The 55,932-nt window shown below is 63.6% G+C and carries 52 protein-coding genes; 38 read left to right on the top strand and 14 right to left on the bottom strand.

Going from position 1 to position 55,932, the window contains the following annotated elements:
• Positions 1-25 precede the first annotated feature (25 nt).
• Complete coding sequence (gene pheA / locus ACFVSI_RS03340) at positions 26-958, top strand: prephenate dehydratase (protein WP_387819816.1); 933 nt, start codon at positions 26-28, stop codon at positions 956-958.
• Positions 959-1,064: 106 nt separating this feature from the next.
• Entirely contained in the window at positions 1,065-1,295 is a 231-nt protein-coding gene (locus tag ACFVSI_RS03335) for a hypothetical protein (RefSeq protein WP_144660049.1), read from the top strand.
• Here ACFVSI_RS03335 and ACFVSI_RS03330 read toward each other — a convergent pair.
• Positions 1,292-2,353 (bottom strand): diacylglycerol/lipid kinase family protein, encoded by a 1,062-nt coding sequence (locus ACFVSI_RS03330; protein ID WP_387819814.1) that lies wholly within the window; start codon positions 2,351-2,353, stop codon positions 1,292-1,294. The two genes, ACFVSI_RS03335 and ACFVSI_RS03330, sit on opposite strands and share 4 nt — an antisense overlap.
• A gap of 32 nt (positions 2,354-2,385) precedes the next feature.
• On the opposite strand from ACFVSI_RS03330, the gene serS reads away from it, so the two are divergent.
• A complete protein-coding gene (serS, locus tag ACFVSI_RS03325; RefSeq protein ID WP_387819812.1) occupies positions 2,386-3,666 on the top strand; it encodes a serine--tRNA ligase in 1,281 nt (426 codons plus the stop codon).
• Here the strand turns inward: serS and ACFVSI_RS03320 are convergent.
• The gene (locus ACFVSI_RS03320) at positions 3,663-4,403 is read right to left on the bottom strand and encodes a class I SAM-dependent methyltransferase (protein ID WP_387819810.1); all 741 of its coding nucleotides are present in this window, start codon (positions 4,401-4,403) and stop codon (positions 3,663-3,665) included. The genes serS and ACFVSI_RS03320 overlap by 4 nt on opposite strands.
• Positions 4,404-4,580: 177 nt before the next feature.
• On the opposite strand from ACFVSI_RS03320, the gene helR reads away from it, so the two are divergent.
• Both helR and ACFVSI_RS03310 read left to right on the top strand, forming a co-directional pair.
• Positions 4,581-6,764: an RNA polymerase recycling motor ATPase HelR gene (gene helR / locus ACFVSI_RS03315; protein WP_387819808.1), complete on the top strand. Its 2,184-nt coding sequence runs from the start codon at positions 4,581-4,583 to the stop codon at positions 6,762-6,764.
• Positions 6,765-6,845: 81 nt separating this feature from the next.
• Entirely contained in the window at positions 6,846-7,691 is an 846-nt protein-coding gene (locus tag ACFVSI_RS03310; protein ID WP_387819806.1) for an HAD family hydrolase, read from the top strand.
• A gap of 1,732 nt (positions 7,692-9,423) precedes the next feature.
• Here the strand turns inward: ACFVSI_RS03310 and ACFVSI_RS03305 are convergent.
• Positions 9,424-10,593, bottom strand: coding sequence for a hypothetical protein (locus ACFVSI_RS03305; protein WP_387819804.1), 1,170 nt, complete (start codon positions 10,591-10,593; stop codon positions 9,424-9,426).
• 33 nt (positions 10,594-10,626) lie between these two features.
• Positions 10,627-11,322: a hypothetical protein gene (locus tag ACFVSI_RS03300; protein ID WP_387819802.1), complete on the bottom strand. Its 696-nt coding sequence runs from the start codon at positions 11,320-11,322 to the stop codon at positions 10,627-10,629.
• Positions 11,323-11,539: 217 nt separating this feature from the next.
• Here ACFVSI_RS03300 and ACFVSI_RS03295 point away from each other — a divergent pair, with 217 nt between their 5' ends.
• The 4 genes from ACFVSI_RS03295 to ACFVSI_RS03280 all read left to right on the top strand — a co-directional run bounded on the left by ACFVSI_RS03295 (position 11,540) and on the right by ACFVSI_RS03280 (position 16,784).
• Positions 11,540-13,456: a trypsin-like serine protease gene (locus tag ACFVSI_RS03295; protein WP_387819800.1), complete on the top strand. Its 1,917-nt coding sequence runs from the start codon at positions 11,540-11,542 to the stop codon at positions 13,454-13,456.
• Between the two features lie 231 nt (positions 13,457-13,687).
• Complete coding sequence (locus ACFVSI_RS03290) at positions 13,688-15,352, top strand: hypothetical protein (protein WP_387819799.1); 1,665 nt, start codon at positions 13,688-13,690, stop codon at positions 15,350-15,352.
• 125 nt (positions 15,353-15,477) lie between these two features.
• Positions 15,478-16,317 carry a DUF6597 domain-containing transcriptional factor gene (locus ACFVSI_RS03285; RefSeq protein ID WP_387819797.1) on the top strand — a complete coding sequence of 280 codons (840 nt, stop codon included), beginning with the start codon at positions 15,478-15,480 and terminating at the stop codon, positions 16,315-16,317.
• Positions 16,318-16,388: 71 nt separating this feature from the next.
• Positions 16,389-16,784 carry a DUF1761 domain-containing protein gene (locus tag ACFVSI_RS03280; RefSeq protein ID WP_387819795.1) on the top strand — a complete coding sequence of 132 codons (396 nt, stop codon included), beginning with the start codon at positions 16,389-16,391 and terminating at the stop codon, positions 16,782-16,784.
• 3 nt (positions 16,785-16,787) lie between these two features.
• On the opposite strand, the gene ACFVSI_RS03275 is transcribed toward ACFVSI_RS03280, so the two are convergent.
• Positions 16,788-17,528: a GAF and ANTAR domain-containing protein gene (locus ACFVSI_RS03275; protein ID WP_387819793.1), complete on the bottom strand. Its 741-nt coding sequence runs from the start codon at positions 17,526-17,528 to the stop codon at positions 16,788-16,790.
• 138 nt (positions 17,529-17,666) lie between these two features.
• Here ACFVSI_RS03275 and ACFVSI_RS03270 point away from each other — a divergent pair, with 138 nt between their 5' ends.
• On the top strand, positions 17,667-18,440 hold the full coding sequence (locus tag ACFVSI_RS03270; protein WP_387819791.1) for a sigma-70 family RNA polymerase sigma factor: 774 nt from the start codon (positions 17,667-17,669) through the stop codon (positions 18,438-18,440).
• Between the two features lie 21 nt (positions 18,441-18,461).
• Here ACFVSI_RS03270 and ACFVSI_RS03265 read toward each other — a convergent pair whose 3' ends face one another.
• On the bottom strand, positions 18,462-19,424 hold the full coding sequence (locus tag ACFVSI_RS03265; protein ID WP_387819789.1) for a glycosyltransferase family 9 protein: 963 nt from the start codon (positions 19,422-19,424) through the stop codon (positions 18,462-18,464).
• A gap of 86 nt (positions 19,425-19,510) precedes the next feature.
• On the opposite strand from ACFVSI_RS03265, the gene ACFVSI_RS03260 reads away from it, so the two are divergent.
• From ACFVSI_RS03260 to ACFVSI_RS03230, 7 genes are read left to right on the top strand one after another with little or no spacing between them, the layout of a single operon-like run.
• Positions 19,511-20,083 carry a D-glycero-alpha-D-manno-heptose-1,7-bisphosphate 7-phosphatase gene (locus ACFVSI_RS03260; RefSeq protein ID WP_387819787.1) on the top strand — a complete coding sequence of 191 codons (573 nt, stop codon included), beginning with the start codon at positions 19,511-19,513 and terminating at the stop codon, positions 20,081-20,083.
• Positions 20,080-21,168 carry a glycosyltransferase family 9 protein gene (locus ACFVSI_RS03255; protein WP_387819785.1) on the top strand — a complete coding sequence of 363 codons (1,089 nt, stop codon included), beginning with the start codon at positions 20,080-20,082 and terminating at the stop codon, positions 21,166-21,168. The genes ACFVSI_RS03260 and ACFVSI_RS03255 overlap by 4 nt, the downstream gene beginning before the upstream one ends.
• Positions 21,165-22,199 (top strand): glycosyltransferase, encoded by a 1,035-nt coding sequence (locus ACFVSI_RS03250; protein ID WP_387819783.1) that lies wholly within the window; start codon positions 21,165-21,167, stop codon positions 22,197-22,199. Before ACFVSI_RS03255 ends, ACFVSI_RS03250 begins: the two co-directional genes overlap by 4 nt.
• A complete protein-coding gene (locus ACFVSI_RS03245) occupies positions 22,196-23,464 on the top strand; it encodes a glycosyltransferase (RefSeq protein ID WP_387819781.1) in 1,269 nt (422 codons plus the stop codon). Before ACFVSI_RS03250 ends, ACFVSI_RS03245 begins: the two co-directional genes overlap by 4 nt.
• Positions 23,461-24,156 carry an SIS domain-containing protein gene (locus ACFVSI_RS03240; RefSeq protein ID WP_387819779.1) on the top strand — a complete coding sequence of 232 codons (696 nt, stop codon included), beginning with the start codon at positions 23,461-23,463 and terminating at the stop codon, positions 24,154-24,156. The genes ACFVSI_RS03245 and ACFVSI_RS03240 overlap by 4 nt, the downstream gene beginning before the upstream one ends.
• A complete protein-coding gene (locus ACFVSI_RS03235; RefSeq protein WP_387819777.1) occupies positions 24,153-25,568 on the top strand; it encodes a PfkB family carbohydrate kinase in 1,416 nt (471 codons plus the stop codon). The genes ACFVSI_RS03240 and ACFVSI_RS03235 overlap by 4 nt, the downstream gene beginning before the upstream one ends.
• A gap of 29 nt (positions 25,569-25,597) precedes the next feature.
• On the top strand, positions 25,598-26,293 hold the full coding sequence (locus ACFVSI_RS03230; RefSeq protein WP_144660030.1) for an SDR family oxidoreductase: 696 nt from the start codon (positions 25,598-25,600) through the stop codon (positions 26,291-26,293).
• On the opposite strand, the gene ACFVSI_RS03225 is transcribed toward ACFVSI_RS03230, so the two are convergent.
• The gene (locus ACFVSI_RS03225) at positions 26,262-27,434 is read right to left on the bottom strand and encodes a glycosyltransferase family 9 protein (protein ID WP_387819774.1); all 1,173 of its coding nucleotides are present in this window, start codon (positions 27,432-27,434) and stop codon (positions 26,262-26,264) included. The two genes, ACFVSI_RS03230 and ACFVSI_RS03225, sit on opposite strands and share 32 nt — an antisense overlap.
• Before the next feature lie 145 nt (positions 27,435-27,579).
• Here ACFVSI_RS03225 and rfaE2 point away from each other — a divergent pair, with 145 nt between their 5' ends.
• Positions 27,580-29,121: a D-glycero-beta-D-manno-heptose 1-phosphate adenylyltransferase gene (gene rfaE2, locus ACFVSI_RS03220; RefSeq protein ID WP_387819773.1), complete on the top strand. Its 1,542-nt coding sequence runs from the start codon at positions 27,580-27,582 to the stop codon at positions 29,119-29,121.
• Positions 29,122-29,132: 11 nt separating this feature from the next.
• Positions 29,133-30,167, top strand: coding sequence for an NAD-dependent epimerase/dehydratase family protein (locus ACFVSI_RS03215; RefSeq protein ID WP_387819771.1), 1,035 nt, complete (start codon positions 29,133-29,135; stop codon positions 30,165-30,167).
• A 3-nt stretch (positions 30,168-30,170) separates the two neighbouring features.
• Here ACFVSI_RS03215 and ACFVSI_RS03210 read toward each other — a convergent pair whose 3' ends face one another.
• Positions 30,171-31,253 carry an aromatic acid exporter family protein gene (locus tag ACFVSI_RS03210; RefSeq protein WP_387819769.1) on the bottom strand — a complete coding sequence of 361 codons (1,083 nt, stop codon included), beginning with the start codon at positions 31,251-31,253 and terminating at the stop codon, positions 30,171-30,173.
• A 184-nt stretch (positions 31,254-31,437) separates the two neighbouring features.
• Here ACFVSI_RS03210 and ACFVSI_RS03205 point away from each other — a divergent pair, with 184 nt between their 5' ends.
• From ACFVSI_RS03205 to ACFVSI_RS03195, 3 genes are read left to right on the top strand one after another with little or no spacing between them, the layout of a single operon-like run.
• Complete coding sequence (locus ACFVSI_RS03205; protein ID WP_387819767.1) at positions 31,438-32,418, top strand: hypothetical protein; 981 nt, start codon at positions 31,438-31,440, stop codon at positions 32,416-32,418.
• The gene (locus ACFVSI_RS03200) at positions 32,415-32,846 is read left to right on the top strand and encodes a phage holin family protein (RefSeq protein WP_387819765.1); all 432 of its coding nucleotides are present in this window, start codon (positions 32,415-32,417) and stop codon (positions 32,844-32,846) included. Before ACFVSI_RS03205 ends, ACFVSI_RS03200 begins: the two co-directional genes overlap by 4 nt.
• Positions 32,843-33,418 (top strand): DUF3618 domain-containing protein, encoded by a 576-nt coding sequence (locus ACFVSI_RS03195; protein WP_387819763.1) that lies wholly within the window; start codon positions 32,843-32,845, stop codon positions 33,416-33,418. Before ACFVSI_RS03200 ends, ACFVSI_RS03195 begins: the two co-directional genes overlap by 4 nt.
• A 100-nt stretch (positions 33,419-33,518) precedes the next feature.
• Here ACFVSI_RS03195 and ACFVSI_RS03190 read toward each other — a convergent pair whose 3' ends face one another.
• The 5 genes from ACFVSI_RS03190 to ACFVSI_RS03170 form a co-directional block, all read right to left on the bottom strand.
• A complete protein-coding gene (locus ACFVSI_RS03190) occupies positions 33,519-34,118 on the bottom strand; it encodes a hypothetical protein (protein ID WP_387819762.1) in 600 nt (199 codons plus the stop codon).
• 112 nt (positions 34,119-34,230) lie between these two features.
• Positions 34,231-34,866, bottom strand: a complete 636-nt coding sequence (locus ACFVSI_RS03185) for a hypothetical protein (protein ID WP_387819761.1) — start codon at positions 34,864-34,866, stop codon at positions 34,231-34,233.
• Between the two features lie 46 nt (positions 34,867-34,912).
• Entirely contained in the window at positions 34,913-35,719 is an 807-nt protein-coding gene (locus ACFVSI_RS03180; RefSeq protein WP_387819759.1) for a hypothetical protein, read from the bottom strand.
• A complete protein-coding gene (locus ACFVSI_RS03175; RefSeq protein WP_387819757.1) occupies positions 35,716-36,729 on the bottom strand; it encodes a hypothetical protein in 1,014 nt (337 codons plus the stop codon). Before ACFVSI_RS03175 ends, ACFVSI_RS03180 begins: the two co-directional genes overlap by 4 nt.
• 158 nt (positions 36,730-36,887) lie before the next feature.
• The gene (locus tag ACFVSI_RS03170) at positions 36,888-37,376 is read right to left on the bottom strand and encodes an inorganic diphosphatase (RefSeq protein ID WP_144663396.1); all 489 of its coding nucleotides are present in this window, start codon (positions 37,374-37,376) and stop codon (positions 36,888-36,890) included.
• Between the two features lie 198 nt (positions 37,377-37,574).
• On the opposite strand from ACFVSI_RS03170, the gene dacB reads away from it, so the two are divergent.
• The 5 genes from dacB to ACFVSI_RS03145 all read left to right on the top strand — a co-directional run bounded on the left by dacB (position 37,575) and on the right by ACFVSI_RS03145 (position 43,201).
• Entirely contained in the window at positions 37,575-39,020 is a 1,446-nt protein-coding gene (gene dacB, locus ACFVSI_RS03165; protein WP_387819755.1) for a D-alanyl-D-alanine carboxypeptidase/D-alanyl-D-alanine-endopeptidase, read from the top strand.
• Positions 39,021-39,136: 116 nt separating this feature from the next.
• Positions 39,137-40,258, top strand: coding sequence for a zinc-dependent metalloprotease (locus ACFVSI_RS03160; protein WP_377550849.1), 1,122 nt, complete (start codon positions 39,137-39,139; stop codon positions 40,256-40,258).
• Positions 40,259-40,350: 92 nt separating this feature from the next.
• Positions 40,351-41,409: a tRNA lysidine(34) synthetase TilS gene (gene tilS, locus ACFVSI_RS03155; RefSeq protein WP_387820211.1), complete on the top strand. Its 1,059-nt coding sequence runs from the start codon at positions 40,351-40,353 to the stop codon at positions 41,407-41,409.
• A 31-nt stretch (positions 41,410-41,440) separates the two neighbouring features.
• Positions 41,441-41,992 (top strand): hypoxanthine phosphoribosyltransferase, encoded by a 552-nt coding sequence (gene hpt, locus ACFVSI_RS03150; protein ID WP_011772910.1) that lies wholly within the window; start codon positions 41,441-41,443, stop codon positions 41,990-41,992.
• 690 nt (positions 41,993-42,682) lie between these two features.
• Positions 42,683-43,201, top strand: coding sequence for a hypothetical protein (locus tag ACFVSI_RS03145; RefSeq protein WP_387819753.1), 519 nt, complete (start codon positions 42,683-42,685; stop codon positions 43,199-43,201).
• A gap of 84 nt (positions 43,202-43,285) precedes the next feature.
• Here ACFVSI_RS03145 and ACFVSI_RS03140 read toward each other — a convergent pair whose 3' ends face one another.
• Positions 43,286-44,263, bottom strand: coding sequence for a hypothetical protein (locus tag ACFVSI_RS03140; protein ID WP_387819752.1), 978 nt, complete (start codon positions 44,261-44,263; stop codon positions 43,286-43,288).
• A 396-nt stretch (positions 44,264-44,659) separates the two neighbouring features.
• Here ACFVSI_RS03140 and ftsH point away from each other — a divergent pair, with 396 nt between their 5' ends.
• From ftsH to ACFVSI_RS03085, 11 genes are all read left to right on the top strand, one after another.
• Positions 44,660-46,729 (top strand): ATP-dependent zinc metalloprotease FtsH, encoded by a 2,070-nt coding sequence (gene ftsH / locus ACFVSI_RS03135; RefSeq protein WP_387819750.1) that lies wholly within the window; start codon positions 44,660-44,662, stop codon positions 46,727-46,729.
• A gap of 10 nt (positions 46,730-46,739) precedes the next feature.
• Positions 46,740-47,372, top strand: coding sequence for a GTP cyclohydrolase I FolE (gene folE / locus ACFVSI_RS03130; protein WP_387819749.1), 633 nt, complete (start codon positions 46,740-46,742; stop codon positions 47,370-47,372).
• Positions 47,373-47,377: 5 nt separating this feature from the next.
• Positions 47,378-48,283 carry a dihydropteroate synthase gene (folP, locus tag ACFVSI_RS03125; protein ID WP_387819747.1) on the top strand — a complete coding sequence of 302 codons (906 nt, stop codon included), beginning with the start codon at positions 47,378-47,380 and terminating at the stop codon, positions 48,281-48,283.
• Between the two features lie 12 nt (positions 48,284-48,295).
• A complete protein-coding gene (gene folB, locus ACFVSI_RS03120) occupies positions 48,296-48,655 on the top strand; it encodes a dihydroneopterin aldolase (RefSeq protein WP_387819746.1) in 360 nt (119 codons plus the stop codon).
• Complete coding sequence (gene folK / locus ACFVSI_RS03115) at positions 48,652-49,191, top strand: 2-amino-4-hydroxy-6-hydroxymethyldihydropteridine diphosphokinase (RefSeq protein WP_387819745.1); 540 nt, start codon at positions 48,652-48,654, stop codon at positions 49,189-49,191. Before folB ends, folK begins: the two co-directional genes overlap by 4 nt.
• A gap of 2 nt (positions 49,192-49,193) precedes the next feature.
• Positions 49,194-49,715 carry a DUF3180 domain-containing protein gene (locus tag ACFVSI_RS03110; RefSeq protein ID WP_387819743.1) on the top strand — a complete coding sequence of 174 codons (522 nt, stop codon included), beginning with the start codon at positions 49,194-49,196 and terminating at the stop codon, positions 49,713-49,715.
• Positions 49,696-50,208, top strand: coding sequence for a PH domain-containing protein (locus ACFVSI_RS03105; RefSeq protein WP_387819741.1), 513 nt, complete (start codon positions 49,696-49,698; stop codon positions 50,206-50,208). Before ACFVSI_RS03110 ends, ACFVSI_RS03105 begins: the two co-directional genes overlap by 20 nt.
• Positions 50,209-50,225: 17 nt before the next feature.
• Positions 50,226-51,737 (top strand): PH domain-containing protein, encoded by a 1,512-nt coding sequence (locus ACFVSI_RS03100; RefSeq protein ID WP_387820209.1) that lies wholly within the window; start codon positions 50,226-50,228, stop codon positions 51,735-51,737.
• Entirely contained in the window at positions 51,730-52,638 is a 909-nt protein-coding gene (locus tag ACFVSI_RS03095) for a Rossmann-like and DUF2520 domain-containing protein (RefSeq protein WP_387819740.1), read from the top strand. Before ACFVSI_RS03100 ends, ACFVSI_RS03095 begins: the two co-directional genes overlap by 8 nt.
• Positions 52,639-52,643: 5 nt before the next feature.
• Positions 52,644-53,546 (top strand): pantoate--beta-alanine ligase, encoded by a 903-nt coding sequence (panC, locus tag ACFVSI_RS03090; protein WP_387819738.1) that lies wholly within the window; start codon positions 52,644-52,646, stop codon positions 53,544-53,546.
• Between the two features lie 105 nt (positions 53,547-53,651).
• On the top strand, positions 53,652-55,184 hold the full coding sequence (locus ACFVSI_RS03085) for a DHA2 family efflux MFS transporter permease subunit (RefSeq protein ID WP_387819736.1): 1,533 nt from the start codon (positions 53,652-53,654) through the stop codon (positions 55,182-55,184).
• Positions 55,185-55,932 lie beyond the last annotated feature (748 nt).

The raw sequence follows: 55,932 nt of genomic DNA, 5'->3' as shown, positions 1-55,932 counted from the left end.
GTATATAACCAGCAAGGAATGCTCGATGTCAGCAGCCACATACACCTTCCTCGGACCTGAGGGCACGTTCACTGAAGCGGCCCTCCTGCAGGTTCCGGGCGCTGCTGAGGCAACCCGTATTCCGTGCACCAACGTCAATACGGCGCTTGAACGCGTTCGCGTCGGCGAAGCAGACGCAGCCATGGTTCCCATCGAAAACTCGGTGGAGGGTGGCGTCACGGCTACCCTGGATGCGATCGCCACGGGACAGGAACTCCGGATTATCCGGGAGGCCCTGGTTCCCATTTCCTTCGTGCTGGTGGCGAGGCCCGGCGTCGAACTTTCCGACATCAAGCGCGTCTCGACGCACGGCCACGCCTGGGCGCAGTGCCGCTTGTGGGTGGACGCGAACCTGCCCGGAGTGGACTACGTGCCAGGTTCGTCGACGGCGGCGGCAGCCATGGGACTCCTGGAGGATGACGCCCACTACGAAGCTGCCATCTGCGGCCCGCTTATCGCCGCGGATCAGCCCGGACTTAACATCCTGGCGACGGACATCGGGGATAACCCGGACGCCGTGACGCGGTTCATCCTGGTGAGCCGGCCCGGTGCGCTGCCGGAAAGAACCGGAGCGGACAAGACCACCGTTGTGGTTCCCCTCCCTGAAGACCACCCTGGCGCACTCATGGAGATCCTGGACCAGTTCGCCTCCCGCGGCGTGAACCTCAGCCGCATCGAATCAAGGCCCACGGGACAGTACCTTGGCCACTACTTCTTCAGCATCGACGCCGACGGCCACGCCTCGGATTCGCGGGTGGCCGACGCCTTGGCAGGGCTGCACCGGATCAGCCCCGCGACGCGCTTCCTGGGCTCCTATGCCCGCGCGGACAAGCAAGAGGCTGTGGTGGCTCCGCACACGTCAGACGCCGCGTTCGCCTCGGCACATGCCTGGGTGGACGCGATCCTAAAGGGTACCTAGCCCTTCTCCACAGGGCGCGGCTGGCCTACTTTCCCCTTGATGGTTCTGTGCGTATGCTTGCCTGATCCATAAACGATGGATGAATGCGTCAACGAAAGGAGCGGTCATGTCTGTCCACCGGGATGACAAAGACGGCCAGGGCATGATCGTCAATCCGAAGCCCTCAGGCGAGAACCAGGACGACTGGAATGGCGATGAGGCCGATCGTGCGGACCGGCTCCGCTTTGAAGAAGAACAAGCAATGATCAAAGAGCAGGCCGAGGCCCGTGCGGCTGCCAAAGCCGCTACTGAAGAAGCCGAAGAAAACGCTGCCGAGCCGGACGTGGGCTCGATCTAGGCGATCTGCACCTTAGGTACCCGCACCAGCAGGGACCCTGGCTCCACCTGGACGGTGACCGTCGTCGCTTCACCCGACGGATCGCCGTCGAGCTGTGTGGCCATGGGTTCCTGGCTGCGGATGACAACCTTCCCGGAGCGGTAGAAGCTCATCATGGGCAGGTTCCTATTGTGCTTGAACAGGATTTTTGCGTACATCGCGAGCCAGCCAAATGCACTGCGTGGGCTCATCACGACGATGTCCAGCATCCCGTCGTCGATCATGGCCTGGGGGATGAAGTCGATGCCCCCGGGGATCAGGCCGCAGTTGGCGAACAGGACACTGCGGATCTTACGGGCCTGCTCCGGCTCGTCATCCAACGTGATGGTGACGCGTTTTCGCCTACCGGGAAGGTGCCGGACACCGGCCTCCGTATAGGCCAGCCAGCCGACGCTTTTCTTCAGGTCTTCTTTGGTGTCGCCAACAACCTCGGCGTCCAGGCCCATGCCGGCGATGACCAGGAACGTGTGTTGGCCGGAGACTCCTGTGATGTCGTTTTCGATCCCCATGGTGGCGGTGTCGATGTAGCGCTGATGGCCGAACAGAGCCGTCTGGATGCATTCGGCGAGGTTTGTGACGTCCAGATCCACGTTGCGGGCCAGGAGATTTCCTGTGCCCAGCGGAACCAAGCCCATGGCCACGTTCTTGTGCGCCAGCGACTCAGCCACCACGCGCACGGTACCGTCGCCACCGCACGCAAGAACGACGTCGGCCCCGTACGCCAGTGCCTGGCGCGACTGTCCGTAACCGGGATCTTCCACCGTGGTTTCGAAGAATTTCGGGGCGTCCCAGCCCGCCAGATCGCAGGCGTCGATGATGGCCTGGCGTGCCACCTCAGCGTTGTTCTTCACCGGATTGAGGATCACGGCGACCTTCTGGTCCCCCGGGCCGGGCTTGTGGGCGTCCTCGCGGACCGCGCTCCTGATATGCCTGGCTTTCAACCGGCGCACACCCCACCAGCTCGAGACGGCAAAAGCCACGCCCCCAGCGAGAATCACATACAGGATCCAGTCGTTCATTGTGCTTCAACACTATTCGATACTCTTGTGTGGTGATCGACGTAAAAGACCTCACCGAAAATCCGGACAAGTTCCGTGCCAGCCAGCGCGCCCGTGGCGCCGACGAGTCTGTTGTGGACGCGATCATTTCCGCTGACTCCGATCGCCGTGCTGCACTGGTTCGCCACGAAACCCTCCGTGCCGAGCAGAACGCTTTCGGCAAGAAGGTGGCCCAGGCCAAGGGTGAGGAGAAGCAGGCCCTGCTGGCTGAGGTCAAGGAGCTCGCTAACTCGGTGAAGGCTGCGTCCGCGGAAGCCTCCGCTGCCCAGGCCAAGCAGGATGAACTCCTGCGTGTCATTCCGAACCTTGTGGTGGACGGCGTCCCCGAGGGCGGCGAGGACGACTACGTGGTGGTCAAGACCGTTGGCACTCCGCGCGAATTCACGGACTTTGAACCCAAGGACCACCTGGAAATCGGCGAACTTATTGGCGCGATCGACATGGAGCGCGGCGCAAAGGTCTCCGGCTCACGGTTCTACTTCCTCCGCGGCGTCGGTGCCCGCTTGGAAATGGCTCTGCTGCAGATGGCCATGGACCAGGCGATCGAAGCCGGCTTCGTGCCCATGATCACCCCCACTTTGGTGCGCCCCGAGACCATGCAGGGCACCGGTTTCGATGTAAAGCACGACGCCGAGATCTACCGTCTCGCTGAAGACGACCTTTACCTCGTGGGAACCTCGGAGGTGGCCCTCGCCGGGTACCACGCCGACGAGATCCTGGATCTCTCTGCCGGCCCCATCCGTTACGCCGGCCAGAGCTCCTGCTACCGCCGTGAGGCCGGTTCGCACGGCAAGGACACCCGCGGCATCATCCGCGTGCACCAGTTCAACAAGGTGGAGATGTTCATCTACACCACGGTTGAAGAGGCTGCTGCCGAGCACGAGCGCCTGCTTGCCTGGGAAGAGGAGATGCTGGCCAAGTGCGAGCTTCCCTACCGCGTCATTGACACTGCTGCCGGCGATCTCGGCATGTCCGCAGCCCGTAAGTTCGACTGCGAAGCCTGGGTCCCCACGCAGAACGCCTACCGCGAGCTCACGTCCACGTCCAACTGCACCACTTTCCAGGCCCGCCGCCTGAACATCCGCGAACGCGTTATCAACGACGAAGGTGTAGCCAAGGGAACCCGGGCAGTGGCAACGCTGAACGGCACCCTGGCCACCACCCGCTGGATCGTTGCCATCCTTGAGCACCACCAGAACCCGGATGGTTCCGTCAACGTTCCCAAGGCGCTGCAGAAGTACCTTGGCGGCCTTGAGGTCCTGCCGGTTCTCTAGAGGGGCTTGCGGGCGACGGCGATCAACTCGCCCTGCCCGCTGCCCGCGCTTTCGCCGGCCCAGCCGCCGAGGATGCCTTCCACTGTGAAGCCGGCTGCGCCCAGATCCTGGCGCAGTTGCGCCTCCGTGCGGAACGCAAGCACTGAGGTCTCTGTCTCGACGCTGCCTTCGTCATGGACACGGTATTCGGTGAGGGTAACGAGTCCCGCGGCAGGCCGATGGCTGTCCATCCACGTTTCAACCGCGGTGCCGTCGGGAAGGATGTGCCGGCGCTGCGTCGCCGTCGGGGTCCAGCGCTCCCAATCCCGGGCTGCGGGGTCGCGGGAATCGAAGGCCAAACGGCCGCCCGGTGCCAGCGCCCGGTGTACATCGGCAAGCGTGCGGGACCATTCGCCGTCGTCGTGAATTGCCTGGGCGACGTGCGCCGTCATGATGACGACGTCGAAAACCTCATTTTCGGGGATGTGGGCCGATGTACCGTCGATCCACGTGACAGCTTCCGCGCCACGTTTTCCTCGGGCGGCCGCCAGGGAACCGGGGTTCGGGTCGATGCCCACTACGGTGTGCCCACGGGCAGCCAGCGCCAGGCTGATCCTCCCGGTACCGCAGCCGAGGTCCAGTACCCGGCTGTTCGGCTGCTCATTCACGAAACCCAGGAAGAAGTCATCGTCCTCTGCCCATTGGTTTTCGGCGTCGTAGAGTGCGGAGAGTTGGGCGGGGCTCAATCCTGGGCGCATCCGCCCACCCTACCTTTGTCCGGCGAATCCCGATCCGATAAACGGCACCAAAAAGGAAGGGAAATTATCCCTTCCATATTCAATGTATAACCCACCCCGGGGCTTGCGGCAAGGCCCCCCTGCTGCCGAACAATTGATCCTCGAACCCCATCACCAATATCAAAAGGGAGTCGCGGGATGCCTGAAAACAACCGCTTGGGAACCAGTGCTTTTGACCTGCCGGAGCACTTGGAACGCAAAGCCGATTCGCAGCTGATCGGCGCCGATGAGCGACAGTTCGATGCCATCGCAGCCAGCCTCGAGGAAGCCATCGCTGAGCTGTCCAACCTGCTGGAGGCCACCCGCAAATTTCCCGGCGGCAGGGGACAAGCCGCGTTGGACCGCGATCAGGAGATCCACAGGCTGACTTCGCGGCTGAGGGCACTCCGCCGTTTCGGGGTGGATATGTGCCTGGGCCGCATGGTTGCTGAGGAGAACCCTGAGCCGGTGTACGTGGGCAGGTTGGGCCTAACGGACAGCCAGGGGAAGAGGCTCCTGATCGATTGGCGGTCACCGGCGGCCGAGCCCTTTTTCGGGGCCACGCATGCCAACCCGATGGGACTGATGAGCCGGCGGAGGTATCGCTGGACCCGGGGCCGCGTGACGGACTATTGGGACGAAGTTTTCACCGCCGAAGGGATGGGGGGAAATGCCGCGCTGGATGACCAGTCGGCCTTCATCGCCAGCTTGGGCAGCAGCCGCTCTCCACGAATGCGGGATGTCTTGGGCACCATCCAGGCCGATCAGGACAGGATCATTCGCGCCGGCTCGCGTGGGGCATTGGTGGTCGACGGCGGCCCGGGGACGGGTAAGACCGTGGTCGCCTTGCACCGAACGGCTTATCTTCTCTATTCGGATCCCCGGCTCAGCCACCGCAACAACCACAGGCGAAGGGATGTCCTGTTCGTCGGCCCGCACCAGCCCTATTTGGCGTACGTGGCCGATGTCCTTCCGAGTCTTGGGGAGGAAGGAGTCCAGACGTGTACCCTGCGGGACCTCGTCCCGGAAGGTGCCGCGGCCGCCGTCGAACGTGACCCTGAGGTGACCCGGCTCAAATCCACAGTCGAGATGGTTAAAGCCATTGACCGCGGGGTGAGGTTTTACGAGGAGCCGCCAACGGAGGGCATGGAAGTGGAGACGCCGTACGCCGACATCTGGCTAGGCAGTGACGACTGGGCGGAAGCCTTCGACGCCGCAGAGCCGGGAACGCCGCACAACGAAGCCAGGGACGACGTCTGGGATGCGTTGCTCGATATCCTGGCGGAAAAGCTGGGCGAGCACGATGTTCCGGAGGCCATGCGTCGCAGGGCGTTGAGTCAGAGTTCGGAGCTTCAGTCGGCCTTTAACCGGGCGTGGCCACTGCTTGATTACGCGGCGCTGGTGGCGGATTTGTGGCGGGTTCCCGCTTACCTGCGGCTGTGCGCTCCACACCTGCAACCCCCCGAAAGGGAGCTGCTTCATCGAGAAAAACCGGAGGCGTGGACCACTGACGACCTCCCTCTGCTCGATGCGGCGCGGCTGCGCCTGGGCGATCCGGAAGCATCCTCACGACGGCGGCGGCAGGCTGCAGTCCTGGCGGCGGAGCGTGAGCTTATGGACCGGGTGGTGGATGACCTCATTGCAGCTGATGACTCCGAGAACCTGGAAATGTACATGCTCCGCGGCGACGACATGAGGGAGAAACTGACCGGGCAGGATGTTGTGGAGATGCCCGATCCGGATGTTCTGGCCGGACCTTTCGCGCACATCGTGGTCGACGAGGCCCAGGAACTGACGGACGCGGAGTGGCGAATGCTCCTGCTGCGCTGCCCGTCTCGTAGCTTCACGGTGGTGGGGGACCGGGCGCAGGCCCGGCACGGCTTCACGGAATCGTGGGAAGAACGCCTTCACCGCGTGGGCATGGACAACGTGTCGGTGGCGGGCCTCAGCATCAACTACCGCACGCCGGAAGAGGTGATGCTGGAGGCCGAGCCGGTGATTAGGGCCGCCCTCCCTGACGCCAATGTGCCAACCTCGGTCCGGAGCAGCGGGATTCCGGTGCTCCACGGTGCGGAGCGGGAGCTGGAAGCGATCCTGGAGAAGTGGCTGGATGGGCACAGCGAGGGGACGGCGTGTGTCATCAGCCAGCCGGCCAGGGAAGTGGGTTCGGAGTGGGACCGGGTCAGTTGGCTCACTCCGGAGCTGGCAAAGGGCCTTGAATTCGATCTTGTGGTCCTTGTTGACCCTGACGATTTCGGCGTAGGGATTGAAGGCGCTGTGGACCGGTATGTCTCGATGACACGCGCCACGCAGCAGCTCGCCATCCTCAGTAGCGCACCCTGAGGACACTATTCACGCGCCGTTAATCCTCCGCTGTGGCGCCGGTCCTAGTTCAGCGTCGGGGGTGTCTGGTCTACTGGAAACATGACTATTTTGACTGATACTCCAGTTGCTGGCATCGAGGACCAGCCCAATAAGAACAACAAGCTCATGATCGCCCTGGACGTCGATGGCACGTTGGTTGACCACGACGGCCACATGACTCCCGAGGTTCGCTCAGCCGCCCAAGCAGTGGTGGCCAAGGGACACGACGTCATGATCGCCACCGGACGTTCCCTTAACGCAACCTTGCCCATCATCGAAAAAATCGGAATGGAACGCGGGTACGCGGTGTGCTGCAACGGCGGCGTCACCCTCCGGCTGGATCCCACCCTTGAGGCCGGCTACGAGATCATCCACAAGGCCACGTTCGATCCCGCTCCTGCGTTGAAAGCGCTGCGGGAGCGGCTGCCCAACGCCAAGTACGCCCTGGAGGACGAGGACGGCAACTTTCTTTCCACGGAGCGCTTCCAGGACGCCAGCTTCGGCGTGGAGTCCATCGGCGTCGATTTCCAGACCATGCTGGACTCCGTGGCGGTCCGCGTCGTGGTCTTCAGCAGCGAGAACACGTCGGATGAGTTCAACGATGCCATCAGCCACATCGGGCTTTCCGGGGTGACCTACTCCGTCGGTTGGACAGCGTGGCTGGACATCGCTGCTGAAGGCGTCACCAAGGCCAGCGCCTTGGAGGCCCTCCGCCGTCGGCTCGGCACGGACCAGGCCAACACGGTGGCCGTGGGCGACGGCCGCAACGACATCGAGATGCTCACCTGGGCCGGCCGCGGCATCGCCATGGGCCAGGCCCCCGATGAGGTGCTCGCCGTTGCGGACGAAGTCACCGCGTCAGTGCTCGACGACGGCGCCGCCTTGGTTTTGCGCGGCCTGCTGTAGGTGCGGGTCGGCTCTGTGGCCCTGTCTTGTAAAGGTAAGGCTTACAAGACGTTGGCGGTTGCAGCAACTAAGGCGTCTTTGAAGCTATTTGAGTGAGTTGGACCGCTCGATGGCCGTAGGGAATGTGGCCAGAACATTGTGTAGGGCCAGTCGGCCTCTTTCGAACTCCCGCAAAGTGGTGACCCTCGGAGGCCAACGCAGGGGTTTGCTGTCTAAGGGCCAGAGAGCTCCCGTCGGGATGGACTCAATACTTATACGGGAGGGCCTGTCTATGGCCTGACGTTGTATGTCATTCCACCGAATGTCAGGCCTAAAATACTGCTCGATGAAGTAGATTCCCTGAACGCACAGGGAAGAGCTGCACATGTTGTTTGTTCCCAGGACGGTTTGCGGGTCAGGTGCTGTTCCCGCCGGTATGAAGAGCCTGGGCTGATGCCAGAGCGAGATAGGGCCAAACGGCGAGTTCGTGATTCCTATATACAAGCGAGCCGTTGCAGGGGGGCGTCTCGTTCTCATGAAGGACCTCAGGTCATCATCAGCAAACGCGCGATCACGCGAGTCCTGATACAGGTCGTACATCAAGAAACACTTGTGGGCCCACGCAGCCAGAGTAGCTTTGTGGCTACGGTCCAACACCATATTCTGGTGGTCAGCGAGTTTCTTGATTATGCGTCGAGCGTCGCCTTCGAGGGCGGACATCCAGCCGTTGTTACAGCCTGCGCAGACTGCTTTGACGGTTATCTCGTGCAAGTTAGGGATCTTCGTTCCCCTCTGCTCCATCACCTCGACATACTTGCCTCCCGAATCCTTCCGAACCACTAATTCGGGAGAGTTGGGCTTATAGGGCCCGGCACGCTTGATAAATGATTCAGGTCCGGAAAACTGTCGGAGCCACTGGGGGAAAACGTGTTCCCTAGTCACCGGTAATCCACCACAAAAAACACAAGAACGCATGACCCGAGCCTAATCTAAGCAGGCCCGAATCTGTTCTGCACAGAACCGATATTGAGCCGATCTGGACGTAAAGCGCCTCGCAACAGCGACCAGCTCAAGAGGACGTTTGCAGAGCACCCAGAGAAGTTTGAACAAACTATCGTCCACTTCAGGCGGGGCGCAGGGGAGGACCTCGACGAAGCAACTAGGACCGGGTAGGCGCGTGTACGGGACGTCGCGGTCGGACGCGCCCGCATGTCGGTCCCTTACCGAACATTGACGGTCTCTGAAACGCATCAATCGGCCGGGAAACATGCCGATATACGTTTACTCCGTACGGTATAGATCCACCCAGGGGTCCCCCTATGTGTGCGGCAGTTTGACGCTGCAACAGTCGACTTGTCCGACGCACGTCGACTTGCTAACTCGCTTCATCAAAGGATCCTTTGATGGAACAACTGACTCGGCGACGGTAGGCGATTTAGGCTCGCGGATTATCGGCACGGTTCCTGTCCCAGCAATGTGTCTCTGCAGAGTGCTCTCAACAACACTCAATTTGTCCTTTAATAAGACCGGAAGAAGTAATGACGCACCTTCGATACGCCCGCGCCAGCCTGGCCGGACCAAGCATTGATTCACAGGTCCGCGTTCTGGAAGAGGCTGGGTGCGAGCGAATCTATAAAGATACTCGATGCGAAAGTGCCGGGTCGGAGCGAATCCCGGTAATGAACACCACGTCTGATGCCCGCAAGCCTTGGTCTCCTGGTTCTCTGCGTTCTGCCTTGAGGGACTGAGGGACTCAGGGGCTCGGAGGAAGGGCTTTGAGAAGCCCTTCGGGGATCACTCGAGCTCTGGGGGCTTTGTCACCGAATGTCAGGGCCTCCGGGACCCAAGTGGTGCCTGGTACTGGCATTGCTGCGTAGAGTTCATCGCGGTTCCTAGGTTCTGAAGAGAGGGCGTGAAAAAGTCCGTTTCCATGTGTTTGGGTTTCGCCAACTGTCGAGTCGTGGACTAGGTCTTTGTACGGTCCGGAGAACCATGTCCACCACTGCGGCCATTCGCGGAGCCCACACCACGTTCCGGACCACAGACAGGTAAAGGCTGCTTCTGTTGTGCTTGGCTGCGAGCGAACTTCCTTTCCGCTCCAGAAGTAGCCGCGGGCAACTTCGGCGCTTGCAAAAAAGCTGTTGGAGGAGTGCGCGAACTCGATGAAGAAGCGTTGGAGGGCATCCCTCCAACGTGGGTCAGCGAGGGCAGCGCGATCTACGTCCATCATGACCATGCGAACGTCGCTCTCTTTGTAGGTGCCAGTTCCGTTGAAGGCGAAGTTTAGGACGGGAGGGGTGGGTAGGGCGCGGATGCCCCAAAACGGTTCCGCAGCGTATGCAGTCGCGAGGCCTTCGTCATCCCCGGCATAAGTTCCCAATTTTCTCGATCCAGCAGAGTATGTCCGTGGCAGGGCTTCAGGTAGGTACTTTCTGGCCAACTGCAGGAAACGCAGGAGCAGATCCTTCGGCGCCTCATCTAGGAGGTAATACCAGTAGATTGACACGATATCGATCTCTTGGTTCCTTGGTGGCTTTACGAACTTCCGAGAGGACGACGCTGGCCAGCGCTCGCTCGTCTGGAGGTCCACTGCGACACCGGTCGTTGCTTTGGCGAGCTTTTTTACGAACTGCAAAGCTACAGGGATGCTTGCCGAATTGCTTCCCTCAACAGAGACGTCGTAGCTGTGGCTGATGCCCAACATGCTGGCTGTCACTTCGGGCGGAACGTCGCCGGGGTCCTCGGCTTGAGGGCCGTCAATTGTGAAGGCGTACTTGCCGCGTCGTTCCACGGGAACAAACATAGGTATCGAGTCCAAGTCAGATCCGGAGGCTATTCCTAAACCGGAGCATGAGGCTACGATGTCACCGAGTGTGTCGGCATCGAGGGTCGTGGATGAATAAACCCGGAAGTCATAAGACACGCTTGCATCCTTTCACGAGTGGTCTGGCGGGCGTTAGGGCGGGGGCATGAGCTGTGGTTGTCCGGGTGCGGGTCTATGCGTCGTTCCCTTGTTGGCTAGAGAAGGTTTGAAGTCCATGATAAGGATGTCACCGCTCCTCCAGCCGGCTTCAATCCAACCTTCAAGTTTAGTGCCGGGCCGGACGCTGAACATCAACTTTTCGCCTGTGCTGTTGGCGATCGTTTGGAAGTCATCGAGCTGTTTAGTTGGCTTTAGTACGTCTACGTTCTTGACATCGTGAAGGATCTTCTGGGGCGGCTTGCCTGGGAAGAGGTAGGCGTAGGGGTATGTGGCGTCCGTCGGGTTGAGCCGTTCATCCGGGTACCGGTAATTGTTCTGGCCGGGAACATCCACACGGGTTTTCTTCGCAGCGGGGTCAACCAGGGCCATTTCCTCACCCCATTTGCCCTTCCTGACCATACCGCTTGTTCCCGTCTGAGTTACGGGATTCAGATTGGGTAGATTGGAGCTCTTCTTCGGCGAAAAGGTGAAGATGTCCTTTATGGCTGCTTGGCGCTTGGTGAAGAATTCAAAGGCCTTCGGCAGAATTTTTCCGAGCATTGCGAAAGCTTCGAGCGCTTTGACGGCCTTCCCGAAAGGAAAAACGCCCATGAGGGTCACGCCGCACGCGACCAGGTCGGCTTTGGTGAAGCAGTTGATCATGTCGGTAACGCCAATGAAGTCCAGCAAAAGCTGGTGAAGATGACGTGGTGGTCACTTCCCAGCTCAATGGCAATGTCGAACGTTTGGACGTCGAATCGACATGTTTTTCGGGTATGCATGGTGGGACGCGCACCAATACTGTTGTTGAGCTGCGCGTCAATTATGACGGCACCACCCGTCCGCGCCCAGGGAATCCCTGCCAAGTCCCGGCCGTCGTTCTGCCGTGATCACTTTGAGGACATCAATGAAAACCAAAAAAACACGTATCAGCCTGGCCTTAATAGCTGGGCTGGCCCTGGGATTCCTCTCCCAAGGACCGGCCATGGCTGTCAGTAACGGAACTGCCAGTACCGGTACATCCAACCAGTTTATTGTCAAGATAGACACAGGAATTGGCACCTGTAGCGGCGCCCTGATTGACAAGTTCTGGGTAGCCACTGCTGCCAGTTGCTTTCAGCAAAACCCTTCCGATTTCGCGTCACTTCCATCTGGGGTACCGAGCAGCAAGATCAAAGTCCTTTTTGGTCCCGACACCCCCATGCGTGACGAGATTGGCGTCGGAGTCGTACACGTCGAACGACATGCGGATCGTGATCTCGCGCTAGTTAAGCTGGCAAAGCCAATCGTCGGCATTTCGACCCCCGCTCTGGCAACGACGCCGGTGGTGCAGAACGAGACACTCAGCTTCACGGGCTACGGCCGGACACATGACACCTGGCTGCCTAAACAGTCTCAGAGTGGCATGTTCAACAGCCAAAGCCTCGATAGCAAGAGTATCCAGTTGATGCCGAGCGCAGGGGCTGGACTTTGTGCAGGGGACAGTGGAGCCCCGGGGCTACGAACGACCGCCACAGGCATCGAGCTGGTAGCGGTCAATAGCCGGAGCTGGCAAAACGGCTGCCTATACGTAGAAACACAAAACACTGGTGCGACAGCCAGCAGAGTTGACAACATTTCCGGCTGGATCAAGTCCATGATTGACTTCAATGTCGCTGATGGTGCAATTGCTCAGGTGAGGGCAACTGGCAAGAATGGCAACTGCCTTTCGGTAGCTACAGACAAGACGCAGACAGTCAAGTGTTCGGCCCTGGGCAACGACGCACGCAAGTGGCAGTTTACCGCCGCGAATGGCGCTGGTAACACGTTTACTGTCAAGAACATCGCTACAGGTAAATGCCTCGCTGGTACGCCCGACCCGGCCACGACGCCTCAGATGCCCGTCATAGGATGCGATCCGTCCAACACTTTGACGCAGTGGGTGTTGGAGCGCCAGCTCGACGGCACTACAGCGCTGAAGAACGTCAGCAATGGCCGATATGCGCAGTTTGAGGCATCCGCCGACACCAAAAACACGATGCAGGGCGTAGCTCTCAGCGAAAACCTTAAATGGGTGATGGGCTCTGGAGACTACTTTGATCTCAGTGCCTCCGACGTCGTAGCAGTCAGCCCCGACGGCGTCGCCTACAACCTCTACCAGTACGAAGCCACCGGTGTCCCCGGCTTGCTCAACGGAACCCAGATGGGCACCGGCTGGAAAGACCTGAGCGCCGGATTCGTCACCGACTGGAACGGAGACGGATTCCAGGACCTTCTGGTCCAATGGAATGACGGCAAACTCCGCCTCTACACAGGCACCACCCAGCCGTTCGGCGGTTACACCGTCATCGGACAAGGATGGCAAGGATACAAAATCAGCGTCGGCAAGTGGAAAGTAGGGGATCGGTTCCCGTCCATCGTCGCCACCGACAGCGCAGGCGTCATGCGCCACTACACCAACCCCGCCGGCCTCGCCGTCGGTGGATCCACGCAAATTGGTCAGGGCTGGTCGGGGCTCGAAATTGTCCAAATGGACTTTGACAAGGACGGCAAAACCGACATCATTGCCAAGACCTCGGGTGGTGACCTGAAGCTCTACCGTGGCGATGGCACAGGCGGATTCCTCTCCGGAACAGCCACCACTATCGGAATTGGCTGGAACGTGATTACAGCCATCTCGCCCACTTCCGGCTTCAACGGCGAAGGCACCCGAGGCATGCTCGCCCGCACAACAACTGGGGACCTGCGCTACTACCAGATCCTCGACGACTCGAGTTGGAAGGCTCCTGTCACGGTCGGTTGGGGCTGGAGCCCACTGACCATTTTCCGCTCCACAATGCCGTAGCGGCTTAACTGATGGGTGGCCACGCAGAATTAAGCTGCGCGGCCACCCATTCCGAATGCTCCACCGGACAACGGCGCCCGCAAGAGTTTGTCCGTGACGGGCAGGCGCGCGCCTAAGCCAGACGTAATGAAGCACGGTGGCCCAAGTGTTTTGTCATACGGGACCAGTAGGGTCTGTTGCTGTCCGCACCGCTCAGAGTGCAGCCGACTGGAAAATGGGGGAACCACTTTCATGAAGAGAAAATTTAGGGCTATCGCAGCCATCGCCGCAGCATTGACTTGCATCGCCGCCCTAGGGGCAGCGCCAGCGCAGGCTGCAACGCCGAACAACTACCCGTTGAGCGGCTTTTTCATCTACTCGTCCAAAGTCAACCAAACAAACATAGACAAGCTGGAGGCGATCAAAGCTGTCGGCGGTGACACTGTCATCACGTTCGGCAGCACGCTCAAGCCTGCAACGTTGAACGCGTCGAACCAGGTTTTGAAGGCAGACGGCTCCGTTGATCCCGCCTACGATAATTGCCAGATCAGCGGTGCGCCGTGTCTGACCTCGATCACGGCCGGGTACACCATCAACAGGGTCTTCACCTTCAACAATGCAAGCCACTGGGGTGGCGGATCGATCAAGTGCGCCAAGGACAAGAAGGTCGACTTCAATGGCAGCACCTACACAATCTTATTGATTCCGAACTTGGAGAACGGTTGCTACTCCGCGGACAACACGTACGACGTGGTGGCCATCGACGGCGGCAAGACCGCCGATGCGGATCCCGTGCTTTCGGTTGCGAACGCGGCCACGAGCCTTGGCATGAAGTTTTACGCCGGCATGCCTGCTCCGATTAAGCGGACTGACTACGCCTGGCTTCCGGATATGAGCTACAGCGCTACTCTGGGGAAGTTCACCGAACGGTTCATGATGTTCCAGGCAGCGAACAACAACGTGGCCGGTTTGGCCGGTTTCTACCACACCACCGAAATGCCGCTCGTTGATAGTGCGGCGTGGAGTTCCGTCACGGACCTGTACAGGCTGCAGAACGCCGCGATCGAAAAGTACTTGCCCACCCGTGAAGCTGTCATCAGCCCCTACCTGGATGCCCGGTTCAGCAACACCTACACCCCGGCCAGCGCCACGAACGCCGTAAAGAACATCGCCGCGACTGCCAGCGGAACGAAGCTGTACATCGCACCCCAGGACGGAATGGGCACCGGCAAGGGCGGCGCGTACATGGGCAACGAAGCTTCCCTGAGTGTCGACCAGTTCGCGGCTTCCATTGTGGGGGCGGGAACGTGGGGCGAGAAGTACCAGGCGCCTACCAGCGAGTACTACAAAGCGGCAGCCGCAGGGATCACGGGAACCGGAGCAACGCTGTGGGCCAACATCGAGGGCATGGCGCCTGAAATTGCGACGAACACCTGCGGCAGCGATTCCTTACGGGGACAGACAACCAAGACCCGTCTTGACCGTCAAATCCAGCAAACCGGCCTCTCCGTGAAGAAGAACATCACCTTCATGTGGGACCCGTACTTCACCTGCAAGGTCAACGGAACCGGATCAACCCTGGTGGAGAACCTGGTAGCAAACGGTGGGGACCCCATCATCAACGACTCGGCAGCCAACCCGGCAACCGGAGCGCTGACTGTGTACGGGTACAACCTCGCCGGATCAAGCATCAAGATCAAATACACCAGCCCGCTCGGCCAGGTTGTGGAACGCACCGCAACAGTAACCTCGCACAACCCGGGTTACGGGCAGACCGCGACCAACGGGGACGTCCGGTTGGAAAGCGCCACCGTGAACTTCGGCGCCTACTCACTCGGTAGCGGAAAGTACTACATGCTTTACGTCACCAATGGTGACGGCAAAACCAACAAGGCCTTCTACAGCAAGCTTTACTAGCCCAAGCGAGCGGGGAGTATAGCCATCCTTTAGAAACGCGACAATTACGGCGGGACCCTTTTCGGGGTTCCGCCGTAATTCGTTTCATTGAGCCGGGCCGCGTCACTGCTGCCTAGACTGGGGCTGTGTTCTACGAGGAGTGCCCCGCGCCGCCGAGTCTGCAGCCATTCGTCACCCAACTCTGGTTCGTGCGCGCGGAGCCGCAGGCCCGGTACGAGAAAATCCTTCCGGGCCCCGAGGCCCACCTGATTCTGAATCTTTCGGACCCGTACCGGCTCATCAGTCCGGCCGGGCACGCACAGGAACCGCGGGCAACCGAAGTTTCCACGGGTTTCTACGCGGGCCTGCAGCGCAGTTACCTCATCAGCGAGAACCCGGAACAACTCTTCAACGTCGGTGCCCGCCTGACTCCCTACGGCCTTGCAGCGTTCACCAACCAGCCGCCGTCGGACTTTCAGAACCGTGTTGTGGACGCTGAAAGTATCCTTCCGGGTTTTACGGAACTGCGCTCGCTGCTCACGGACGCCGGACCGGGTCAGGCTTTTGAGGCCTTGACGGAGTTCCTTCAGCAGAGGCTCAGGCCTGGTTACCAGGCGGATTCCCGGACTACAAGGACAGTTGCGGCTCTTGCCCGGGAAGACATCGAAATAAGGGTGCTTGCGGACGAACTGGGTATCAGCACGTCGACGCTTGAACGGGTCATGATGCGGGACTGCGGGACCACTGCCAAGACATACTCGGACGTGTGCCGCTTCAACAGGATCGTGATCCAGGCAGCCGCACTGCCCAAAGGTTCGGTGCCGGGCCGGGCGCTCCTGGAGCTGGCCGACTACTACGACCAACCACACCTGATCCGCGCTTTTCGCCGGTTCAGCGGCTTCACTCCCACTGAGTATCTCCGTGTAGTGCAAAGTTATGGGGCGGAATATGCCACCTTCGTCCCATTAGAGGAAGTAACCATTTAGCCTGCGGCTTTTTTACAAGACCGCCGTCCTGCCCCGGCGTACTGTCCATTCAGGAACCTGGAGAGGACAGAATGGACATTCAGATTAATTGGCTCGCGGTGTTTATCGCTGCGTTGGCGACCTTCGTGGTCGGCGGGCTCTGGTACTCCCTGCTCTTCGCCAAGCCCTGGCAGAGAGCCGCCGGAGTGAGCGATGAACAGCTGAAGTCCGGCACTGCGCGGGTGTTCGCAGGCTCGTTCATTCTGGCCGTGGTGATGGCCGTATTCCTGGCCGCATTCATCGGCTCAGGCGGACCCGCATTCGGGACCTTTGCAGGCCTTGCCGCGGGTGCGGGGTGGGTGGCCACCGCGCTCGGGGTGAACTACTTGTTCGAACGCCGCAGCCTTGCTCTGTTCGCGATCGACGCCGGCTACAACGTGGTCACTTTCACCGCTATGGGCGCCATCATCGGCGCCATGCAAGGCTAAGCCCTACTTAAAGTACGTCTGAATGTGCCCGCCTCCGGCCGACTCAACGATTGCCTGCGCCACCGCCCGGAGCTTGACGTTCCGGTTGCTGGAGGCCTTCTTGATGAGCTCGATGGCGTCTTCCTGCGTGCACCGGTTCTGGGCAATGATGATTCCGGTCGCCACGTCTATGACTGTGCGTGACTCCATGGCGGCCCGGAGGTTGGCAGCCGTCTGCATATGTTCCGCGATGCGCACGGCAAGGCGAAGTCCCTTGGACGACTGCTCCACGTAATCGTTGGCGCGCTGAACGGATGCCTGGTCGAACGCGTTCGGGTGCTCGGAGTAGAGGTTGAGCCCGGCGGTCGCCGCGGTATCGCGGAGCGGGAACGGGACGGCCAGGACCGACCGAATGCCATTCTTTGTGACCAAGTCGTTGTACTCGGGCCACGTGTTGTCTTTGGCGAAATCCGGAATGTGCACCTGCGTTATTTCGCGACAAGCGCGAAGACATGGGCCGTCGTCGAAGTTGTACTGGAGTTCGTCGAGCATCCGGGCGCGCTCGCCGCTGCTGGCCACGGTGCCGGCGGTTCGGTGGCGCATCAGGGTGATGCCGCAAAACACTTCGTTGCCGGATGTGCTGAACATGGCGGCAGAGCGCCTGGCAAGCTCCTCCAGGAACACTTCAACATCCGGGGTATCGAGCAACAGATCCTGGATATCGGCCACCACTGTTGTCGGCCCGGCAGTATGCGGGTCTTCCATGAGGAACTCCGATCCATGGTTATGGCTTCTCTTCGAGACTAACTCCGAAGACCGTTGAAAGCTAATAGTAAGTGTGCTTCTCTTTTTAAGGAGTCTTGCCGTGGGCTCACCCTCACCATCCGGTTAAGGATTGAGCCCATGCGTCAAACCCGACCCCTCACCATCCACGCCGCGCCGCCCCGCGCGCCGGAGGGCAGCATCAGACAGAGCTTCCAGGACGGCCTCGTCCTGGACCATCTCAACCTCGCCAAGTCGATTGCGGCGAGATATTCCGCCCACACCCACGACCTCGACGACGTCAGGCAGGTTGCGTACATGGGCCTCATCAAGGCCTCGCGCGGCTACGACGAGGCACGGGGAGTCAGTTTCCCGGCCTATGCCGCGCCAACCATCGCCGGGGAAGTCAAGCGCTATCTTCGTGACCATTGCTGGGTGGTACGGCCGCCCCGGACCATCCAGGACGTTCGACGCCAAGTACTGGCCCGGACGGAGGAGTTGACCCAGGCCCTGCAGCGGACGCCGTCGCCGGAAGAGGTGGCAGAGGATCTGAGCCTGGAACCAGGGCAAGTCCGCGAAGCCCTCATGGCGGCCACCAGCAAACGCCCCGATTCCCTGGACGCCCCGGCAGGGGAGGGCCGTGACGGACTGCAAGGCTCCCTGTCCGCCTTCGGCTGCCCCACGGACCGTCTTGAGGATGTGCTGGCCCTGAGGAACGCCATCCGCGGGCTGAGCGCCGAGGACCGTCACCTGCTGTACCGGCGCTATTACCGGGAAGAGACGCAGTCCACCATCGCCGAGGCCCTGGGTGTCTCCCAGATGCAGGTCTCGCGGAAACTCTCCAAGATCCTGGTCTCGCTCCAAACCCAGCTGCTGGACGATGAAGCACGCCAGCAGGACGGGACAGCTCCGTAAGAACCCGCCCGTAAAAACCAGCTAGCAGCCGAGCTGCTCCACGGCTTCCAGGACATCGTGGACGGTAACGGCCATCAGCGCCGGGTCGGGTTCGGCTGAAAACACATCACCGCGGCGGAGTTCGACGGCGGTCAGCACCACGTGCGGTCCGGGCGGCGGTCCCCACTCTTCCGCGGGTGCAGGACCGAACAAGACCACGGACGGGCGCTCATACGCGGAGGCCAGATGCGCCGCGCCCGTATCGGCAGAAATGACCAGCCGGGCTTCCGCGATGGTTGCCGCGAATCCGGCGAGGCTTTGCCGCCCGGCCAGCACGCCGTCGTCGAGGTTTGTTCCCTTGAGTTTCGCGAGGGCGGCAGTCTCCTCGGCCCGGGCGCGCTCCGAGGTGCCCCCGGTGAGGACGATGTCGTGGCCGGCAGCCGCGAGCTGGACAGCAACGTCCGCGAACCGTTCCACGGGCCACAACCTGCTGCCGTAGGCGGCACCCACATGGATCACGGTAGCTCCGGGACGCGGCGAGGAAACCGCCGGGCGGTTGAGGCGGTAGTCCAGGGGATCGGCGTCGATTCCGTGCCAATTGAGCAGCCGGGTCCACCGTTCACGTTCGGGAACGCCCGTGATCCACGAAGGCCCGTCGAGACCGTCGGAAGCATGCGCGATCACCCGGTTGGCGCCCAGTTCCTTGATCCGGAGCCGGCTCTCAGGCCCGTTTCCGTGCAGATTGACCGCCACGTCCACGGCACCGTGAGGCACCGTCAGGGGGTCGTCCAGCCCGGGCGTGGGCAGGTGGCCGATTCCGCCAACCAACTCAAGTGCCTCGGCGATCCACGCCGGCCCCGCGTACACAATCCGGTGCTCCGGAAACGCCCTCCGCAAGCCGCGCAGCGCTGGAACTGCGACCAAAAGATCGCCGAGTTTCAGGGCGCGAAGGGCGAGCAACAGGGGTTGATCCTGGTCGCCGTGGCTGTTCAATGCTGTGTCCATAGTGGCCTCCCGCTGAGAGTCTAGCGGCATGAAACTTCTCACGGCCGCGTTGTTTAGCGCCCGGAGAACTGGGGAACGTTGCGGGTATGGGAGGAACCGGAACGTTGAAGGCGGTCCTGTTTGACCGCGATGGAACACTCGTTGTTGACGTGCCATACAACGGCGATCCGCAGCTGGTGCGGCCCATGGACGGCGCTGTTGCGGCGCTGCAGAAAGTCCGGGAGGCCGGGTTGGCTACGGGAGTGGTGAGCAACCAGTCGGGCGTGGCGCGTGGGCTGTTGACCTTGGACCAAGTGGCATCCGTGAACCGGCGGGTGGATCAGTTGCTGGGGCCGTTCGATGTGTGGGAAGTCTGCCCGCATGGACCGGCAGACGGCTGCCAATGCCGCAAGCCCGCTCCCGGAATGATCCTGTCCGCCTGCGAAACGTTGGGCATCGCGCCGGAGGAAACTGCTTTCGTGGGCGATATCGGCGCCGACGTGGAGGCTGCGACGGCGGCCGGCTCCCGTGCCGTGCTGGTGCCCACACCTGTGACCAGGCAAGAAGAAATCGACGCCACTGAAGTAGTGGCTCGGGACCTCAGCCATGCTGTGGAGCTCATCCTCGGCGGCACCACCGGGCTCGAAAAGGACACCGCCGGACAGGAAGCCCCTGCATGAGCCGCGTCCTGGTAGCCCGCTTGGACAGCATGGGAGATGTCCTGCTCTCAGGGCCCGCTGTGCGTGCAGTGGCGAACGGAAACCGGCCCGACGGAAGCCGCCCCAACGACGTCGTTCTCCTGTGCGGCCCCGAAGGGGCAGCCGCCGCGGAGATGCTGCCCGGGGTGACCCAGGTGCACACCTGGGCCTCCCCGTGGATAGTGAATCCTGCCCCACAGGTCACGGAGGAAATGACCAACGGACTGATCAACTTCGTCCGGAGTTCCCGCATCGAGGAGGCCGTGATCCTCACGTCCTTCCACCAATCCCCGCTCCCGCTGGCGCTGCTCCTGCGGCTGGCCGGCGTCCGGAAGATCACGGGGGCATCAACGGATTACGCGGGCTCGCTCCTGGACGTCCGCCTCAAACCGGGCGAGGACTTTCCCGAAGACCAACCGGAAGCGGTGCGTGCCCTCACCATTGCTGAGGCCGGCGGCTACGTCCTGCCAAACGGTGACGACGGAAAACTGCGCGTCACCCCTGGCCAGGACCCTGATGGCCTGGCCGATGAACTCGCCGAAGAGGGACCGTACATCGTGGTCCACCCGGGCGCCGCGGTGCCGGCCAGGGCATGGCCCGCCCTCCACCACGCCGCGGCTGTGGAACTGCTGGAAGCCTACGGGCATCGGGTTGTGGTCACGGGCGGACCCAGCGAAGCGTCCCTCACGGCCACGGTCGCCGGCCCCTCCGCCCGGAACCTCGGCGGTGGCACGGACCTTCGGACGCTGGCAGCGGTACTGGCCGGGGCCGCCGTCGTAGTTACCGGCAATACCGGACCCGCCCACCTCGCGGCAGCGGTAGGCACGCCCGTGGTGTGTCTGTTCGCACCCGTCGTCCCGGCCATCCGCTGGGCTCCGTACGGGGTCCCCCTGGAACTGCTCGGCGATCAGGAAGCGCCCTGCAAAAACTCCCGGGCACGCGTTTGCCCCGTCCCCGGCCATCCCTGCCTGAGTTCGGTAACCCCGGAACAGGTGGTGGAAGCGGTCGAAAGGCTCCTCGGAGGCGTTTCCTCCCTGGCTACCCGACGAAAGGTGTGGAAACCATGAGGATTCTGGTGTGGCACGTGCACGGCGGGTGGATGGAGGCCTTCGTCCGCGGCCGGCATGAGTACTTGCTCCCGAAAACGCCCGACGGCGGTGCCTGGGGTTTGGGGCGCGGTGGCCGTGACTGGCCTGCCGCGGCGCAGGAAGTGGACCTGGACACCCTGGGCCCCGACAGCGTCGACGCAGTGGTGCTCCAAAGGCCCGAGGAGATCGCGGCAGTTGCCCGGGCCCTCGGACGGCGGCCCGGTGTCGACCTGCCGGCCGTCTACCTCGAACACAACACCCCCAAAGGCGACGTTCCCTTCACGCTGCACCCCATGGCGGACCAAAGCTCCATTCCCGTGGTCCACGTGACCCATTTCAACCAGCTTTTTTGGGACACTGGCTCGGCGGGCACAACGGTCATTGAACACGGCATCCCGGACCCCGGTCGGCTTTACACGGGTGAACACGAAGAGATGGGCGTGGTGGTCAACGAACCCGTTCGGCGTGGCCGGGTCACGGGGACGGACCTGCTGCCCGGATTCGCCGGGGTGGGGCCGTTGCGGGTGTTCGGCATGGGAACGGAAGCGCTGCCGCAAGCCCTGAACCTGAGGGGCTTGGGCCTCAGCGATGAAAGGCTCCGCATCGCCGGTGATGTGCCTGCCCCGCAACTTCACCAGCAATTGGCCCGTTGCCGGCTCTACCTGCACCCCCTGCGGTGGACCTCGCTGGGGCTGGCTTTGCTGGAAGCCATGCACCTTGGCATGCCCGTACTGGCCCTGGCCACCACCGAGGCAACCCGAGCCATACCGCACGGCGCAGGTTTGGTGTCCAACGACGTCGACGACCTCCAGAAGTTCGCCAAGCGCCTGCTGGACGATCCCGATGACGCCTTTGCCATGGGCATGGTGGCGCGGGAGGCCGCGCTGGAACGGTACGGGCTGGACAAGTTTCTCCGGGCCTGGGATGAGCTGCTGGCCGAGCTTCCAGCCACCCGGGTTTCTGCCGGCCATTCTCCAGCAAACCATGACACTGAGAGGGCACACCCATGAAGATCTCCATGGTTTCCGAACACGCCAGTCCACTGGCTGCATTGGGAGGCGTTGACGCCGGAGGGCAGAACGTCCACGTTGCCGCACTGTCCTCCTCGCTGGCAGACCGTGGCCACCAGGTCACTGTGTACACGCGGCGCGACGACCCCGACCTGCCGGCCAGGGTCAAGGTTGGTCCAGGGCTCACTGTGGTCCATGTGGACGCGGGTCCGGCCCGAAGGGTCCCCAAGGATGAGCTTCTGCCGTACATGGGTGAGCTGGCGGACGGAATCTGCGCGGACTGGGCCGGTCAACTGCCGGACGTGGTCCACGCACACTTCTGGATGTCCGGCCTCGCAGCCATCCAGGCCTCGCGCAGGGCCGGCGCCGCCAACCCCGTGCCCGTGGTCCAGACCTTCCACGCCCTGGGATCGGTCAAGCGCAGGCACCAAGGCGCCGCGGACACCAGCCCTCCTGCCCGCGAGTGGCTGGAACCATGGGTCGGCCGCACCGCGGACTGGGTCATCGCGACCTGCCCGGATGAGGTGTTCGAACTCAAGGCCCTGGGCATCAGCAGGTCGAAAATCTCCATAGCGCCCTGCGGTGTGGACCTCGACCTCTTCCCGGGAACGGCCGACGCCGAGCCCAAGTCCCGCACGCATCGGATACTCAGCGTGGGGCGCCTGGTGCAACGCAAGGGCGTGGACCTGATCATCCGGGCACTGCCGCTTCTGACCAAGGCCGGCTTCGACGACGTGGAGCTGCTGATTGTCGGCGGTTCCGGTGACGCGCTCAACCTGGAAGAAGATCCCGAAGCCCAACGGCTCAGGTCCTTGTCCAAGGAGCTCGGCGTTGAGGACAGGGTGACCATGCGTGGACAAGTCCCGCGTGATGCCATGCCCGCGATTTTCCGCAGCGCTGACGCCGTGGTCTGCACGCCCTGGTATGAGCCTTTCGGCATCGTCCCGCTTGAAGCGATGGCGTGTGGTGTGCCCGTGGTGGCTGCGGCGGTAGGTGGACTGCGGGAAACCGTAGTGGACCAGAAGACGGGGCTCCACGTCCCACCCCGCGATCCGGAAGCCCTTGCCGAAGCGCTGCAGAAACTGCTGGCAGACCCGGAATTCCGCGCGGACATGGGCCGGGCCGGTTCCCGCCGGGCACGCTCACGCTACTCCTGGGAACGCATCGCAGCTGACACCGAGAAAGCGTACAGGTCCGTTCTTGCCGCCGGATTGTCCCGGCAGGCCGACGAAGGTTTGGAACCATTGGAAGGAACGGCGCTGTGACTATTCAAGGCCGCGTGACCACCGAAACCACCCTGCCGGGCCTCATTCCGGATACCCTGCCGGTGCGTTGGGGATCAGGCCCCACCCACAACGACGCCGTCACCACTCATCTGGACAACGTCCTGCCGGCGCTTGATTCCCTGCGCTCGCAATCACACATGTTGTCTGCTTGGGGGACCGAGCTCGCCACCAGACTGCTGGCCGGGCAGCGTCTGCTCGCGGCAGGCAACGGTGGCTCGGCTGCCGAGGCGCAGCACCTGACGGCTGAACTCGTGGGCCGTTTTGACGAAGAACGCGCCCCGTTTTCGGCCATCTCATTGCACTCGGAGTCTTCCGCGGTCACGGCGTTGTCCAACGACTATGGCTACGACGAGGTCTTCGCCCGCCAAGTCAGGGCGCATGGCCGGGCTGGCGACGTGCTCATGTTGCTCTCCACCAGCGGGCGCAGCCCCAACCTGCTCAACGCTGTCCGGGCTGCGAAGGAACGCGGCGTCGTCACCTGGGCCCTGACAGGCGCCGGCCCCAACCCGCTGTCCGAAGCCTGCGATCAAGCCATAACCGTCGAAGCCATCGCGGCCAACGCCCAGGAAGGCCATTTGATCGCCATCCACGCTGTGTGCCGCGCTTTTGATGCAGAGGTTGCAAGGCGCACCGACAGGGGACCGGGGTTGTTTGGGGGCGGTCAGCCATGAGGATCACGGTAGTTGGCGACCTTCTCCTGGACGTCGACATCAACGGGACCGCCACCCGGCTCAGCCCCGACGCGCCCGTGCCGGTGGTCGACGTCGGTGATGTCCGGCGTCGGGCAGGCGGCGCCGGGCTGGTCGCCACCGTACTGGCGCGGGACGGCCACGACGTCTCGCTGGTCACCGCGGTATCGGACGACGACGGCGCAAGCCACCTCAGGCGCGCACTGGCAGGGGTGTCGGTACTCGCCGGAACGCCGCAGGCTCCAACACCAACCAAGACGCGTGTACGGATCGGGACCCATCCGATGGTCCGCTTCGATCAAGGGTGCGACCCTGCCCCGGTCCCGTCCAGTACAGGAGAGATGCTCGCAGCCATCGCTTCGGCGGACGCCATTGTGGTGGCGGACTACGGCCGGGGGATCACCGCCAACACCGACATCCGGGGAGCCCTCACGGACGCGGCCCGGCGCATCCCCGTTGTGTGGGATCCGCACCCTTCCGGTTCCGACCCCGTTGCAGGAGTGTCCGTAGTGACCCCCAACCTCGCCGAAGCCACCGCTACCGCGAAGGCAGCTGGGTCCCGCGGCGGCGCTGAAGAAGCCGGACGGTATTTATTGGATAAGTGGGGGAGTTCGTCCGTGCTGGTCACCAGGGGCGAGGACGGTGCGCTGCTGTTGTGTTCGGACGGCTCAGCCGAGAGCATCCCCGCGCCCACCACCAACGTGAGCGATCCCTGCGGGGCAGGTGACCGCCTGGCAGGCAGCCTCGCCGTCCACCTCGCCACAGGCTTTGACCTTGCGCAGGCCGCTGCCCGGGCTGTGGAGGACGCGTCTGCGTTCCTGGCCGCGGGGGGAGCCGCCGCACTGGCCGGCGCGGACCCGGGGGACGCGGCGGACCCGTCCGAAGTAAGTCCCGTCGTCGAACTTAAAGGCCTGGAACTGGTGGACACCGCAGACCTTCACCCCGACGGCGTCCGACTTGCCCGCTCCGTCCGCGAGTCCGGAGGGACAGTGGTCGCCACAGGAGGATGTTTCGACCTCCTTCACGCGGGCCACGCACGGACACTGGCAGCGGCGCGCAGCATGGGCGATTGCCTGATTGTGTGCCTGAACTCGGACCAATCCGTCCGCCGGCTCAAGGGCGCGCATCGACCGATTGTCAGTGTGGAAGACCGCGCAGAGTTGTTGCTTGCCCTCGAATGCGTCGACGCCGTCGTGGTTTTTGGCGAGGACACTCCCGAAGCCTGCCTCACCCAAATAAGGCCCGACATCTGGGTCAAAGGCGGCGACTACGCCCCCGAAGAATTGCCGGAGGCCCGCGTCCTTGCGGCGTGGGGAGGGCACTGCGTCACAGTGCCCTTCCACCCGGCACGCTCCACCAGCGGCCTGGCAGCAGCACTGGCCAAAGTCAGCTGAACCTTGTTGGAATCAACGAAAGGAACCGCATGAACACGCAAACACCTGGACGCGTCATCGTCACCGGAGGCGGGTCCGGCTTGGGCGCTGCGATCGTGGAGGCCATCCGCGACGCCGGTGGCACACCGTTCGTTTTCGACCGGGACGTCAGCAACGTCTCGGGCGCCAAAGCCCTGGAAGTGGATGTCTCCAACCGTGAGGCTGTGGAAGCGGCAGTGAAGGAAGCCGCGGAAAGCCTTGGCGGCCTGGACGGGGTAGTGACCGCTGCGGGCATCGACCGTTGCGGGAAGCTGGGCGATGTCGCGGCAGAGGAATGGGAAAAGGTCATCGGAGTGAACCTCCTGGGCACCGTTTCCACCATTCGTGCGGCCCTGCCGTACCTGAAGGGATCCCGTGGCCGGGCCATCACCATCGCCTCCACACTGGGGCTCCGGGCACTCCCTGACGCCACGGCCTACTGCGCCTCCAAGTTCGGCGTGATCGGCTTCAGCCGTGCCCTGGCCGCGGAAACGGGCGGGGTCATTGGCGTCACCACGATCATCCCGGGCGGAATGAAGACCCACTTCTTCGACGACCGCGACGAACAGTACAAGCCGCAGGACGATTCCAAGCTCAACGATCCCGCCAATGTGGCGCAGGCCGTGGTGTTCGCCCTCTCACAGCCGTTCGGCAGCGAGGTCCGCGAACTCCTCATCACCCCCGCAGAAGAAGGCTCGTGGCCGTAAGGTCCAGCACGTCCTGAACAACATCGGCCACGGCGATGCCCTTGATGAGGGTGTCGTCGTGGCCGCAGTGCGGAGCGGTCCAGCCAACCTGGGTCACGTCCGCACCGCAGCGAGGGCAACGGGTCAGCCAGGACATGTGGATGCGGTGAAAGCCGCGGCCGCGTGGGCCTGCGTTGAACACGTTTCCCACCCAGAAGATCCCGACGGTGGGAGTACCCATGGCCTGCGCCAAATGCCGGGGACCGCTGTCGCTGGCCAGCATCACCGTGGCCTCGGCCAGGAGAGCGGCCAGCTCGCCGATTTCGAGTTCACCCGCGACGGACCGCACGGCCTGGCGCTGTCCCTCCGGTAGGTGGCGGCCGGCAAGCTCCGCCACTTCCTGGGCCAAAGCCTTCTCGGACCTGTCCCCGACAATCAGCACCTGCGCCCCTTCGGCGGCTATGCCCGCCGCAGCTTCGGCAAAGTACGACGCCGGCCACCGCCTTCGCGGATCGGTGGCACCCGGGTGGACAACCACCAGCGACGAGCGGTCAGGGTCCTTCAACCCCTTGATGCTCTGTTGGTGCTCGGGCTTGGGGAGCAAGGGAGGGAGGATGATGGTGGGAGCTCCAGCCAGGCCAGCGACTTCCAGCCAGCGGTCGGGCTCGTTCTGGTAGTAGACGTAGTCCAGGTTCCGCTCCAACGGCACGGCGTCCCTGGTGCGGGTTCCCACTGTGTGCCGTGCCCCAAGGCGGAGCAGGAAAGGGTTGGAGTACCGGCCGCCGCCATGCATTTGGACGGCAATATCGAACTGTCTGGCCCGCATGCCCTCAAAGAAGACCTCCTGAGCCGCCACATCTTCCGCGTCATCTTCGAAGCGCTCGCCGTTGCGGGGACCGTCATGCACGCCACGCGCCACCGGGAGAAGTTCGACGTCGTCCACCGGACCGTCCGTGGCCGCCGCCAGTGCGGCGTGAACCGGAGTGCCCAGCAACGTGATTGTGGCCTGGGGGTAGGCGATCTTCAGCGCGTTCAAAGCCGGGTAGGTGTAGATCAGATCGCCCAAGCCACCACCCCTGAGCACCGCGATCCGCTGTACGGCGCTGAATTTCTCCAGCACAGGTCCTATGCCTGATGTCAGGTCCACCAGCGGATTGTCCATGGATGCTGTCCTCTCGGTGCGTGCTGTTCGTCTGTTGCAGGGCCACTGTCGAAACCCTGCCGAAACTCTCCTTCGCGGCGTGTGAAGCACCAGCCGCGGGGTACCTGAGGGGAACAGGAATTGTTGCCCAACCGGAAGGTACCCCATGGCACGCCTATCCAATCAAGAAGGTCTCGCCGACTGGCTTCCCGGCCGCTTGGCCGAGGAACGACCTGTTGTGACGGTCATCGGCGATTCCATCCTGGACGGCTGGTGGGACGGAACCATCGACCGCTTCTGCCGCGAAGCCCCCGCGCCCGTAGTCCAGGTCCAACGCCGGGATTTTGCCCCCGGCGGTGCCGCCAACACGGCGATGAACCTTGCGGCCCTGGGGGCGGACGTCCGCTTTGTCTCGTTGACGGGTGAAGACGAGGCCGCGAAAACGTTGAAAGAAGCACTGGAAGCGGCAGGTGTGGACGTTTCCCACGTCATTTCACATCCTGACATGAGCACCACCACCAAGTTCCGGGTCAGCAGCGGCGGCCAAGTAATGCTGCGCCTGGACGATGCAGCCCCGGAGGTACCACCGGAAGGCCTTTCGGACATGGCGGCAACGCTGTCTGAAGCCTTGCGCGGTTCCGCTGCCGTGGTCCTGTGTGATTACGGCGCAGGAGCGTTGGAAGGCCCGGTCCGGAGCGCGATTCTGGACCGTTTGGGCCCGGGCGATGACGGCAGCACACCGGCGTCCCGCCAGGACACGCTGGTGGTGGTGGACGCGCACAACCCCGGCCGCTGGGCCGCACTCCAACCGGATCTGGCAACGCCCAACGCACAGGAAGCAGCCAGACTGATGGGCACGGACTTCCCGGGCGGTGCTGCCCGATGCCCCTTCGTGGAGGCACACGCGGACCATCTCCTCAACGCCTCAGGTGCGGCCGCCGTCGTCGTGACCTTGGACCGGGAGGGGACGCTGACCATCCGGCCGCAGGGCACGTCACCGCAGGCAGCGACCCACAGGACCTGGGCGCGGCCGCAGGCCGAGAAGCAGGCTTCGGGGGCCGGAGACACTTTCGTTGCCGCACTGACCCTTGCCCGGGCGGCAGGCTTGCCGCTGACCACCAGCGTGGATCTGGCGCAGGCCGCCGCCGACGTCGTAGTCCACAGGCCGGGCACCTCCGTGTGCACCACCGAGGAACTGGCCACGCACCTGCGCGGATTCGCCGATACCGCACTGACGGACACGGAACTGGCCAGGCACATCCAGGAGCATCGCAGCGAAGGGCGCAGGATCGTGCTGACCAACGGGTGCTTCGACGTGCTGCACCGTGGCCACACCCGCTACCTGAACCAGGCCAAGCAACTGGGGGACGTCCTGGTGGTTGCCCTCAACAGCGACTCGTCGGTACGGCAACTCAAAGGCCCGGACCGCCCGGTAAACCACGAAGCCGACCGCGCCGCCGTCATCGCCGCCCTGAGCTGCGTCGACCACGTGACCATCTTCGACACCCCCACGCCGATACCGCTTATCGAGCTCCTGCAGCCCGATGTCTACGCCAAGGGCGGGGACTACACGCCGGAGATGCTCCAGGAAACCGAAGCGGTCGAGCTCTATGGCGGCACCGTGACCATCCTTGACTACGTTCCCGAGCATTCCACCACCGCGGTACTGGAACGCATCCGTTCAAGCGGCGAGACCCCGCAGGACTGAGGAGAGACCTCATGCGCATCGCGATCATTGGAGCCACCGGGCACGGCGGCACAGAACTGCTCAAACGCCTCCAGCGGGCGCGCTCCGAGGAGGGCGCGGACCTGGAACTGGTGGGCGTCGTGCGCCGCGAGCCGGACCCCGACGCCGCGCCCTATCACGGTGTCGAGTGGCACATGCTGGACATCGGAGCCGCAACGGACCAGCCCGCCCTGGAAGCAGCCCTTGCCGGAGCCGACGCCGTAGTGCACTTGGCATGGCTCATCCAGCCCAACCACAACCGGGAACTGCTGCACCGCACCAACGTGGAGGGAACGGCGAATGTCCTGGCGGCCGCCCGCAAAGCCGGAGTGCGGCAGTTTGTATGTGCGTCCTCGGTTGGCGCCTACTCGCCTGCGCCCAAGGACCAGCGGACCAAGGAGGGCTGGCCGACCGGTGGGATCAAGAGCTCGCATTACAGTGCGGACAAAGCGGAACAGGAACGGCTCCTGGACCGGTTCGCTACAGAGAATCCGGACATCGTGGTGGCCCGGCTCCGTCCGGCCCTGATGTTCAGCTCGGGCGGTGGAAGCGAGGTGGGGCGCTATTTCCTCGGCCGGGTCCTGCCCCGCCTGGTACCGCGCAAACCGTGGCTTCCGGTGCTGGCCCTTCCCAAGGAGCTGGTGTTCCAAGCCGTGCACACCGCCGACGCCGCCGACGCCTATTGGAAGGTGCTGCAGCACAGGGCCGAAGGCGCCTTCAACATCGCAGCCGAGCCCGTTATCGACCCCAACGCGCTGGCCTGGATCTTCAAGGCCAGGCGACTGCTGCCGTTCCCGCTTCCGGTGCTCCGCGCCGTCGTCGAGGTCTCGTGGCGTTTGCGCCTTCAGGTGACCGACGGCGGCTGGGTGGACATGGCGGCCAACGCGCCGATCATGGATTGCGCGCGGGCGCACAGCTTGCTCGGTTGGTCTCCCAAGCACTCCTCGCTGGAGTCCTTGGCGGAAATGCTGGAGGGAATCGGCGCGGGCAAGGGCCGAAGGGGCTCACCGCCGCTGAGGCCACGGTGAGGCCTACTCCGCACTCATCACCACTGTCAGGATCCGGCGCAGGCTCATGGCCACTGAGGCCGGCGCGTTCACCGGGGATTGTTGGGCGGCGGCTTCAGCCACGGCGTCGCTGAGAGCGGCAATGCTGTCCTTGGCGTGTGCCAGGCTGTTGGCGAGTTCCCCGGAACCGGCGTCGCGCCAGTGGTCCACCACGGCGGCCACGGAATCCAGTGCGTCGGAGAGTGGCTTGATCGCGGTATCCGGGATGACGGTCCCGGCGCCTTCTTCCCAGATGGCGCTGGCCAGGACGTCGGTGATGTCCTGGACGTGGAAAGTCAGCCGTTCAAGGGTCCGCAATCCTGCAAGGTCCGACGGCAGGCGGGTGGCACGACGACGGGACCTGGGGTTCGCTTTGGCGCTTAGTTCCGCTTGATGCACCGCTGTCCGCACGGCCGCCGCGGTCATGGACAGTTCGTCGCTGCGGCTGGCCCAGGCTTCGTGGTTGGGCGGCCATGACTCATCCATGGCTTGCGCCATGTCCTTGAGCTGACGGGACAAGGCGCCTTGGTGGCCCGCGATGGCAGGGTCGATGTCGTCCAGGTGCAGCGGCGGGAAGACCAGCCAGTTGATGGCGAAGCCCACCGTAACTCCCAGGGCCATCTGGAGAACGTAGGCGAAGGAAAATCCTTCCGTATTCGAGTCGCCCAGCACCAAAACGAACAGTGCAGCCATGGGGATCCATTCGGAGGCGCTTCCCAGCCGTGGAAGGCCGCCGATCAGCACGCCAAGTCCCACCACCACGGCCACCGCCAGCGCCGTGGGTGCAGCAACGGTGGTGATGGCGAAGGCCATGCCGATCCCCAGGACCAGGCCTGCCAAGCTCTGGAGCCCGTGCCTTGCGGAGTCCGCCACCGTGGGGTGCATGCTGACCAGGGCACCCAGCGGCGCATAGTACGGATACTCGGCGGCCGGGCCAGGCATGAAGGGTGCAAGGTACCAGGCCAGTCCCGCTGCCACGGCTGTCTTGGCAGCGAAGAGCAGGCGGTGGCGGGTCACAGTTTTACGAAGCGCGGGAATCAGCCGTCGCCTTGAGGGCAGTTGGCTCATGGCATCTACGTTTGCAGGTATGCCGTGCTGTGTCGAGCCGCGGTCGCCCGTTTTGGGGGCCTCACATTTTTCGAAAAAAGGTGTGATTAGAACCAGGACAACCGGGTACTCACCCATTGATAGTAACGATACTTACTATCCCGGCTGCTGTCCGCAGCCTGCCAACTGTGGAAAGAGAGCGACAATGACTGAGAGCCAATCGCCGCAGGACGGAAGCTTCGCGGCACCAACCACTGGTGCCCATGCAGGCACCGAACCCTTCGCCGGAAACTACCTCGATTCGGACGTTGATACCCAGACCGCCGGAACCACTGGAATCGGTGGAACCACTACCGGTTCGGGAACCGGCTCTGCGGGCTCCGGCAAGGTGGACACCGCCAAGGAAGAAGCTGCGGGTGTTGCAGAAACCGTATCTGATGCCGCCGGTGGTGTTGTCGACACTGCAAAGTCCGAGGCCAGCCACGTGGCCCGCGAAGTCAAGGTGAATGCGCGCCAACTGCTCACCCAGACCAAGGGTGAATTGACCGATCAGGCCCAGGTGCAGCAACAGCGCGTTGCCGAAGGCCTGCGGTCCATCTCCGACGAACTGCACACCATGGCCAACTCGAGCCAGGACGGCGGAGTTGCCACGGACCTGGTCCAGCAGGCAGCCCAGCGTTCCTCCGCTGTGGCCCAGTGGCTGGAAGGCCGGGATCCGGGTTCACTGCTTGATGAGGTCAAGGGCTTCGCCCGCCGCAAGCCGGGGACGTTCCTGTTGCTGGCCGCCGGCGCTGGCGTCCTCGCCGGCCGTCTTGGCCGGGGGATGGCCGACAACTCACCCGCTGGTGGATCCACGGGCGGCACCGACGGCACCGCTTCGGGGACTCCCCGCGCCGCGTACTACCCCACGCAGGGTTACCCGGCACAGGGCGGCGCAGTGACGCCTCCGCCAGTTGACCTCCCGGGACCGACCACCACCACGGCCGGCTATGGAACAGCAACCACGGGTGCTGCAGCCACCGCATACGGCGCAGATACGACCGGATACGACGCCGGAACCACCGGTGGCTACGACGGTTCCACCCAGCCGTACCCCGAAACTGACGCCGGCGGAGTCAAGGCCCAGGGCGATCCTCTGGCAGGACCCCTTGATCCGGACGACCCCCAGTACGGAGGTCACCGATGAGCAGTCCCGCCGACCTGCCTCCCACAGAGGCCCACGTAAAGGCGGAAACCCTTCCCCTTGGGGAACTGCTGAGCGACCTGACGCGCGACGTCTCAACGTTGATGCGCCAGGAAGTGGAGCTGGCCAAGGTGGAACTCAAGGAATCCGCCACCAAAGCAGGAAAGGGCGCCGGCATGATGGCCGGCGCCGCGTGGGCCGGCCACATCACCGTGCTGTTCCTGTCCATCGCCCTCTGGTGGGCACTGGGCCAGCTGGTTGGCCTCGGCTGGTCCGCCGTGATCGTTGCGGTCATCTGGGGAATCATCGCGGCAGTCCTGGCCGTCATGGGCCGCAAGGAACTCAATGCCATCAAGGGCTTGCCGCGAACCGCTGAGACTGTCAAGGAAATACCCCCCGCTTTGAAACCGAACACCGAGGAGACACGATGACGCAGAACCCCGACGCCCTGCGCGCCGATATCGAAGAAACCCGCCGGCGGCTTAGCACCAACGTGGATGCCGTGGCCGACAAGGTCACGCCCTCGCACATCGTCAACCGCCGCGTCGACAAGATCAAGACGGCCGTCTTCGGTGCCCGCGACGACGTCCAGGACCGCGCCGGCAACGCGGCCCATCAGGCGCACGATACCGTGTCCGGCGTCGTATCGGACATTGGCGATGCGCCGCAGGTTATTGCCCGCAAGGCGCAGGGCAGCCCGATCGCTGCCGGCCTGATCGCCTTTGGTGCAGGACTGTTGGTCTCGGCTCTGATCCCGCCGTCGGACAAGGAGCGCGAAGCTGCCCAGGCGCTTAAGGAAGCGGCCCAGCCGTTGACCGAAGAGCTCAGCCACGCAGCACAGGAAGTTGCCGAGCACCTGCGCGAGCCGGCGCAGGAAGCGGTGCAGAACGTCAAGGAGACCGCCACTGAGGCTGCCTCCAACGTCAAGGACGAAGGCCAGGCAGCAGCTGCCGACGTCCAGGACCGTGCCAGCACGGCCAAGGACAACATCAGCAACCAGTAAGCCACCCCTCTTACCCAACTAGGGGACAGCACTTGTCGCATTGAACCCTTATTGCGACGTTTGCTGTCCCCCAGTTGGGTTTGCTGTGTTTGGGGGGCGGTCAGCAAACCTCGAGGATCATTTGGAGCAGCCGTGCAGCGGCCGGGCGCGCTGCATGCTCCTCGGCCCACTGCGCACGGGCCAACGCTTTGCTCACCGCCTGTGTGCTGATTCCCAATTCCTGGGCTACTGCCTTTTGCTGGCCCCTGACACCCGGCGTGAGCAGGTCGATCACCCGCCACTCCGCGACACTACGGTCCAGGACAATATGTCCGAGTAGGCGCAGCACGGCTTCAGCCTCGGAAGCAAGCGCGGCCAAGGGGCCATCCACCGCGACGGGGATCCGGTCGTTGCTGCTCCGCAGCCTGTCCACTGCCCGGCGGGCGTACACCAACCCATGGCCCGAAGCGTCCTTCACCAGGTTGGGCAGCGGCTCGTTAATAGGTCCGACGCCGATCCCGACATACCACTGGCCGGACCGGAGCGCGATGAGGGCGCTCTCCACGGCTTGATGGCTGGATTCGACGATGCCCTGCACCTCATCCTCAACCGACCGGTCGAAATCCAGGCGCGCGGGAATGTGCCGCAGGTCCTTGAGCAACTGCGGCACACGATCTCCGTCGCGACGGCTGTCGCGTTGGTTGATGGTGAGAGTGAACATCGTGGATCACATGCTACCGGCTGGTAGCTGCTCTGCAAGTGGAATTTTCACCTGTTACTTGATGCGTAACAGGAGTTCCTGCGGTGCCCGTTCCGCACAGAACGGCGGTCAGTTAAGGCCGCGCATCCGGGTGCTGGCCGTAGAGGTTGGGCAGGTTCTGCTGTTGGGCCGCAGCGGCTTGCTCCGCCGCAACAGCCTTGGGGTCCGGGATGGGTTGCTGCCCCTTGGCAATGCCCGAACGGCGGTCCACGGCCGCGAACTTCGGGTCCCAGGTGTCATCTCCGCCGCCGCTGAGGGCCGCGGCAATGACCATGACCACGAAGAACGGGAAGAACGACCAGCAGATGGCGCGCCACCCGCCCAACCAGGCTCCCGCCGTCGTGCCGTTTTTGATCCGTACGGAGCGCATGCCCGCAGCAGCGTCGCCAACACTGCCCGCCGTGCCCCAGATCATGCCGTAGACGTACAGGCCAACAAACCAAAGGACACCGTAGAGGGCGAGCCAAAAACCGTCGTTGTATCCCAGCGCCGAGCCGCTGCTCATCATGGACTCGCGCAGGACTGCAGCGATCGCTGCCAGGATGACGTAGCCCACCAGGAACACGACCGCATCCAGCACGCGGCCCCAGAAGTGGGCCGCTCCCGAAGCCTTGACGAAGTACGCGCCGGTATCAGGGTGGCGGCGTACCGGGCGGCCGTTGAGGGGGTCCACCATGCCGGTCAGGGTCGTGGGCTTCGAGGTGCTCATGTTGGGCTTTCGGTTCGACGGCGGGATGCGGCTGGGGTGCGGAGGCTCAGGCCAGTCCGGCCAAGCCACCCAGGATGCGGGCCAGGGAAGGAGACGAGGTTTCCTTCAACTCGAACGAAACAGCTTCACCCTGCTCCGGCAGGCCGGCGTCGGACGAATCTTCCACCCGCGGCGTCAGGACGTGGACTCCCGAGGGTCCGGTGTAGACGGTCACGGTGGGGAACTCGTTGGTGTCGGAATTGAAGGCAACAACGTTGCTTGCCGCCTGGGTGTCGGCCAGGGCAGTGGCTGCATGGGCCTCGAACTCCGCTTCGCTGTACACCGCCGGGTCCGTATCGCGTGCGGCCACCTGCTCAGGGTCCACGAATTCGGCCAGGCGGGGCACCAACTGGTCCCGCGTGACAACGGTGAAACCGTGAAGGCCACCTTCATCGACTTCCTCCAGCAGGACGCCTTCGTCATGGACGTAGCCGTACAGCCAGCGCTTGCCCGTGGAGACAGTGCGTTCCACGGAGACCACATTCTTGCCGCTGCGGCGAAGGGTCAGGGCGCCGGTGATTTCGTCGGTGGCGTGCAGCCGGGAAGGTTCCTTTTCGCCTTCAAAGACCACCGGGTACACGAGTTCCTTCGCGAGCAGTCCCCGCAGGGCAACAGCGCACAGGACTTCTTTGTTGGCTTCCTGGGTTGAAAGCCAAGGCAACGCCACCAGTTGTTCGTGCTGGACGCCGTCCAATGCCACAACTTCTTCGTCGGTCAGCGTGGGCAGGGGGGCTCCGATGGCACTGGCCGACGCCAACACCTTGGCCGCGGCCTCAACATCCCGTTGGGTCCATTTCATGGTGCTCGTTGTCATCCGAATATCCCTCCGACAAAGTTTCCGACCGACTTGGCGGCGTTACTGACTCCGTCTGCCACCTTACTGCCTACATCCTTGGCGAAATTGCCCACTTCCTTGGCGCCGTCGGCAATGTAACTGCCGGGGTTGCGCGCGAAGTTGGAGATGGAGTCCCAGTTGTCGGCCACCAGGTTGCCCAAGGCCCAGGCGCCGGCCACGAGCCCGGCACCAATGACGATCGGCGCGCCGATCGGTCCCAGGAGGGCCGCTCCGCCGGCAGTCATGAGCATGATGCTGCCCACGCCGCCCACCACGGAAAGGCCGCCGGCCACGCGGTCGCCGGCGCCCCGCCAGCCCTCGTGCTCCGGGCTGATCATGTCGCCGATGCCACTCACGATGTTCAACGGGGCGGCCACGGCACCTGCGATGCGAAGCCCCTTGGAGAACTTGCTCGCCTCCTGGAAGGCGGTGCTGTACGGGATGTTGGCTTTGAGGTCGGTAATAACGTCGGTGACCTTTTCGCCGTTGCGCAAGGCCGTAATGCCGTCCCGGAGCACCGTGCCGCCAGCGCGCCAGTTGGTCAGGATCTCCTTGGTCTGGCCGTAGCGAAGATGCCGCGGGATGACATCTCCGGCTGCATCCGGCTTGACCGGCAGCAGGTACTTGAAGGCTGTCCACAGGGGCGCACCCACACCCTTCGCGCCAATGGCAGTGTCATAAACGTCCTTCAGCACACCGACCGACGAGCCCGATCCGTCGTTGTGGCTGGCAAACTCCTGCTGGTTTGCGTGCTTCTTCAGCTGGCTGGCGTTCTCCCGCAGCATGTTGGCGGCCTTGACCAGGCTCTGCCGGTGCTGGCTGTTCCAATCGCCCTTGAAAACGGTGGCATCGCGGCCCTGCCAAGCGGTGGCGGAATTGATCGCGTTGGACAGTTGCGTACTTTGCAGGCTGATGGCGTCGGCGGCCTTGCCCATCACGCCGGCCAGACTGCGAAGCTGCGCGATGTCCGCGCCGTAGAACCCGGCCATGTGGAACCCCCTGTGTGCAAGCAATGAAAAGTCTCGTCCCAGCCTAGGCGGACACCGGTGCTGCCGCGATGGGGAGACATGCCCATTAAAAGCACGACGGCGGGTGGTGGGGTTCGCTGGGAACCGCACCACCCGCCGTCGTCACTCAGCTGGGGAGATCAGTGGCCTTCTGCCGAGAAGCGCTTGATGGAAGCTTCCAGCTCGGCTTCGGCGGCAGCGCGGTCGCCCCAGCCTTCAGCCTTGACCCATTTGCCAGGCTCGAGGTCCTTGTAGCGGGTGAAGAAGTGCTCGATTTCCTTGATCAGGAATTCGCTGACATCGCTGACTTCCTGAATGTGGTCGAAGCGGGCGTCAACCGGAACGCAGAGGACCTTGGCGTCTCCGCCGCCGTCGTCGGTCATGTTGAAGACGCCGATGGGGCGGGACTCAACGATGACACCCGGGTGGAGGTCGAAGTCCTGCAGGAGCACCAGTGCGTCCAGGGGGTCGCCATCTTCACCCAGCGTGTTCTCGAAGAAGCCGTAGTGCGTGGGGTACTGCATGGAGGTGAACAGGACGCGGTCCAGGCGGACACGGCCGGTTTCGTGGTCAACTTCGTACTTGACGCGCGATCCCTTGGGGATCTCGATGGTCACGTCGTGCTTCATGGAATGCTCCTTGACGGGTGGGTGGGGCGTCGCTCCGCAGAAGCGGCCGCCACGGGTGGCAGGCTGCTTGGCCCGGGGCTGGCGGCAGGCAAAAGTACAGCCGGTGCCGCCGACTACTATTGAGGATATAGCGAGAGACCCGGGTTTCTTGAACCGGCGGGGACATTTCAGGACTGACAGGACCAATCAACTTCCATGATGGGCGTTAAAAACGGGGGCGCCCGCAAGAGGGTATCCACGGCGTGGGGGCGCTTGGCGTGGCCGTTCCTGTTGGCCGTGGTTTTGCTGTGCGTGGCCGCTGTCGTGGCCTCCGGAATGGTGCCCGGACTGCTGAGCATGCCCAAGCCAGCGCCATCAACCCCTTCCTGGCAGCAGGAACCTGCGCAATTGTCTGCTTCCAGTGTTCTCCTGCCCCTGGATCCCAAAGCGCCCGTCCCCGTAGCGGCTGAAGTGGCACGGCTCCTTGACGGCACCCTCACACCTGACGGATCAGGCAGTATCAGTGGCGTGGTCCTGGATGCGGTCACGGGGCAACTCCTGTTTGACCGCGACGCCAACTCCAACCGCATCCCTGCGTCGAACATGAAACTGCTGACGGCCGTTGCCGCGCTGAAGGCGCTGGGTCCCGAATCGCGTTTCACCACCAGGGTGCTCGGCTCCGACAAGCCCTCCACCGTGGTCTTGACTGGCGGCGGTGACGTGCTGCTGGGGGCTTCCGCCTCTGACCGCGCGGACGTTCTTGGGCACGCGGGCCTCGCTTCCCTGGCCAAGGAAACCGCGGCAGCTTTGGCTTCCAGCGGCGTGCAGGGTCCCATCACTGTCCAGGTGGATGACTCCCTTTTCGCCGGCCCGGCGCTGAACCCGGCCTGGAGCCTGGACGACGTCGCAGCCGGCGAGACCGCTCCCTTGTATTCGCTGGCCATGAACTCGGGCCGCTACTCACCCGGCGTTGAGACGGGCCCCCGGCCGCAGGACTCCGCCATGACCACCGCCCAAGCGTTCGCCGAGCAGTTGGCGGCGGCCGGCGTCGTGGTGAGTCCCGGCGTCGAGCGCGGCAAGGGCCTCCCCGCCAAAGTGTTTGCCACCGCGGAGTCGGCCACGGTCAGCGAGCAAGTGGACCTCATGCTGCAGACCTCCGACAACTTCCTGGCGGAGGCACTGGGGCGGATGACCGCTGCTGCCAGCGGCAAGGAAACCACGTACGACGGCGCCACGTCAGCCGTGCGGCAACGGCTGGGAGAGTTGGGGATCGCCACCGATTCGATGCTGTTGGCCGATGTTTCGGGCCTGGCGTTGGAGAACCAGGTCAGTGCCCGGCAGTTTGCCGACGTCGTCCGGGCCATCACCACCGGTTCCGATCCTGCACTGCGGGCAGCTTTGGACGGTTTTCCCGTTGCGGGACTCACCGGAACCCTTAACGACAGGTACGGAGATGCCAGCACCGCCGGAGGCGCCGGGCTGGTACGCGCCAAGACAGGAACGCTCAACACCGTGATTGCCTTGAGCGGCTATGTGGTGGACGCGGACGGCCGGCTGTTGGTGTTTTCGTTCATCGGCAACGGCCTGGACCCGGGCGCGGCCGGCAACAAGGCAGCCATGGACCGTTCCGCGTCCGGGCTGGCATCCTGCGGCTGCCGGGGTTGAGTCTTCCCGGCGTGCACAATGGGCGCCTCGGAGGGCACCACGGAGGGCACCGCGAAGTGCTCCGCGTGGAGCGAACTTAAGGTTCACTGTCAGCCACGTGTGGTGTGATGGACCGTATGGTGTCATCTGCACGCGAATCGTCAGCAGGGGCCCAGTCCCTGATCAATTGGGATCTGGCCGCCGCTACGGCTGCCCGGCTTGCTCCTCCCGGCCCTGAACTGAGCGCCGGGGAGATCGGCAAGGCGGTAGAGAACCTGCGCTTCAACGCCGATGTCTCGGTTCCGCACGTGCACGACATCACCGGACTGGATGCCGCAAGGGACCTGCGCGATTCCCACGTCCTGGTGGTGGATCGGGCCTCGTGGTCCAAGGCCAACACCCAGAGCTTCTCGGTGATGCTCCAGCCTGCGTTGGCGAAGATGCTCGAAAGCCGCGGCGGGAGTGCCATGAGCCCGGCGGCCGCTGCAGCAAGCGGTGCCATCACGGGGACCCAACTGGGCGCTGTCCTTGCCTTCCTGTCCAGCAAGGTCCTGGGCCAGTACGATCCCTTCGCGGCCCTTGCCCCCAACTCCAACGTTCCCCCGGGAGGCCGGCTCCTCCTGGTGGCACCCAACATCATCTCCGTGGAACGCGAGCTCAACGTCCACCCGGACGACTTCCGGCTCTGGGTCTGCCTGCACGAGCAAACCCACCGTGTGCAGTTTGCGGCAGCACCGTGGCTGCGGCACCACATGCTCGAAGAAATCGAAAAACTCAGCGGCAACCTGCTGGGCAACATGGATTCGCTGGTTGAGCGGGCCGGCGCGGTGGCCAAGTCTTTGCGGGACCGGAATCCTTCGGAAAAAACCCCTGGCCGCGGCGCCATTCTGGATCTCCTCCAGAACCCCGAGGAAAAGGCGTCCCTTTCCCACATCACCGCGGTCATGAGCCTCCTGGAGGGCCACGCCAACGTAGTGATGGACGCTGTGGATTCCAGCATCGTTCCGTCCGTGAAGACCATCCGCCAGCGCTTCAACGACCGCGGCAAGGACCGCGGCGTGGTGGAGAAGTTCATCCGCAGCGTTCTGGGACTGGACGCCAAGATGCGCCAGTACACCGACGGCGCCAAATTCGTCCGCGAAGTCGTTGCCGTGGCCGGTATGGAGGGCTTCAACAGGGTCTGGGAATCAGCGGAATACCTGCCCACCGAAGAAGAAATCCACAACTCCCGGCTGTGGCTTGAACGGATGGGCCTTTGAGCCTTCCCGCCGGTTCCGGTGTTGATCCGGCAGGTAAGGGACGACGACGGCCTGGCCGTTTGGCGCCCGTCGTCGGCAAAGCGCGGAAACAGTTGCAGAACGCCCTGGCCACTTCAGGTTACCCCTCAAGGGTGCTCGTTGCGTGCAGTGGTGGGCCGGATTCACTGGCGCTCGCAGCAGTTGCCGCCTACTTCGGACGCCGGGGCCACGTGGACGGGCATCCGGTGTCGGTGGCCGGCGTCGTGGTGGATCATCAGCTGCAGGACGGCTCGGCGGAAGTTGCTGCCAAGACCGCCTCCGTCCTGCGCGATCTGGGACTTTCACCGGTGGAAGTGCGCACCGTTGACGTTGCTTCCACGGGTTTCGGGCCGGAAGCTGCTGCCCGCGACGCCCGCCATGCGGCGCTGGAGTCGGCTGCCGATGATCTTGGGTGCCAGGCGATCCTCCTCGGCCATACCCTCGATGACCAGGCCGAACAGGTGCTGCTTGGATTGGCCCGCGGCTCAGGAACGCGTTCCCTTGCTGGCATGCGGCCTGTCCGCGGACGCCTGCTCAGGCCGTTCTTGGGCCTCCGTCGTCAAGAAACCGTGGAGATCTGCGAGGTCGAGGAACTGGATCCCTGGCATGATCCGAGCAACTCCGATCCCGCCTTTGCCCGGTCCAGGACACGCGTGGAAGTCATGCCCGTCCTCGAAGAAAAACTTGGGCCAGGGGTGGCTGAATCCCTGGCCAGGACAGCGGCCATTCTTCAACAGGACGCGGATTTTCTCGAAGATTTGGCCAACGAGACGTATCTCTCACTGGTCCAGCGGGAGGAAGGCGTTGCCTGGTTGCCGGAGGACGCCGTCCGCGGGCTGCCCGCAGCGCTGAGGTTCCGGGTCATCGCGAAGGCCGCGGCCGACGTCGGCGGTCAACAGCCCGGTTACGGGCGCCTCCAGGCGGCGGAAGCGCTGCTTCGCCGGCAAGGGTCGGCGGGACCCGTGCAGTTGCCCGGACACGTCAGTGTTTCCCGCCTGTCCCTCAGCGATCTGGCCCAGGAACAGCCAATTGCGACCGGCGGATCCTCTGGCGATTCGGCCAATGCCGTTCCCCGCGAAGCCGCACGCTGTGGGAAGCTAGTATTCCGGCATCAGAAACCGTCCCAGCAGTAGCCGCACCCGAGCATCAAAACAGGAGCCATTGGTGGATTCAAACGACGTCCAGGCAGATCTCAAGCACGTTCTTTACACCAAAGAGCAGATCCAAACGCGTATCGCGGAACTCGCGGCGCAGATCGACAAGGACTACGAGGGCCGCGACATCCTCATTGTCGGCGTGCTGAAGGGTGCGGTCATGGTCATGGCTGACCTGGCCCGTGCGCTGCACAGCCACGTCAGCATGGACTGGATGGCTGTCTCGTCCTACGGCTCGGGCACCCAGTCCTCCGGTGTGGTCCGGATCCTCAAGGACCTCGACACCGACCTCATGGGCAAGGACGTCCTGATCGTCGAGGACATCATCGATTCCGGCCTCACCCTCTCCTGGCTGAAGTCCAACCTGGAATCGCGCGGCACTGCCAGCGTGGAGATCTGCACGGCCTTCCGCAAGCCGACTGCCGCCAAGGTCGAAATCGACGTCAAGTACGTCGGCTATGACATCCCCAACGAATTCGTTGTTGGCTACGGCCTGGACTACGCCGAGAAGTACCGCAACCTCGACTTCGTAGGCACCCTGGCTCCGCACGTTTACGAGTAAGCCTCTCGCTCTTTCGCTTCGCCGCGCCCCTTTCCGCCGTTTGCACCCGTAACCTCTGGTGCGTTTGGCGGGTGAGGGTGCGGCGTTGCTGCTTAACGGGTGCGCCCGGCGGGAAGTGGTGCGGCGTTGGTGCCCAACGCGTGCGAATGGCGTGGGCCGTTCATCTTGGCTTGGCCGGTCCTGCCGCTGCTCCACTTGCCGGGGCTAGCTTGTGCCCCGCGCCCCTTTCCGCCGTTTGCACCCGTAACAACTGGTGCGTTTGGCGGGTGAGGGTGCGGCGTTGCTGCTTAACGGGTGCGCCGGGCGCGTGTGGTTGCAACCAGGGGCTTGCTGAACCTGCCATCTCTCCATCCGCCGGGGCTAAACTAAGCCATGACCGGTGCTTCTGCCCGTGTTTTGACATGGCTTGCCGTCATGGCGACTCTGCTCACGGCCTGCACGCCCGCCGTCGACCTTCCCGGTACCGACGGTGGTCAACCAGTGGCGACGTCGTCCCACGGGCCAACCGCAGGCGGGGGTGCCACGATCCCAGCCCCTGGTGCCACACAAACTTCTGCAGAGCCACAACCTGTGCCCCCGCCTGTGCCGGCACCCCCTGCCTCGCCCCAGCCATTTGCCCTAAACCTGTACCAAACGGGCGACTTCGTACCCCAGTACACCTTTGATTGGTGCGTTGCTGCGAGCATTCAGATGGCCCATAACCTCATTGACGACACGGGTGGGGCTTCGTGGGCTGATCCTGCGCAGCAGGGTGAGTTATGGGAGATGGCCAGGGCCAGGTCCTCCGACTCGTTCAATGGTGCCAACCCGTTCGGCTGGGCGCAGGTGCTGACCGAATCCGGGATGGGGCCCTACACCGTAGTGAGCGTCGCCAACTATGAGACAGCCCTGCAAACAGCGGCAGGAGCCATCGCCAGTACCGGGAGGCCGGTGGGCCTGGTCATGTGGAGCGGCCGCCACGCTTGGGTCATGAGCGGATTTGGGTCCATGGGTGATCCCGGAGTGTTCCCGGACTTCAAGGTAACCGGGATTCACGTCCTGGATCCGCTCTACCCTTACGGAAGCGGCCAATGGGGTGCATCTCCCGAGCCCAACAGCCTGGTCACTCCCGAGCAGCTGGCGACGCAGTTCGTGATCCGGGAACCCCGACGATGGAGCAGCGGCTTGCCGGCTGGCTACTTGTTGGTGCTGCCTGTTGCTTCGGCTTGAGATAACCGAAGTCCGGCGCAACCCAACCGCAACTTGGTCTGACAGGCGCTGAGTTGCGGTGGGCCGCAGTCCCGAGAATCCTTGTCAGGCAAGACGCAAGGACGTGAGACCGCCGTCGTTCAATATGCGCGCAAACACGCGGGGGTCCATCATCTCTGCCCAGCCCCACCGGATGACGGTCAAGCCCAGAGCCCGCAGACCATTTTCGCGGGCCTTTTCCGCCATGACTGCCTGCTGGATGGTCTGGTTTCCCCGCAGTTTGGTCCTCAGGTACTTGCCGTTGCCATCAAATTCCCCCACTAGGTCGAGTTCCGGCCACCAGAAATCCGTGCGTGCTGTTCGTCCGTTCCGCAACGTAAAAGAGCCTTGAAGAGTGGGGACGGGGAAGTTGAGCAAGATCATCCGGGCCCGGCTCATGGATTCCCCCACAGACTCCGACTTGTCTGTGGACAATTCCAGGACCGTGCTGGCCCGACGCCGTCGTGACTGACTCGTGAGCACAGCCATACCGTCAGCAAGTTCGTCAACGTTCGACGGCTGACCCCAGGCCCGCTCCTTGTCCCAATCGTCGACGTCGGGAGCTTTGCCCCGCGCTGATTCCCGTCGGCTGGAGTCCACAACCGCCAATGCCTCGGCAAAATTCAGGGTGGCAGCCAGCTCCGCCGTCGTGCGCACTTTGTCAGTGACCTGGAAGTCGCCGAGCCTGGCAACAGCGACGTCACGGGATCCGAAGCTTCTCCGGATCCCGTGTTTTGATCGGCCACCTGTGGGATCCTCAGTGACGGTGCAAAGGTGCTTTGGAACACCCACTACGCCGAGCCCCCAGAGGAGTGCCGCCGTTTGCAGGTTGAAAATGGGCGTTAGCCTTGCCGTGTTGACCAGCGCCGCTGCGTGGAGCCCGTGCCGCTGACGGTTGTTGAGCCCCGCCCAGTAAGCCGCCCGGACATAAGTGCCTCGTCGGACGCGGACAAGCTCGCCGCGTTTGGCACGCTTGGCGAGTTGGCGTGGGTCTTGTCCAATACGAGTCGCATCCGTGGCGAGTATGAGTTCTTGTCGGACCATGGGTCCTACGCTTCCCCCAGTCGTCCCGGGCCGAAAGCTACAGCTTGGTCTATGTGGAAAACCACCACCGCGGCCTTTTCCGCCAATCGCGCCCTTCGTTCACTATCTCCGCGCCCCTTGCCGCGGTTCGCGCCAGTGGTTACGGGTGCGATTGGCGCAAAGGGGTGCGCGCTCCTGCAAGGCGGACCAACAGCCACGCCCCGGAAACCCGCCCAACAACCCTGTCCCCACGAGCCCGCCGCGAGTATCCTGTGTACGCCCAGAGGGAACTTTTGGACTTTCCAGTGCGTGAATTACTGGGAACGGTGTATAGCTTGAAACCGAAGCAGCACCACTCGCGCGCAGAAGTTGCGCCTTGCAGCACTACCAGGAGGGACGGGGCAAAACCCCGATCAGATGAAAGCTAAGAGTTTCTTCAAGGGCCCGGGCATCTGGATTGTTGTCGTCGTTGGCTTGCTCCTGGTGGCATTCGCAACACTGGCTCCGGGCGGTTCCACACGCATTGACACCAAGGATGGCCTCGAACTCCTTTCCCAGAGCGGCAAGGTGGAGCAGGCCAAGATTTTCGACGCCGAGAACCGCGTCGACCTGGTGCTCAAGGACAACCTCAACCTGGACGGACAGGACAAGGGCAAGAACGTCCAGTTCTTCTACGTCACGGACCGTGGTCCCGACGTCGTCAAGGCTGTCACCAACGCCAATCCGGACAAGGGATTCACTGACCAGCCCGTAGAGAACAACTGGTTCTCCGGCCTGTTCTCGCTCCTCATCCCCGTGCTGCTGCTGGGTGTGCTCTTCTGGTTCCTCCTCTCCCGCATGCAGGGTGGCGGCTCCAAGGTCATGCAGTTCGGCAAGTCCAAGGCCAAGCTGGTCAACAAGGACATGCCCCAAGTGACCTTCGCTGATGTTGCCGGTGCTGACGAAGCCGTGGAAGAGCTCCAGGAAATCAAGGAGTTCCTCCAGGAACCGGCCAAGTTCCAGGCTGTTGGCGCGAAGATCCCCAAGGGTGTGCTGCTCTACGGCCCTCCAGGTACCGGTAAGACCCTTCTTGCCCGCGCCGTAGCCGGTGAAGCCGGTGTTCCGTTCTTCTCCATCTCGGGCTCCGACTTCGTCGAGATGTTCGTCGGCGTTGGTGCCTCCCGCGTCCGCGACCTCTTCGAGCAGGCCAAGGCAAGTTCTCCTGCCATCATCTTCGTGGATGAGATCGACGCCGTCGGCCGTCACCGTGGTGCCGGCATCGGTGGCGGAAACGACGAGCGCGAGCAGACCCTGAACCAGCTCCTCGTGGAGATGGACGGCTTTGACGTCAAGACCAACGTCATCCTGATTGCGGCCACAAACCGTCCTGACGTCCTGGACCCCGCACTGTTGCGGCCGGGCCGCTTCGACCGCCAGATCACCGTGGAAGCGCCGGACATGGTTGGCCGCGAGCAGATTCTGAACGTCCACGCCAAGGGCAAGCCGATGGCGCAGGGCATCGACCTCAGGGCTGTTGCCAAGAAGACGCCCGGTTACACCGGCGCTGACCTGGCCAACGTCCTGAACGAGGCCGCGCTGCTGACTGCACGTTCAAATGCCAACCTCATCGACGACCGTGCGCTGGACGAGGCCATTGACCGCGTCATGGCCGGCCCCCAGAAGCGCAGCCGCGTGATGAAGGAACTCGAGCGCAAGATTACCGCGTACCACGAAGGTGGCCACGCGCTGGTGGCAGCAGCGCTGCGGAACTCCGCCCCGGTCACCAAGATCACCATCCTTCCCCGCGGCCGTGCCCTCGGTTACACCATGGTGATCCCCGAGGATGACAAGTACTCGGTCACCCGCAACGAACTGCTGGACCAGATGGCCTACGCCATGGGTGGCCGCGTTGCCGAGGAAATCGTCTTCCACGATCCCTCCACGGGTGCGTCCAACGACATCGAGAAGGCCACCTCCACGGCCCGCAAGATGGTCACCCAGTACGGCATGAGCGAACGCGTTGGTGCCGTGAAGCTGGGACAAGGCGGCGGTGAGCCGTTCCTTGGACGCGACGCTGCCCAGGAGCGGAACTTCTCGGACCAGATCGCGTACGTCGTGGACGAGGAAGTTCGTCGCCTGATCGACCAGGCCCACGACGAGGCATATGCCATCCTGACGGAAAACCGGGACATCCTGGACCGTCTGGCACTGGAACTCCTGGAGCGGGAAACCCTGAACCAGGCCGAGATCGCCGAGATCTTCCACGACATCCGCAAGCGCGACTTCCGCGAGATCTGGCTGTCCAAGGAATCCCGGCCGGTCCAGTCGATTCCGCCGGTGGAAACCCGCGCCGAAAAGGCGGAGCGGGAAGCCCAGGAGGAAGCCAAGAAGGCCCGTTTGGACGAGCCGCTGGACGCCGTGGCGCCCCACGCGCAGGGTGTCAGCAGCCAGGATTCCTTCCAGGCCCCGCAGCCCGACGGCAGCAACGACCACCCGCATCACGGCTAAGCTTTCTGCTGTGACTCATTTCGACGACGACGACCTCGCCGCCGCCCACGGTTCCGCCGCGGGCTCCAAGGCCCACTCCAAAGTGGACCGCCCGCGCATCGAAGCGGCTGTCCGGGAAATCCTTCTGGCCATTGGCGAAGACCCTGACCGCGGCGGCCTCCAGGACACGCCAAAGCGCGTGGCCAAAGCCTACGCAGAGGTCTTCGCCGGGCTCCACCAGCACCCTGCTGATGTCCTGTCCACCACGTTCGACCTCGACCACGAAGAGCTTGTCCTGGTGAAGGACATCCCCTTCTACTCCACGTGCGAACACCACCTTGTGCCGTTCCACGGAGTGGCCCACGTTGGTTATATTCCGTCACATGACGGCAAGGTGACCGGCCTCAGCAAGCTGGCCCGGCTGGTGGATATCTACGCGCGCCGGCCGCAGGTGCAGGAGCGCCTCACCACGCAGATCGTGGAGGCGCTGGTGACGCACCTCAACCCGCGCGGGGCGATTGTCGTCGTCGAATGTGAACACATGTGCATGTCCATGCGCGGCATCCGAAAGCCGGGCGCCAAGACCGTCACCAGCGCGGTGCGCGGTCAGCTCCATGACCCGGCCACCCGCGCCGAGGCCATGAGCCTCATCATCGGAAGGTAAGCATTATGGACTCCCTCGCTGCAGCACCCGGAACCGGCCCGGCCACAAGCCCGCTGCCGGTTCTCCGTAAGCCGCGCCCCGCGGCCAGGTTCGAGGACCTGCCAACGGACCGCACGCTCGTCATGGGAATCCTCAACGTCACCCCGGATTCCTTCAGCGACGGCGGCAATCACCGCACGCCTGACTCGGCAATCGCGCTGGGCCTGCGCATGTTCTACGCAGGCGCGGACATCATCGACGTCGGCGGCGAGTCGACGCGTTCGGGCGCCGAGCCGGTAAACGCCGAAGAAGAACAGCGCCGTGTCCTGCCAGTGATCCAAGCGCTGGTGAAGGCCGGCGCCCTGGTCAGCATCGACACGATGCACACCTCCACTGCCGCGGCAGCCGTTGAGGCCGGAGCCGCCATCATCAATGATGTGTCCGGCCTGACCATCGAGCCCGATATGCCGGAGCTCGTGGCGCGCACCAAGGTCCCGTACATCCTCACGCACCGTCGTGGGGACGCCCGAACCATGGATAGCCTGACGGATTACGGCAACGTCACCGAGGACGTGGTGGCTGAGCTCAGCGGCGTCCGCGACAAACTGTACGCCGCAGGCGTTGCTCCGGAGCAGATCATTGTCGATCCCGGCATTGGGTTCTCCAAGAACGAGGACCAGAACTGGGAGCTGCTGAAAAACCTGGATCAGCTCTTCACCTTGGGGCACAAAGTGATGGTTGCGGCTTCACGCAAGCGCTTCCTGGGTTCGCTCCTGACGGTGGCCGGCAAGTCGGCTGCGCCGTTGGAACGCGACTCCGCTACCGCGGCCATCACGGCGTTGAGTGCCGCCAAGGGCGCCTGGGCTGTCCGCGTCCACGACGTCGGTCCCAGCCTTGACGCCGTCAAGGTTGCCGCCCGTATTGCCCGCTGATTGGATAAAGCTGTGGACAGGATCACGCTGACCGGCGTCACCGCCGTCGGTTATCACGGAGTGTTCGATTTCGAGCGCCGGGACGGCCAGCCCTTCGTCGTGGATGCCGTGCTGCACACGGACTTCACCAAGGCCGCCGAGACCGATGATCTGCAGTACACAGCGCATTATGGCCACGTCGCCGAGCTGATCACCAAGCACATCGAGGGTGAGCCCTTGAACCTGATCGAGGGCCTGGCTGTGAGGATCGCCGAGGGCATCCTCGAGAACTACAACGTGTCCGCCGTCGACGTCACCGTTCACAAGCCCAAAGCACCCATTGAGGTGCCGTTCGGTGATGTGACTGTCAGCGTCCGCCGGGAGCGGTCATGACGTCTGGCTATACCAAGGCCATTTTGGCGTTGGGCAGCAACCTGGGGGAGCGGAACGACACCCTGTCCACTGCTGTCGCGGATCTGGTCGACCCGCCGGAGGTCCGCCTTTTGGGGGTTTCGCCGGTGGTTCAGACCAAGCCGGTCGGTGGGCCGGAGGGCCAGCCTGATTTTTTGAACATGGTCATGGCGGTGGAGACCACGCTCACCCCGATGGAGCTCCTGAAGCACTGCAACGATGTGGAAGAAAAGCACCACCGGACGCGCGAAGTACGCTGGGGTCCCAGGACGCTGGACGTGGACATCATCGTGTTTGGCGACGTTGTGAGCGACGACCCCGTCCTCACCATCCCGCACCCCAGGGCAGCCGAACGGGCGTTTGTGTTGTACCCGTGGTCGCTTCTGGAACCGCATGCGCAACTGGAGGGCCGGAGCGTGGCTGAACTGGCCGCCGTCGCAACTGACATGCCTGATATCCGCAGGTTTGACGGCTACGGCGACGTCGCAGGCATTCCGGCGACAGGGGCGGTGGAGTAGCCATGAAAGCCATGCGCCCAGTGGTTTTGGTGCTCATCGCGGTCATTGCTGCGGTCATCGGTTGGTTGGCGACGTTGAGCACCAACCGCTTCAGCATGCCCACCCCGGTCCTGCCGACGTCGGCCCTGGTCACCATGGGCGTCATTGCCGGGCTCACGCTTGTCATGGGTGTGCGGGTCCTGCGTTGGCGGAACGGCAAGAAGAAGAACCTGCTGAATCCGATCCTTGCCGCCCGGACGCTGATCCTTGCCCAGGCATGCGCGTATGCAGGAACACTCCTCCTTGGCTGGCATGCCGGAATTGCTGTGGACCTCCTGCGGATCGGCACCCTTCGCAGCGGTGAAGGGATCCTCTGGAACGCGCTCCTCATGGGTGGAGGCGGCGTAGTGATGATTGTTGTCGGCCTCGTGGTGGAGCGTTTCTGCCGCATTCCGCCGGAGGACATCGAAGGCGGCACTTCCGGTCCCGAAACCCGCCGTGGAGAGACCAAAGGCGAAGGCGAGTATGCATACCGAGGCGATTGACCCTCCCGGCGTCCAGTGGCTGCGGGTTTCCCCGAAGTACGTCACTGTCCGCTTGGTGGAGTGGGCCATCGGCAACCTGGTGATGCTGGCCGTGCTTGGCCTGCCGCTGGTGTTCGTACTTCTGGGCTGGTGGCGTTGGCCGCCGCTCTGGCTGGCCATCGCCGTCCCCGCAGTGATGTTGGTATTGGCGCTGTGGCGCTTGGTGCTGATTCCGCGGCAAGTACGGGCCATCGGTTACGCCGAACGCGACGATGATCTGCTCATCCGCCGTGGCATCTTTTTCCAGCGCACCATGGTGGTTCCGTATGGCCGGATGCAGTACGTCGATGTCGCCGTCGGGCCTGTTGAGCGCAGCCTGGGGCTGTGCACCCTGAAACTGCACACCGCCTCGACTGGAACCAACGCCCATCTCCCTGGGCTTCCGGCGCAGGAAGGCGCCCGCCTGCGTGAGCAGCTTTCGGCCCGCGGAGAAGCCAGGTTGGCCGGGCTGTGAGCCCTGGAGAGTCTGTGATGGTGGTGCCGGACCAGGCCGTCGACGGCGGGTGGAAGCGCGTCCATCCTGCCTCACCTTTCGTGCGCGGCTGGGTGGCCCTGGCCGCCGTCGGCTTCTTCTTTGGGCGCGATGCCTTCGAGCGCATGCTGCAGGGCCGGGACTTTGTTGACCCGGCGTTGAGCGGCAGAGTCCCTTGGCTGCTGGCTGGAGGTGGCGTGGTGCTGCTGCTGACGGTGGGTGGCTTCATCCTCAGCTGGTATTTCACGCGTTACCAGGTGGCCGAGGGCTTCGTCCGGGTGAACACCGGCTTCCTGTTCAAGCAGCAGCGGCAGGCCCGCCTGGACCGCGTGCAGGCCATCGACATCGTGCAGCCCCTTTTGGCGCGGATTTTCGGTCTCGCTGAACTCAAGTTCGAAGTGGCCGACGCCGGGGAGTCGGCGGTGCGGCTGGCTTACCTTCCGGTGGAGCAGGCCAAGCAGCTGCGCGCCACCATCCTGGCCCGTGCGGCCGGTGTGGTCAGCGAACCCGGCTCGACCCAGGAAGTCCCGGAAGCGCCCGAACACGTGGTGTTATCGGTCCCGCCCGGACGCCTGCTCGGTTCCCTGTTGCTGAGCGAACAGACCGTGGGCATCCTTCTCGGAGCCGCAGCTGTGGTGTCCACGTCTGTCCTGCTGGATAACACCGCGATTTTCCTGGCCCTTATTCCTGCCATTCTTGGCATTGGCGCCTCATATTGGAATGCGTTCAACAAGGGCTACAACTTCACTGCTGCCATCTCCCCGGACGGCATCCGCCTCCGCTACGGTCTGCTGGATACGCAGGCGCAGACGTTGCCTCCCGGCCGCATCCAGGCCGTGATGGTGAGGCAGCCTCCCATCTGGAGGATTTTCGGCTGGTATCGCATGCACGTGAACGTGGCCGGTTACGGTGCGGCGGGCACCGGCGAGGGCGCAGCGCGTACCATGTTGCTGCCTGTGGGCATGAAATCCGACGCCCTGCGGATGCTGTCTTTGGTATTGCCGGACCCTGGCGTTGAGCAGCCCGAGGAAGTGTTCATCGCCGGCTTGGAGGGGCTCGCGCCCCGGTCCGGCAGCGTTCCCCGGTCCGACGGATTCGTCACGACGCCACGTCGCGCCTGGCTGCTGGCTCCGCTGGGGTGGCGCCGGAACGGCTTCCTCGCCACAGGCACGGCGCTGCTGATCCGGTCTGGCCGGTGGTGGCGCACCCTGGTGGTGGTTCCGCATCAGCGGACCCAATCCATGGCCTTGCAGCAAGGTCCCCTGGCCCGCCGTTTCGGCGTGGCCGATCTTGTCCTCCACACCACGGCCGGTCCAGTCATGCCAAGGGTGTTCCAAGCGGGAGTGCCGCAGGCAGTGGAACTGTTCGACCAGCAGGCGGCCCGTGCCCGGGAGGCACGCAAGCGGCAGACCAGTGAGCAGTGGCTGGCGCAGGTAGCGCCACAGGCTCCCGAGGTTGCGGCAGCAGCCCGACCCCAACACACCAACCAGGAGGACCGACAGGATGGCTAAGCCAGGACGACTCGGAGTCGGAATCGTCGGTGCCGGCAAGGTGGGCGCCGTCCTGGGCGCGGCTTTGCGCGCGGCCGAGCACGCCGTCGTCGGGGTTTCCGCCGTGTCCGAAGCGAGCCGCGAGCGGGCCGAAAACCTGCTACCCGGCGTCCCGATCCTCGAGATCCAGGACATCGTGGAACGTTCCGAACTGGTGCTGTTGGCGGTGCCGGATGACTCGCTCGGAGAACTTGTGACGGGGTTGGCCACCTTGGGTGCCTGGCAGCCGGGGCAACTCGTGGCGCACACATCGGGCCGGTATGGCGTCGGCATTCTCAACCCGGTGCGGGCCGCAGGTGCGATTCCGCTGGCCCTGCATCCGGCCATGACCTTCACCGGCATGAGCCTGGACCTGACCCGCCTCATGGATTGCACCTTCGGCGTCACCGCGGACGCCGCCATGCTTCCGATCGCGCAGGCACTCGTGGTGGAAATGGGCGCTGAGCCGGTCGCCATCGCCGAAGCCGACCGCACCCTGTACCACGCAGCCCTGGCGCACAGCTCCAACCACATGGTCACCCTGGTGGCCCAGGCGTCGCAGCTGCTGCGGGAGATCGGCGTCGAAAGTCCTGAGTCGATGTTGGGTCCGCTGCTGCGGGCGACGCTTGAAAACGCCCTCGCGTCGGGCGAATCCGCGCTGACCGGGCCGGTGGCCCGCGGAGATGTGGGTACTGTTACTGCTCACGTCCAGGCATTGAAAGAGTACGACGCCGGTGCCGGCGGCGACGTCCTTGCCGCCTACCAGGCGATGGCGCGGGCAACAGCGCGCAGGGCCGGAAACCGCGGCCTCCTGCGCCCCGAACAACTGACGGATATTGACGGGGCTTTGGATGCGGAACCCAAAGCGACGGAAGGAAACTGAACCACATGGCCATCAAACTCGTGACCACCGCGGCGGAGTTGCGCGCCGAAAGCGCCCGGCTGCTTGCTGAAAAGCGCGGGAGTTCCCAGGGCCTCGTCCCCACGATGGGTGCCCTGCACCAGGGCCATGCTGCCTTGGCCAGGACGGCAGCGGCTGAGAATGATGTTGTGGTCGCGACCATCTTCGTGAACCCGCTGCAGTTCGGCGACGCCGTGGATCTGGACCGGTACCCGCGCACTTTGGATGCCGATATGGCACTGCTGGATGCCGAAGGCGTGGACCTCGTCTTTGCCCCGTCGGTGGACGAGGTCTATCCGGGCGGGCAGCCGTTGGTGCGCGTCACGTCCGGTCCGTTGGGCGAAAAGTGGGAAGGCGGGTCACGCCCCGGGCATTTCGACGGCGCGCTCACCGTGGTCGCCAAACTGCTGCACTACGGACTTCCCGGAGGTGCTGCAGCGGACGGCACGACGGCGGACTACCGGGCTTACTTTGGGCAGAAGGACGCGCAGCAGTTGGCCCTGGTGAAGCGGATGGTCTCGGACCTGAACTTCCCTGTGGAGATCGTTCCCGTGCCGATTGTCCGCAGTGACGACGGATTGGCCCTTTCCAGCCGGAACCGCTTCCTTTCAGCCGAGGAGCACGAGGCCGCCCTCGTATTGTCGCGGGCCCTGCGCCTCATCGAGTCCCGCGCAAAGGCGCACGAACCGCTCGACCTGGAGTCCGCCGTCGCGCTTGTTGAGTCCCAGCCGCTCGTGGAACTGGACTATTTTGACGTCGTCGATCCCGCCACGCTGGAACCGCTCGCCGAGAACTGCAAGGAAACCCCGTTCCGGGGCGAAGGGCTGGCGATCATCGCCGCGAAGGTAGGCCCCGTGCGGCTGATCGACAATGCACCATTGTTTTCCTAAGGTTTGATTTTTTCCGGTGACGGGAATTGGCCGGGCGATTAGACTGTTCTAGTCTTCACCGGCACTGATCGCCGGACATCACAGCCAAACCTTTGGGGAACCCTCATGTCTACCGACGTCACGTCCGACGCAAACGGAAAGCCCGGCTCCGGCGCTTCCGGAGCACCCGCCTCAGCAGGGACAACGTCCGCGCAGGCGCCAGTATCCCAGGGGTCGGGCCCGCAGCCTGCGGCCCCGCAGGCGCCGGCCTCTGACAAGATGTCCCGCGAGTCCGTGACGGTCATCGTCACGCTGTTGGTGGCGACCTTCGTGGTGATCCTCAACGAAACCATCATGAACGTTGCGTTGCAGCGGTTGATGACGGACCTTCAGGTGAGTGCCTCCACGGTGCAGTGGCTGGCTACCGGCTTCATGCTCACCATGGCCGTCGTCATTCCCACCACGGGGTTCATCCTGCAGCGCATGAGTACCCGCGGAGCCTTCATGCTGGCCATGGGACTCTTCAGCGGTGGCACCCTGCTGGCAGCTCTTGCACCGGGATTCCTGGTGCTGCTGCTGGCGCGTATCGTCCAGGCCGGCGGCACGGCCATCATGCTGCCGTTGCTGATGACCACCATACTTACCCTGGTTCCCCTGTCCAGGCGCGGAGCCGTCATGGGTAACGTGAGCATCGCCATTTCAGTGGCACCGGCCATGGGGCCCACCGTTTCCGGCATCATCCTTGACCACTTCTCGTGGCGTTTCATGTTCGTATTCGTGCTGCCCGTTGCCTTGGCCGCTTTCGCGATTGGTGCCAAGTACCTGACCAATGTGGGTGAGCGGGAGAAGACCACTCTGGACCTGACCTCTGTGATCCTCACCGTCCCGGCCTTCGGTGGCCTGGTCTATGGGCTCAGCCAGATCGGTGGCTCCAACGCAGGTGTGGTTCCGGTGATCGCGCTGGTGATTGGTCTCCTGTGCTTGTCCCTGTTTGTCTTCCGGCAGCTCAAGCTCCAGAAATCCGATGCTCCGCTGCTGGATCTGCGCGCCTTCAAGTTCCGCATGTTCACGGTATCCACGCTTCTAATGGTGGTGGCGATGATGGCCCTTTTCGGCGGAGTCATCCTGCTGCCGCTGTACCTGCAGAACACCCTGCACCTGCAGCCATTGGAAACCGGCCTGGCATTATTGCCCGGTGGATTGGCCATGGGTCTGCTTGGCCCCGTCATCGGCAGGATCTTCGACAAGGTCGGCCCGCTGCCCCTGACACTGTCCGGCTCCGTTCTGATGGTCCTGACGCTGTGGCAGTTCTCCCGGCTGGACGAGGGCAGTGCGCTCGGTTGGGTGATTGCCCTCCATGTCGCCCTCAGTTTTGGCTTGGCGCTGCTGTTCACGCCGGCATTCACCACCGGACTGAACCCGCTTCCGCCGCACCTGTACTCGCATGGTTCGGCGATCATCAGCACGGCGCAACAGGTTTCGGGTGCAGCCGGCACCGCACTGCTTGTGTCGATTTACGCCGTGGTTTCCGCTTCGTCCGGACTTGTTGCCGGCATGCAGGCAGCGTTCCTGGCCGCGACGGTGATCGCAGTAATCGCGGTGGTACTCAGCGCCATGATGCGGAAGACCGAAGGTGCCGGCGCCCACGGCGGTCACTGACCCTGCCTGCGCAACCCTCTCTCACATCCCTACCGTTTGGTCCGGTCGCTCGCTCACATAACAACCGTTTCACCTCAACGCTCTCTCACCTCGTCGGTGGGGGAGCGTTGTTGCTTTCGGGACTGCTCCAAATTCCAGGGCGGGTACCGACGCTCTCTCACGTTCCCCGGGTTTGGTGCGGTCGCTCGCTCACGTTCCGTTGGGTGTTTCGACGGCGGTGGTTGGGTTGGGTGGGGTGTTCGACGGCGCGTGGCTGGGTGGTGTGATCGGGTTCACGGGATGGGGTTTTGGGTCTTTTTGGGGGTTTCGGTGGTTGTTTGGCCGGGTTTTCCTTGTGTTTGCGGGGTTTTTGGGTGGGGTTTGGGTGGATTTGGTGTGGGGGTGGTGCGCGTGTAAAGTTATTCGAGTCGCCGCCGCTGATGCGGTTCGAATGGCGACCGACTCCCTTCAAATTACCGGTTCTGGTGGTGCTTTTGTGCGCTTCTGGTTGGTGGGGGAGGCCCGGGGTTTGGTTTGCTTTGAGCGGCCGGTTCGGGTAAGTTTGGAAAGTTGCTTCGGAGCGATCCAGTGGCCCTGTGGGGTTGGTGGTGGTGCCGGTAGTGTCTGTTGTTTGAGAACTCAATAGTGTGCCAAGTTTGTTGATACCGATTGTTTTTTGATTGGTTGAAATTTTATGCCAGGTTGCTGCGCACCCCCGTGTGTGGTGGTCTGGTTTTCAGCTGGTTTCGAATTTTGTGCAGCCGCGTCC

Origin of the sequence: Paenarthrobacter sp. NPDC057981, assembly GCF_042886835.1 — a bacterium.
In the GTDB taxonomy this organism is placed as follows: domain Bacteria; phylum Actinomycetota; class Actinomycetes; order Actinomycetales; family Micrococcaceae; genus Arthrobacter.
Note: the sequence above shows the minus strand (reverse complement) of the source record. Positions and strands in the feature narration are given on the sequence as shown.

What these genes read in the sequence shown, in the direction of transcription:
- ACFVSI_RS03275 (WP_387819793.1), bottom strand. Translation starts at nt 17,528, where the DNA reads ATGGAAGACCCGCATACTGCCGGGCCGACAACAGTGGTGGCCGATATC.
- ACFVSI_RS03290 (WP_387819799.1), top strand. Translation starts at nt 13,688, where the DNA reads ATGAAGAGAAAATTTAGGGCTATCGCAGCCATCGCCGCAGCATTGACT.
- ACFVSI_RS03320 (WP_387819810.1), bottom strand. Translation starts at nt 4,403, where the DNA reads ATGCGCCCAGGATTGAGCCCCGCCCAACTCTCCGCACTCTACGACGCC.
- ACFVSI_RS03260 (WP_387819787.1), top strand. Translation starts at nt 19,511, where the DNA reads ATGGGAGGAACCGGAACGTTGAAGGCGGTCCTGTTTGACCGCGATGGA.
- ACFVSI_RS03195 (WP_387819763.1), top strand. Translation starts at nt 32,843, where the DNA reads ATGACGCAGAACCCCGACGCCCTGCGCGCCGATATCGAAGAAACCCGC.
- ACFVSI_RS03270 (WP_387819791.1), top strand. Translation starts at nt 17,667, where the DNA reads ATGCGTCAAACCCGACCCCTCACCATCCACGCCGCGCCGCCCCGCGCG.
- dacB (WP_387819755.1), top strand. Translation starts at nt 37,575, where the DNA reads ATGGGCGTTAAAAACGGGGGCGCCCGCAAGAGGGTATCCACGGCGTGG.
- helR (WP_387819808.1), top strand. Translation starts at nt 4,581, where the DNA reads ATGCCTGAAAACAACCGCTTGGGAACCAGTGCTTTTGACCTGCCGGAG.
- ACFVSI_RS03255 (WP_387819785.1), top strand. Translation starts at nt 20,080, where the DNA reads ATGAGCCGCGTCCTGGTAGCCCGCTTGGACAGCATGGGAGATGTCCTG.
- ACFVSI_RS03225 (WP_387819774.1), bottom strand. Translation starts at nt 27,434, where the DNA reads ATGGACAATCCGCTGGTGGACCTGACATCAGGCATAGGACCTGTGCTG.
- rfaE2 (WP_387819773.1), top strand. Translation starts at nt 27,580, where the DNA reads ATGGCACGCCTATCCAATCAAGAAGGTCTCGCCGACTGGCTTCCCGGC.
- folK (WP_387819745.1), top strand. Translation starts at nt 48,652, where the DNA reads ATGACGTCTGGCTATACCAAGGCCATTTTGGCGTTGGGCAGCAACCTG.
- ACFVSI_RS03235 (WP_387819777.1), top strand. Translation starts at nt 24,153, where the DNA reads ATGAGGATCACGGTAGTTGGCGACCTTCTCCTGGACGTCGACATCAAC.
- ACFVSI_RS03265 (WP_387819789.1), bottom strand. Translation starts at nt 19,424, where the DNA reads ATGGACACAGCATTGAACAGCCACGGCGACCAGGATCAACCCCTGTTG.
- ACFVSI_RS03335 (WP_144660049.1), top strand. Translation starts at nt 1,065, where the DNA reads ATGTCTGTCCACCGGGATGACAAAGACGGCCAGGGCATGATCGTCAAT.
- ACFVSI_RS03100 (WP_387820209.1), top strand. Translation starts at nt 50,226, where the DNA reads ATGGTGGTGCCGGACCAGGCCGTCGACGGCGGGTGGAAGCGCGTCCAT.
- pheA (WP_387819816.1), top strand. Translation starts at nt 26, where the DNA reads ATGTCAGCAGCCACATACACCTTCCTCGGACCTGAGGGCACGTTCACT.
- ACFVSI_RS03105 (WP_387819741.1), top strand. Translation starts at nt 49,696, where the DNA reads ATGCATACCGAGGCGATTGACCCTCCCGGCGTCCAGTGGCTGCGGGTT.
- ACFVSI_RS03295 (WP_387819800.1), top strand. Translation starts at nt 11,540, where the DNA reads ATGAAAACCAAAAAAACACGTATCAGCCTGGCCTTAATAGCTGGGCTG.
- ACFVSI_RS03245 (WP_387819781.1), top strand. Translation starts at nt 22,196, where the DNA reads ATGAAGATCTCCATGGTTTCCGAACACGCCAGTCCACTGGCTGCATTG.
- ACFVSI_RS03190 (WP_387819762.1), bottom strand. Translation starts at nt 34,118, where the DNA reads ATGTTCACTCTCACCATCAACCAACGCGACAGCCGTCGCGACGGAGAT.
- ACFVSI_RS03170 (WP_144663396.1), bottom strand. Translation starts at nt 37,376, where the DNA reads ATGAAGCACGACGTGACCATCGAGATCCCCAAGGGATCGCGCGTCAAG.
- folP (WP_387819747.1), top strand. Translation starts at nt 47,378, where the DNA reads ATGGACTCCCTCGCTGCAGCACCCGGAACCGGCCCGGCCACAAGCCCG.
- ACFVSI_RS03160 (WP_377550849.1), top strand. Translation starts at nt 39,137, where the DNA reads ATGGTGTCATCTGCACGCGAATCGTCAGCAGGGGCCCAGTCCCTGATC.
- ACFVSI_RS03310 (WP_387819806.1), top strand. Translation starts at nt 6,846, where the DNA reads ATGACTATTTTGACTGATACTCCAGTTGCTGGCATCGAGGACCAGCCC.
- ACFVSI_RS03145 (WP_387819753.1), top strand. Translation starts at nt 42,683, where the DNA reads ATGGCCCATAACCTCATTGACGACACGGGTGGGGCTTCGTGGGCTGAT.
- ACFVSI_RS03175 (WP_387819757.1), bottom strand. Translation starts at nt 36,729, where the DNA reads ATGGCCGGGTTCTACGGCGCGGACATCGCGCAGCTTCGCAGTCTGGCC.
- ACFVSI_RS03230 (WP_144660030.1), top strand. Translation starts at nt 25,598, where the DNA reads ATGAACACGCAAACACCTGGACGCGTCATCGTCACCGGAGGCGGGTCC.
- ACFVSI_RS03095 (WP_387819740.1), top strand. Translation starts at nt 51,730, where the DNA reads ATGGCTAAGCCAGGACGACTCGGAGTCGGAATCGTCGGTGCCGGCAAG.
- ACFVSI_RS03330 (WP_387819814.1), bottom strand. Translation starts at nt 2,353, where the DNA reads ATGAACGACTGGATCCTGTATGTGATTCTCGCTGGGGGCGTGGCTTTT.
- ACFVSI_RS03210 (WP_387819769.1), bottom strand. Translation starts at nt 31,253, where the DNA reads ATGAGCCAACTGCCCTCAAGGCGACGGCTGATTCCCGCGCTTCGTAAA.
- panC (WP_387819738.1), top strand. Translation starts at nt 52,644, where the DNA reads ATGGCCATCAAACTCGTGACCACCGCGGCGGAGTTGCGCGCCGAAAGC.
- ACFVSI_RS03250 (WP_387819783.1), top strand. Translation starts at nt 21,165, where the DNA reads ATGAGGATTCTGGTGTGGCACGTGCACGGCGGGTGGATGGAGGCCTTC.
- ACFVSI_RS03215 (WP_387819771.1), top strand. Translation starts at nt 29,133, where the DNA reads ATGCGCATCGCGATCATTGGAGCCACCGGGCACGGCGGCACAGAACTG.
- ACFVSI_RS03200 (WP_387819765.1), top strand. Translation starts at nt 32,415, where the DNA reads ATGAGCAGTCCCGCCGACCTGCCTCCCACAGAGGCCCACGTAAAGGCG.
- ACFVSI_RS03110 (WP_387819743.1), top strand. Translation starts at nt 49,194, where the DNA reads ATGAAAGCCATGCGCCCAGTGGTTTTGGTGCTCATCGCGGTCATTGCT.
- ACFVSI_RS03280 (WP_387819795.1), top strand. Translation starts at nt 16,389, where the DNA reads ATGGACATTCAGATTAATTGGCTCGCGGTGTTTATCGCTGCGTTGGCG.
- ACFVSI_RS03140 (WP_387819752.1), bottom strand. Translation starts at nt 44,263, where the DNA reads ATGGTCCGACAAGAACTCATACTCGCCACGGATGCGACTCGTATTGGA.
- ftsH (WP_387819750.1), top strand. Translation starts at nt 44,660, where the DNA reads ATGAAAGCTAAGAGTTTCTTCAAGGGCCCGGGCATCTGGATTGTTGTC.
- ACFVSI_RS03180 (WP_387819759.1), bottom strand. Translation starts at nt 35,719, where the DNA reads ATGACAACGAGCACCATGAAATGGACCCAACGGGATGTTGAGGCCGCG.
- ACFVSI_RS03205 (WP_387819767.1), top strand. Translation starts at nt 31,438, where the DNA reads ATGACTGAGAGCCAATCGCCGCAGGACGGAAGCTTCGCGGCACCAACC.
- ACFVSI_RS03085 (WP_387819736.1), top strand. Translation starts at nt 53,652, where the DNA reads ATGTCTACCGACGTCACGTCCGACGCAAACGGAAAGCCCGGCTCCGGC.
- ACFVSI_RS03185 (WP_387819761.1), bottom strand. Translation starts at nt 34,866, where the DNA reads ATGAGCACCTCGAAGCCCACGACCCTGACCGGCATGGTGGACCCCCTC.